We start from the raw sequence: 57,671 nt of genomic DNA, 5'->3' as shown, positions 1-57,671 counted from the left end.
TTCTTTGTAAGTTGCTATAATATCTTTTAATAAATCGTATCGATAATGTATATCTGCCGGAATATTATTTGAGTCAATTACAAATAAGACATTGATACGATTAATAATTGCGGTAAGTTGTGTGTTATAACCAAAAGGCAAAAGAATGGTGGTTAAATTGTCGATTAAATCAGTTCGAAAAGCACTATCATTGACAACGGTATTAAATAATTGTTTGATTTTAACGGCAGTCGATGTACTGTTAAAAGTTGGAATTACTTTTTTTACACCCAATTCGTCAAGCAAACTGTATTTTTGATAAACATCGTATTTATTAAAAAGTGAATCTTTTACCGGAGAACCGTTTTTGCCAATAATAATATCAGCAGTTGCCTGGCTTACAACAAGTACTCGCAAGTTAAAAACTTCTTCGCTGCCTTTATTAGAACAATCGGTTTCATCACACAATGAAGCATCCTTATTATAATTTTCGAGATAGAGAATAATTATATGGTTTTTTAAGTTACTAGGAAAAGTATTCAACCATGATTCTCCGGTGCCCAAAGTAGTTCCGGGAAGTAATTCCCACATTTGGTGCATTGTGGTGGGACTGCTTTTAAAAGCTGGATAATCAGCCTTATCAATATCAAATTTTTTATAGGATTTATAATCAAGTTTTGGAATGTCGATCGACAACAATTTTTGTTTAAGCTCATTTGCCTTTGCCTGATCAGTAGATGGTATTGTTAATTTTATCAAATCGCCGTCAGTAGTAATTCCGTTTCCCTGCGTTATGGATAGGATAGTGTTGCTGGCATTGATTGAAACCTGAAAGCCGCAAACAATTCCTGTACCGGTAAGAAAGATTCTGCTTAATCGATTTTGGTCATCAAAATAATCAATAGTTTCATTGAGCTGATAATGTGTTAACATCTGATCTGCTACATAACTATGATAATTTCCTGTAATGTTGGTAAGTTTTGTTGCCATGACCTTGTATTTTTATATTGTTCCTAAATTTGTTCTTCCTAATACTATTTTTCCTGAAATATCTTCTTCTTCATCTACACAATTGTACAACGTACCTGTTGGATAAATAGAGTTTAATTTTGATAATGATTTGATGAATTTTGGTAAAGCATCTTGTTTGTTTTGCGTTTTATCCATCAGAAAATTTTTAAAATCTTTTTCAAAATCGAGCAAGTCATTATCCGTTGGTGTGATTTGATCCTTTCGATAGCCAATCCAGCAAATTTTACCTAGAATGTGTGATGGAATTTCCTGTCGGATGACGTCTTCGGCAAAATTTCTAAAATCAACATCTGCAAAACGATAAGTATATCCGGGCAAAACGACACTAATTTTAAACGAGTACGGATTTGGCGTACAACAATCACCAGAGCAATCGTCTGCACAAATTGGCATATAATAATTTTCGTTAATTGCTTCATCAGGGTTGGGAACCAGCAGGATATGTTCTACCAGAAAAATGCCTTCATCGCTAAATTCTTCTTTAAAGAAAATAAGCAATTCAAGCATTGCTGCTTTTACTTCTTCGAGAGTTTCGTACAATTTATACTGACGTGCAATGATTCTGTCCGGATTGCTGAGATCATCAACAAATTCGGGATTTATGATATGAAATGAATATTTGTGAGTATCTGATTCTATGACTTCAAAAGTGTCGATAACAGTGTCTTTAAAAGCAATTCCGTTGGCTCTGTTTTCGAAAAGATTTTCAAATTCATGCTCAATTTCTTTTTCACTGGTTTCGTAAATTTTCAGAATCGAAAAGTACATTTCCTTAACCGCATCACGTTGATCCAGATAATCTTCGGTCGCAGTCAGGATTATTTGATTAGCACTGTTTCTGATTCTCCATCTAAAATGATTGGGAGTTACACCCGGACTTGGGTCATAAAGCTGGACAAACAAACCAGAGATATCTTTTCTTTTAATACCTCTTTTGCCCGTAATAGGGTTTTTATCGCCTCTAATTCCCAGTAAACCTGCAATTCGATTTTCTAATCCGGTGACATTAAAAGTATTCCACAAATTAGATGCAGGCTGATTAAAATAATTAAATCCGCTGCCTCGTTTGCTGCTTATTGTATCGTAATTGATTAAAAAATCGGATTTGTTTTGCAGTACAATTTCATCTGCAGATGCGCCGTACAATGATTTCATTAAAAAAGCATATTCTGAAAATCGTTCTGCAAATCGTGCAATAAGATGGTCTTTTATCTGGTTTTGTCTTACAATGGCATCATCAAAATCACCAAATAATAATTCGTCCAGTTTTTCTTCACTTGATGACAGATACTTATTATTTGCAATTTCATCAAAACCTGTCATATCAGTAATGGTCTGAGTAAAATAGGTATTTGGCAGGTCGCCGCTTATAGAAAGTAATTCTTTGACATTGCTTAATTGCTTGAAATAACTCGCCAGAATTTGATCAAAAAATAGCAAATATCCTTTCAATTGTTTGGCTTTGGCTTTTCGTTCCGCGCTGGCAGATTCAGACAGGCCAATTTCGCCAATACCATAGTTTTCAGGAAAATTATTGGTGATACTGGTATAAAAATCAGCTTCTGTAATTTTGCCTTTCGGAATGTTTATTTCCCTGTTTTTACTTGCATCTTGCTGCGAATAATTAAACTCATCTTTTAAATCGTCTAAATATTTTTTTGCTTTTACTTTATTGACTGTAACAGGCAAAACACCTTTGCTAAAGTTTAATGTACTTTTATTACAAAGACTTGGTTTTTTATTGGCCGGAATGCAAATGTTCCAGACGCTTCCGTCTTTTTCGATTTTATCACAATTGTTTAGTGAGATGTCTTTTATTACAGATACACCTTCTACACCCATGATGATCTGCATAATGTCCGAAAGGCGTACTTCGGTTCTTAACGAAGATTCTTCGAGTTCTTTAGTATCAATAAATCCTCCGTCGAGAAAAGGGCCTTCAAAAATCTGATCGCTTGAATATTTTTTCTCAAACATTTCGGCCAATGAATAGAATTTAATGCTTGGCGAAAGGTATTTTTCAAGTTCAAAAGTAATTTTTGCGTGAATGTATTCTTCGTTAGCTTCAGGTTCAATTTCGATTAAAGCACAAACGGCAATGGGCTGAATTTCTATTTCTTTTACCTCCAAAAGATCTTCGCAAAGATTTCTGTTGGCGTGAAATTTTTCGATGATTTTAGTTTTAAGCAATTCTTTTTGAGCCAGATTAGTTTCATTAAAATCAACCAGTATATTGTAGTATCCTTTAATTTCTGTTTCTTTTATGAAAGTATCTAAGGTTCCGGCAAAATCTGCTTTTTTAAGTGAAATTTTTGCGTCTTTGCAGTTGACGTATAGTTTTTTGGTCGTTTTTTGAAGCCAGCAATTTTTAATTTTTTTCGAGTCGACATCAATTAAGATTTTTCGATAATCAAGAGCCGTCACAGCCTGAGTGGGTAAAATTTGAGAAGCCGTAAAAAACTGTTCCTCAATTGGGGTAGAAGCGTTGCTTAATAAATCTTCGATTGGCAAATTGATTCTCATTCCCAAATCGGTGATGGCGAAACAAAGTACTTCCAGAATCGTAATTCCGGGATCGTGCGTATTGTAGTCGGTCCAGAACTGACTTCCTAATGATTCGATATACTCGATTCCTTTTTTTCGAAGGAAATCAAAACTCATGTCATCATTAGAACTGACGTCTTTTGGGATGCTGATATGTTGGTTTACAGTTGACATTCTTCTTTTTGTTCTATGGTTTTAACAGTACATTCTGTGACATCAGTGCTGATGAGATGGTTTTTGGCCGAAACTAAAATCGATTTGGGATTTGAAGGAACAGCAACTTTATCTGAAACGGCTCCATCTTTAAGCAGTTTTACATCTTGCAGATAATCTACATAACCTAGTTTTTCGATGTAATTTATGAGCTGGCTAGAGTGTATTTTGACTCCAAATGTGATGGGACTATTTTTGTCGAGTGCCCAAGGCGATAAAAATTTGATAATATCGGCATTGAGTTCCTGCATATAGAAATTTTCATCATAACCAGGTCTGAATTTCACTTTTAAATCAACCTTAACTTCTTCATACTGCGGGTTGATAACATAAGTGGTTACGTGCATTGAGTTCAGCTGGTCTATATAATTTTTAACCTTGTTGAGTGTTGCTGTGCTCACACGTGGTTTAAAAACATCAAATACGTTTTTGTTTACCGTGTCCGGAATGACAACGAGAGTCACATTGCCGGGCGATTGATAAGACGTATCGCAGGTATGGTTGAGACATTTTACTTTATACAATCCGGGAAATTCCTGAAGGATAATATGCTCATAATCCCACATCGTGATGGCGCGATTTTTATTTCGAAGACGTTCGCTAATTCTTCGGTAATAATCTGCATTTGCTTCTTCGGGTTTATAATCAAAGCTGTTATAGGGTTGTGTAACCGATTTGACATTACTTTGTCGTTGAATTAATTTAGAAATGGTCGTAGCTTCTAATCCGGTTTCCAGATGCGATAAATCATTTGAATTATTCTGGAAAGTTGCCAAAACTGCCTGCGAATGAATTCCGATCATTTTGCAAACCACATCGTATTTTTTATGCATTTTGGCTCTAAGCCAAATAAAATTTTTAGGAAGTCTGGTGTTATTTTGAGTAGCTTCTTTTGGTAGGCTGAATTTCAGGATTCCCGATTGAAGTAAATTATCGGTTTCATTCAGCAATATATCCGAATAGTCGAGAATGCGCCATTCGTTATTGCCCAAAACAGCCCATTCTACTTTTTGTTTTCCGGAGAACGATTTTGCTTCTGGATTTTCGCTTCCTTCCAAAACCTGAAAAAGCAAGGTAATTTGTTGCAATTCCTTTACATTTTCTAATCCTATAAACAGTTCTCCGCCTATGCAATAGGTAGGAATCAAATAAGAATCTTTGTTTTCCGGATATCCCAGTCTTGATTTTAAGAAACCGTGTTCTTCTGCATATCCAAAAGGATGGATATGAAATAATTTTGCTTCGTTTTTATTATAAATATCTTCTAAAGTATCCAGGCCTATTGCCTTAAAATTAATCGTTTCAGAAGCTGTGTAACTTAAAATGAGATTTTCAGCCAAAGGTGTGTAAGGCTCATTTGGGATAACCACATTTTCGTCTTCGGTAGAAAGGGCAAGTGCATAAATTTTGGAATATAAATTATGCAGAAAAGGTTTGTCTAATGTTAGTTTTAACTGACCATTTTTCTTAGTACTATAATCAGTATTACTTATGTCAAAGGTTGTTTTAAACGCTGGAATACCATTAAATAAGGTTTTGACAGTAGCATCCTTCCAGATATTATTGGATAAAATGGATAATATATATTCAAAATAAGTATTTGCTCCTACGATTGCGTCAGCAGGTTTAAACGTACCAGGAGTACCAACAGTAGTACTAATATTTAATACACTATCCTTAAATTCTTTTGTAGTTATTGTATTTAGAGCTGAGTTTTTGTACGCTTTATAGTGTTCTACAAAACTAGCCGGAGTATTTTTCCAGACGATATCAACATTGATCTTGCTCCAGTTTTTGGCAAAAGCTTCGTTGTATTTGATGTAAAAATTGGAACCTTTTACGGGCTGGGAAGAAAAAGGGAAAAACGGTTTTGCGGCATTAATTATTCCGTTATCGTTTTCTAAAACGGTATTCTTAATATTTTGAACATCAATATTGATGTCGATTTTTTCTAATTTGTTTTCGGCCAATGATTTATACAAATCATATCCATTGTCTTTTGTAATGTCGAGATTGAATTTTGCAACCGGTAAATCAGTAACAAATTCTTCACCATATATTTTGGGATCATATCCTGTAATGGCGTCTACACTTTCATCAAGTTGGAAGACAATTTTAAGGACTTTTCCAATTGCTGATGTGGTATAAGTTTCGGATGGTCTTAACGTTACTGATGGCGGTATTGGCAGATCAAACCATTTTTTGGCTGTGGTTAGCTGAAGACTTAAACAGTCAATAATGATAGCCTGAGTTACATTAGTGATAGTGCTCTCAAAAGTAAAACTCATCTCAACGCTGCGTTTTCCTTCTGCTAAAGACAGAATAGGAGAGGCAACTGCAAACCCCAGAGCAGCATTAGGCAAATTAGGTAATCCGGTAGGTGGTTCAGGATTGACCACATATCCAAAAGGCCACCATTGTGTATTGTTTTTATCCGGGAAAGCGCCTCCCAAACCGTCGTAAGAATTTGCGATTGGGCTGGCGATTATTTTTTTTGTTTCAATGTCATTATATACATTTTTCAATGATGAAACGACAGTTTTATTGGCTATTAATTCATTGTTAGAATAATAGTTTCTGGTTTTCCCTAAAGCATCTTTACCACCATCAAATCCGGTTTTGGTTTCGATTTTTTCCTGAATAGCATTTTTTGCCAATTCAAAAATCATATAGACTTTATCCGGTGTTGGGGGTAATTTTTCGAGTTTTAATATTTGATTGTAGTAAAAATCGAGGTGACGTTTGGTAAGGCCGTTGTATCTTTTTTTGCTGTTTTCCAGCAACATTAAAAATGCGATAAATAATGTTAAGTGTGGTGTAATGGCATAGTTCTCTTTTGATTCGGCAATTAGAGTATCCAGTTCTTTTTTTGCCCGATCCAGTAGTAATTTATTTTCGACAGTTGGGTTTTCACTGGGTAGCTTAAAAAAATCAAAAAAAGGTTTCCAATCGCCTGAAGGTTTTTCTGAATTGGAGTTTTGATAATAATTTACATATTCAGAAAAATTATGAGCAAATAAAATCCAATCTGCTTGGTCAAAATCATTAAGATGAATGTTTTCAGGTTGTAACGCGTTGAGATAGCGTTGCTTTTGGTCGCTGCCATTAGAACTCAAAACACTCAATATAGTGGTACAATTACTCATCTTTTTAACAATTTATAAATTGGTTCCTTCTTGTTGGTAAAATGGATAAACCATATTTATTCTCGAATTGGTAGCGCGTACTTTAAAATCTATCAGTACTAATAATTCGCCACTCAAATCGTCGCCTTTGGTAATGTCAATTTTTTCAACGTCAATTCTTGGTTCGTGATAAAGAATAGCCGTTTTAATTAGCTCAGAAACAAATGTTTTTAAGGTTCGGTTCAACGGATTAAAAATCAATTCATCCATATTACAGCCATATTTGGGCTGCATGATCCGCTCGCCAATTTTAGTTGAAAGCAAAATCTCCAAACTGCTTTTAATGTCTTCTTCATCAGTCAGCATTGTTACTTCTTTGGTACTTACTTTAAATTCAGGCGGAAAACTCCATCCTATACCTAAAAAATCTTGTGTTGTTTCCATAATTGATTCAGTTGCTGGTCAATTTTGTGTAGTCCCTACGGGACAACATTATCCTTCTAAATTATTTGCTACCAATATGTAATCTCTACGAGATATAGTATTTTATATAGTAACAAAAGGTTCCAATAAATAATCCGTTAGGATTTAAATGTTGGTAGTATAATCGAGCTCCATCAGATAAAAATATCCCGTAGGGATTATACCTGATTGTTTTTAGAGTTAGATGATTTACAGTATTTTAAATGATAAACGTGAATTAATTAACCAATTAAAACAGTTGCTAATCCGGCTACTATTGTGCCGCCATGTGCGGTTGAATCTCCCATTCGTGCGGCTGGTTTTCCGCCTATTAAAACCGTCGATGATCCTGCGGCAATTGTATCAGGCGGACCTGTACAGGTAGCCATGTCGCCAACACATGCAGCGGGCATTCCGCCAATTAAAACGGTTGGTGTGCCGGCAGGTAAAATTGGACCGCCCACGTGCGGAACCGTTCCCGTAACCATTGGGCAAACGTGCATATCTGTAATTCTGGCGGCTGGTGCTCCCATAATTTTAATTTATTTGTACGATACTTCCTTTTAGAACAGCAGTTGCGCTCGATGACATTTCTACGCCCGCACTTCCTTCTGCTTTAAATTGTGTATTTGCTTTTATAGAAACATTTGCGCCTTCGATTTTTACATCTCCGGTAGCTTTGAACTCAATGTTTCCCGCACTTTCCATTTTTATTCCGTTGCTGTCAATGGTGATGATGTTCGAATTTTCATCTTCTATTTTTATAATGCCCTGATCTTCATCGAGCGTTATTTTTTTGCCCGCGGGAGTTTCAATTCCAATAGATTTTTTTTCATCATCAAAAATGACTTTCATTTCGCTTCGGGTTACAATTCCTTTTTGGTGATTGTCGTCAGACGCCACAATTGGAGCTGGTTTTCCGCTGCTGTTAAGCATTCCTAAAACAATGGCATTATTGGGATCTTCATTGATAAAACCAACAATTACTTCATCTTCAATTTCGGGTCTGAAAAAAATACCTCTTTTATCTCCCGCATCGGGCGAAGCTACGCGACACCAAATACCTTGTTCGTCGTTGTTGATAATTGGAATTTTTACTAAAATGCGGTCTTCACTATTAGGATCAGATTCTAGTTGGGTTACAATCCCCACGTGAAGTCCTTTTATGGCCGGAATGATTCCGGAACCTGTTGGTGTATTAATGTCGAATGTTTCAGAAAACCACTCAGGGTTTAACCCAAATTGTGCATCGACTGTCCAGTTTCCTTCAGCTATTTCGTGAAAAACGCCTGTTATATATGCTTTTCCATTAAATCTGTCACCTACGCCTTCGAGTGTAATAATAGTATTAGGTTTTACTGCGGGAATACCTTGAAATTTGGCTCTTCCGCGAATTTTTGATAATTGCTGAAAAAGTAATTTAGCATCTGCCCAATCCTGAAGTTCAACTTCGGTAATAGTAGCGCCGTGACGTAATTCGAGGTTTTCGAGTTGAATAATATCAGCTAAATCAGAAGCTGATAGATTACCATTTAAGCTTACAGCAGGATCATTGGCTTCAATTTCTACAACTTCCTGATTGGTATAATCCCAACTGTACGAAGACACTTTTGCAAATTGATTTCGTGCATCCATTTCGGCATCAAAATCAAGCAGCGTAGATCCAAAAGTTACTGTTTCTACAGAATCTGAGGTAAGATTTGGTTTGCTGATGGTAATTTTACCATTTTCAACAAAACAAAGTTTACCATTGGCTTGTGCTCTTGAAACTATAAAATCCCAGTCGGAAGTGTTGTATTGAATAAGTTCTTTGTGACTAAAATTAGTAGCTTCAACCTCTTTTTGTAATCCATAAGCATCGATGATTTCTTCAAATGCTTCGCTGTCTTTTACATCATAAAAATATTTGCTTTTTCTGCCAATAGTAAGTTTTACGGCTTCGTCTTTACATTCGATAATAAGCAAAGAAGTTCCGCTTTTTATTTTAATCGAATGTTTGATAATAATTCCTTTGTAAATAGTGGCTTCATCATTGTGATAACCGGCAGTTATTTCGATTTTTTTGCCCGGAATCAATAAGTCTTCATTACTCAGTTTAAAATCCCTTTCAGAAGCTTCTCCATCTGTAAGAACAATTTGAGCCATAGGAATCCTGTTGACCTCATTTTGTACTACAAGGCTTTTTACTTGATAGGTACTGGATAATTCCGTTCCTTCAATTAAAATTTTATGCGTTACTAAATCGGCACTCTGACTGGTTTGTATGACTCCGTTATTGCTCATCAGGATTGTTTTTGTAAGGGTGGAAAAAATAGTTTTTGCCCTGTTTTTAGTTTTCTGAAATTGATAATGTTATTGACTTTGGCAACTTCCAGATAATACTTAGAATCGCCGTAAATATTAAAAGACATCAAAGGCAATGTATCACCTTCTTTTACTGTTCTGTAATGTGTTAAATCAGGTGATTTATTGTTCTCTCTCGCTGCTCTTAAATTATCTTCGACAAAGCCCTGAAATTTTGCTTTTGCAACTGCTCTAATCGGAGTTCCGTCTGGTTTGAAGAGTTTAAATTCTACGTCCATTTCGGTCAATGCTCCTTTAAAAAGCAATGTTCCCCAGGAAATAATCAGATAATTAGGCTTGTGTTGGTCACCGTTATAATCCAGAATAACCTTTTTGAATTTCTCAATATCATCGATAATACCATCGTCAGTACTTGCGTATCCATTGATAACTCCCGATCTGTCAAAAACAAAATCGAGTTCGAGATTCTCAGGTAATTTTTTATTGAACTTTGGAGAAAGCGTACTCGTACCGGTAGCCTGAGTTTCATCGGCTTCAATTTTATAATGATAGGTGTACTTTTCCGGATTCATTAAGGTAGAAAATTGACCATCCGCAATTTTGTTGTTGAATTCAGCATCACTATAAGCAACAACTTTTAGTTTTTGTAATTCTCCTAACATGTCAGCGTTCTTTTTTACGTTCAATAATTTTCATAACCTGTTCTACACATTCGGCTACTGCATCTGTTTCCTTGCTTTTTTGAGCACTTGCAGAAGCATTAGGTTTTGATCCTTCGTTCACGTTTATTTTAATGTGAAGCTCTTTTATTTCTATAGGCATGACTAGCTTTTCATTAAGGTGAAATAATTATAGGTAAGCTCGAAGTTTTCTACTACGATCTTACTTTCTTCGGCATTAAAATCTTCGACAGACCATTTTACAGGATAGGCGTGAACCACATTCCATGAAATCAAAGGCTGATGTTCCTGATTGAGCAGTTTAATGGTCAGGTTTACGGGGCTGAAAGCAAAGTTTTCTATAGCATCCCTGCACCAGTCAATAACAGCAGAATCAATCAGCATTCCTCTTTTTAAAGTCAGGTTTGCATATTTTGTCTTTACAGGCAGTTTGTGTTTGAATCTATTTTCTCCACCTTCAGCCATCTCCTCTGTTTCTATGTCTACAGACAAGCCGGATACCGACTGAAACTGATGGTCTTTTTCTTTCGAACCAAGACCTTGAAATTCAACTAAAAAGTGAAAACCGACAGGTGGGTAATAGTTAGCCATGACTAGTCATTTTGAATGGATAAACCTTCGTGAACCAATTCCATAGATTCGATCGCAACTTCGTTTCCATCGGCTTTTAAGTCAGTCGACTGCACTTTAGTTGGCCATGCATTTTTTACTTTCCAGGTAATTACAGGTTTGTGTTCTTCGTTAAGTAATTTGATGGTAATATCTCTTCTTTCTATTTTGTTTAGTTTTACCGTATTCCACCAATTATAATACTCATTATCGCTTGCAAATGATCCTCTTTTCATTGTAATGTTGGAGAATTTTTGCATGCCCGGCATTTTAATTTTGGTATATTCAGGACTTGCTCCCTGACGGTATTCAATAGCTTCAGTTTCGACATCTAATCCGGAAACTTCTGTAAATCCTATTTTTGTTCCACCCCAGTCAACTGAGAAATGAAACTTTGGTAGCGGATAACTCATGATCTATATTTTTTTAATGTTGATATTAATTAAGATTCCTGCATTTTGTGAGAGAAACGTAGAATGATAAATTCTGCCGGACGAACTACTGCCATTCCAATTTCGATTATCATTTTACCGTCTAAAATATCCATTGCCGACATGGTTTGTCCTAAGCCAACTCTTACATAAAATGCTTGTTCAGGTTTTGCCCCGGCCAAAGCTCCGGCTCTCCATTGAAGAATTAAGAAATTCTCAATCATCGCTCGCACTCTTATCCAGGTATTGGCATCGTTAGGCTCAAATACAAACTGTTCGGTTGCTTTTTTGATAGATTCCTCGGCCATGTTAAAGAAGCGACGAACTGGCACATAGCGCCATTCGGCATCATTCCCGGCCAAAGTTCTGGATCCCCAGATCAGGATTCCTTTACCTGTAAAGCTTCTGATAGCATTTATAGATTTACCAGCATTGACATCGATATTCAAACCGTCCTGATCGCCATTGGTTATTTTTAGCGTTGGTTTTACTACATAATTTAACCCCACATTAGCTGGCGCTTTCCATACACCACTGTTAGAATCAACACGTGCATAAACTCCGGCTACAGCACTACTTGGCGGAAGTGTAATGGGAAGGGCTAAAATCTCTGTTTTTATGGCATTGTATGATTTGTTGTCGATGCCTTCAATGTCACCAAGATAGCGACCGTTCATTGCTCCGTTGTTGGTATCTTTGGAGGTGATGCTAAAGATTTTATTTTTAATATCTTCAACAAGTGCTGCTAAATTATTTCCGGGAGTAGATTTATTGAATACATCAATTCCAATTGTTAAGTTGTCACTAGGTAATTCAATAATAGAGTTGGTGGGTTCTGTAGGCACAGTAAAAGTAAGAAGTTTGCCAACTTCGTCGACTACGTTGGTAACATAAGTGCCTAAAGTTGTTGAGGTTTTGGCTGCACGGATTTTGGTTACTAAATCCTCTAATTTTGATTGTACATTTTCAATTTTACCATCGCCTTCAAACAAACCGGTAAAAACATTCAAGGAGGCTTGAAGAGGAACTTCAACACCTGGATTCTCTTCAACGGAAGTAATTGCAGATATTGCAGCATTTTTTACAATCTCTTTGTCCTCAATTAAATTTTTTAATTGGGTTGATAATATTTTAACGACGTCTGCAAAATTATTTTTTAAAGTGAGGTCGAAATTAGGAGAACCTGTTGCAAGATTAAACCCGGCTGGATTGGGTGAATCAGTAAACAAAAGGACGTTTGCTACGCTTCCGGATAGTGTATCATCTGTTGTACCTACATCTCCGCTATCGCTAACTTTGAGAAGGTTTGCGATTTTTGCTCCAATAGAAACGAATGCCGCCTGAACCTGGCTAAAAGCCGTAACTAATGCATCTGGAATATTAGTAACATGATTGATTAAAATATCATCTTCATTGTATCGATAATCGAGGATAGTGTCAAGGTAAGGATAATACACCGCACCGTATTTCAGGTAATCTTTTTCAAGAGAAATTTTTCCTCTTAAAGCTTGAGAATCAGCCTGAACATCAGTAGAAGTATGAGTGTCAATAATAGCAAAGCGATCCTGTAGATCGTGACATTGCATTAAGGCAGCTGAGTATAAATTATAGAATTCAATTACGCTTAGTTTTTTTGCATCCGGGAACAATATCAATGTTGGCTCATCTTCAGCTTTTAAGAGATCCAGTCCGGCTGTTAAATCAGAAAAAAGAATTTGATTTTCAGTACCCGTTGGGGTTTCATAGAGATCTACCGAAACAATATAACAAGGGCCACCGCCATTTGCAAAATACAGCTGAAGTGAATAATACAGTAAAAATGGTTTTGGAACGCTGGGCTGATTTACCACAATACTTCTTTCGGTTACATTGTTAGTCACGACATCAGTTACATCTACTGAAATAGTGCTTTCAGGATATGCCAGTCCAAAATACTTTTCATAATCCAGTAAAGAGGTAATTCTGGTAGGAATCCTGTGTAAATCATTCTCGATTTTTTTAGTAGCTTTTTCTGTATAGCCAATAAAAGCGGGAATCGCTGTTTCTACCTGAGCAACTGACGGAGGAAACTTTACGATTTCCTCAATATATACTCCAGGCGTGTTGTAAGTTGTTGCCATGATTAATTGTTTTAATTATTAAATAAATATTTCTGAATAGTAATCACTATCGATCTTTGTTATTGATTTTACAGATGGATTTGGGTAGGTACTGCTTTCCAATTGCGCTGGCGCAAAATCGTTGACGGGGTCAAGTTCAACAAAACCAGAATAGGTTAAGGGTTTGGCAGTAAGAGTGTTAATTTCTGTGCCTGCTTTTCTGTTGATATATTTCCAGAGTGTTTTTCTATTATCAAAATGAATTTTAAAATTTGGACTTAGCATTTTGCCAAAACCATCTATAATGTCTTTCGGATTATTATCGCCTTTCATCGTCAAGGAGATGATTCCAAAAACATCTTGTCTTTCCTGTGTTTGAAGCTCTGATAATAAAATGGAGGTTGTTTCTTCGGAGATTAAGTAATTATTTGAAATCAGGATGTTGTCACTGAAATTTGGAATATATTTAAATGTTCCGGGTTCAGTTGAAGGTTTCACGTTGCTGAATAAAAACATCTGATTCAGAACAAATTCTAAATTGGTGTAATTCTCAAACTGATAATCGTTGACAGTGATTTTAAAATCCAGTTTTAAATCGGCGGGAACACTTATATAAGGATCATCAATTTCAATACCTTCCTTCACTTTAATGTAAACACGAAACCCAGTTTTGGTTGGCTTGAATGTCATCTTGTAATTTCGTAACTGCGTGATGGTTTCTACAGTAGGAGTGATAGTGGCAAATGAATTACTATCAAATTTCTGAAGCATTTTTTTCTGGTCATCTCCCGACATTCCGGCATAAGTATTTACACCACTATTGAGAAAATAATTGTGAAAAAGTGTCACTTCAAATAATAATCCGAATGTAAGATTAAAACTCATGATTGCTCTTTTGTTTTGGTTACACCTTTGACCTTGCTGATAAGTTGTCCTTCGCCTTGTGCGATATTGCGCTCGATTTGTATCATGCTAACTTTGTATAATGCTGACGGAAGTTGTTTACCACCCAATGTTCCCCAGATATAATTAAGTTCTTCAAAAGTGGGTGTGTAAAGTTCTACCGAGAATTTGAAGTTGTCTATATTATCCATTGCCACACTGCTTCTGTTGTAAATAGTGTTGGCTTGTGTAAAAAGTTTTTTTCCCTGAAAAAAAGCAATGATTTTCGAAATATCATTAAGTGAGTTGATGTATGCAATTCTATTGGCGCTAAAAAGTAAATACAGATTCAAATTGATGATGCTGTTTTTATAAATTGTTTTAGCGTTTTCGATGGAATGGTTGGGAAAGTTTTTTAAAGTAGCTTCTTCATCCAGATTAATTAAGGTAAGTGCTACTTTATCGTCTAGATTTTTGGATACGTTTTCGTTTTGAGATTCTAAAAAAGCAATATTTTCAGCCACAACCGTTTTATCCAGCCCAATTTCTTCGAGATAGTTATTTACCTGCTCTTCAATTATTTGAATAATTTCAAAAATCATCTTCTGATAAAGTTTAATAAATTCGACTTTATTGCTAATCTGATTGCCTTATAGTGAAACAAATACAATTCAAATTTGTATTCTTCTAAAAGCAATATTTAGATTTTTGTTCTAAGATTACTTTTTTAGATACTAGATTCTGTTTTTGGTATATACCCTTATTTTATGGAATCAAATAAGTGTTTTTAGTTTTTCTCATTGTATTTCATTTAAGAGAATACTTATGATGAAATTTTACTAAAAAGGATCATTTTTAAGGCGCAGATAAAAAAGAAGATTCTACGGGCTTTGCTTTAAACTTGTAATAAAAATGAGTGCTTGTAAGAATTATCGAAGTTAGAGAAATCATAAGGTATCAAGAAAGGGGAAAAACACCCTTTTTTTACTTTTTTTTATTAGTAAAATATTGATTGTTAGATTATTGTGCGCTTTTTGAGTTTTTGCTTTATTTTGCACAGAAAGACGAAAATCAGAATAAAATAAAACCACTAAAAATTTTACTAAATATAGAAAAGAGATTATTTCACCATAAATGAAATAATCACTTTTTTAGCTTTCTTAATTCTTTAATTTAATGCTATGCGTCTTAGTATAAATTAAATGCAAAGAATACCTGCCAAAATTAGATGTACTGCTGTGCATCTAATTGTCTACATTTAGATAATGGAAAAGTTTAGATTTTTTTACAGACTCTCGATCAATCGGTTTTACTTCATCTTTTATTTTAAATCTCAGATGAGATGGATGTAATGTTTTTTATCTTCGCAAAAAATATCTCAAATTAAGTAATTATGAAGTTCTATTCAATTTCATTCGTTTTTTTCTTTTTCATGACATTAGCGAGTGCCCAACATCAACATAACAGTGCTAATACTGACGTACCATCGACACATGGAATGTTGATTTTTGGAAAAGAAAAAATTTATGCTTCACACTTACCAATGTTTCATTCTCCGCATGATTATCAAATTATTCTGGAGTTGGAATTGGATAATAACGCCAAGAAACTATTTATAGCCGATCAGGAAAATAATTCTGAATATAATACGTACATGATTGAACCTGAGACGTTCATTTTGCCAGATATGATTCAGAATCCAAGACCATTTAAAGTAAATCTTTACAGAGGTCATTTTGAAAGAGGTGGAAAAAAAATCGCTTCAGATATAGTGGTATCTATCAAACAAGTGATTTTTTATAAAAAATTCAATGCGGCTGAAGCCAGATCTGGTACAACCAATTTTATATTTTTTGGTAACACAAAAGAGCAGTTTATGGCGCATCAGATTACAAACAAACCTGATTTTGATCAGATTTTACAAGTAAAAACAGCTTCGGATGCACTTGTAAAAAACGACAAGTACAAAGTAATCAATGTAAATAAATCAGAAAACAGTCCAATTGGTGTAGCTGGAAACGATATTCAGGTTGATGTTAATGGTATTAATTATGCTATTACTGTTTTGAAACAATTGTATTTGGAATTTGATGATTTAAAATAATCAAGATCATATTTAATCCTATAAGCCATTAAAAAAGTACAAGTTTTTAAGTGCTCGCTTAGATAGACTTACATAATTTATGTGGCTAGTGTTTGTTTTTATTTAACCACCGACGTATAGAGACTATAAAGTTCCCATCCTAAAGTCTGGTAGAATAGTTTGCCTTCTTCTGTGGCAACCAAAAAATTATTGCGAACACCATTCGCTAAAGCAATTTTTTCAAGTTCTTTCATCAGGACAGTTGCAAGACCATTTCTTCTATGATTAGTTTCGGTTGAAATCCTGTCGTAAACAGCCAGATCATCAACAAGAACTACACGTCCTATTGAAGCTAATTCTCCATCTTTAGTAACAATTCGAACAACAAAAGTTGAATTATATTTTTCAAATTCTAATTTATAGCGATCATGTAAATAAATGTTTGGAATATCCATTTGATGAAAACAAAACATCATATAACCTTGAGGCTGAATAATCCATTTTGTAGATAATATACTCTTTAGTTCATCAGGAGAAGAGCAAACCTTTAGAAAAACTCCTGGTTCATCAATAGATTTTGATAATTGTATGAAATCATCATTAAGTTCAGAAAAAACATAACGGCTCTTTTGGTTTTCATAACCTACATTCACCATAAGCCCTGATTTGTATTTAACAGGCAAAGGTAATTCTCTTGATAATGACCAGCCTTTGAGCCATTTCTCTACAATATCGAAAGAAACATTTTTTTTCATTGTATTACCATTGGTTTTAAAAGTTCTATTTTTTTAAGAGATTGTCAAATATAAAACAATGAAAATTATCAATATGATGAGATTTTTAAATTTTTATCACTACAAAATATTTAGAACTAATCTTAAAAATCTATCTCATAACAAATACTAAATGAAATGTTAATACAATGTTTTATAAACTGACCTTTTTATTAATGTAAAGGTAACCTTGTTGACCTACCCTCATTTCTAATTTTGGAGACATATTATAAACAACACACTGTAGAATATGTCATTTTTTAAATTAAGAACACATCGCAACAAAATAATCGGGATTGGTGTTTTAGCAAATACCATTTATTGGCCAAATAATACAAAAGTGATGTATTATGTATAAGAGGTTTACCGATGAAGAACTTGTTGAATTGTTGAGACAAGGCAAGGATAAAGCGTTTGATGAATTGTATTTTAGGTATCGGGATTTATTGGTTCGCTTTGTTTATACCAGAATGAAATCAATACCGGTTTCTGAAGAAATTGTTCAGGAAGTTTTCACCACAATCTGGGAGCGTAGAAAGACTCTGGTTATCCAAAAGAAATTTTCGGCTTACATCTATACTTCCGTTCGCTATGTAACTTTAGATTATATAAAATCACACACTATTACCGACCAATATATAAAGGAAGTCGTTGACAGAAGCACTCAAGACCACAGCAGCACCAATGCAACCGAAGATTCTATTTATTACGAAGAATTACAAGAGGCAGTAGACAAAGCAACTTTATTACTTCCTAAAAAATCCAAAGAAGTTTTTATTCTAAGCAGGATTAAGCATTACACCAACAAAGAGATAGCCGAAGAACTTAATGTTTCGCACGAAACTGTAAAGTATCATATTGCTTATGCGTTAAAATTTATGCGCAGCTATTTGGGCGAGTTTAACTGACGACAAATTTTCAAAATCTAGGTTTACGTTTTGTTTTCTTAACAAAAGCGTAACCTTGTCAACCTACCTGAAATTAACATTTCTAAGACATACTATTAAAGAGATAAACAAATTATAATGCCTGAAAAATTACATCGAGATATAAAACTTTTTTTAGAAGGAAAACCAGCTCCAAAAGGGGAAGAGTTATGGAATAACTGGTACAATCATCCGGAAGAAATATTAGATAGTATTGAAACTATCAAATCTGATCGTTCTAAATTAAAAAAAGAAATCCGTCAAATAAAGAAATCAAATAAGGTTATTTTTCTTCAACATAAAAATTGGTCTATTGCAGCTTCATTATTGTTTTTAATGGGAATGGGCTGTTTTTTTTATTTATCATCTGAGGAGGTGATTAAGCAATATGCTACAAAATCTGGCGAACATGCTAAAGTTGTTTTGAGCGACGGAACACAAATCTGGCTTAACGCAGGAAGTCGCTTAAAATATCCTGCCAAATTTAAAGGAGATACACGAGAAGTTTATTTAACCGGAGAAGCTTTTTTTGATGTTGCCAAAGACAAAAAACACCCTTTTATTATTCATACCCATAAAATGGATACCAAAGTTCTGGGAACCAGTTTTAACGTTCAAGCCTATCCGGATCATGCCACGCAAGAAGTTTCGGTTTTAACCGGAAGAGTAAATGTAAAATCGACCATTACAGAAGAAAATGTATATGTAACGCCGGGACAAAAAGTGGTTTTTAAATCACAAAGTAATAAAATGCAGGCCTTTACAGATATTCCGGTGAATTCTATTTCGCTATGGCGAAAAAATATCATTGTTTTTGAAGATGCTCCTCTGCCAGAAGTAATTGCAACAATTAATCGCAATTATAATGTGAACATTCAGCTTGAAAACAAGAATCTGAACAATCTAAAAATCAGTGCTTATTTCAAAGAGCTTCCTGTAGATCAGGTTGTTGCTTTGGTGTGTAATATCATAAATGCCCATTATAAACAGGAATCAGGAAATTACATTATACGATAATAAGAGTAAAAAAACTTAACACATAGAAACATAGCTTTAAAATTAAAGCCAAAGACCATTTTAAAAATCATGATTTGCCACGTAATCGATACGATTTATTTGGAATGAAATATCTTTTTTACACGCCTTAAAAGCTATGTTTCTATGTGTTAAAGTTAATAAATACAAGGAATTACAATATCAAATTTAAAAAAAAGCTACGTAGAAAACCAATCATAATCAAGAACAATTAAAACTCAAAAACATGACTAAAAAGCAAATGCGGTTTATCCAGAACTGTCAGAGCATTAAAAAATCCGTATTGAACAAAGCGCTTCTTTTTGTGGCTCTATTTTCTATCGGATTATCAGCAAAAGCGGCCAGCGTAGATATCAGCAAAAGAGTTACTTTAAAAGTAGAGAACGAAAGTATCAAAAATGTTTTTCAGAAAATCGAAAAGCAAGTAGATGTGCATTTTATGTACGAAACCAATCAGGTTAATACCAATCAGAAAATTAGTTTAAAACTAAGTAATGTTACCCTTGAACAGGCATTAGATAAAATATGCAGCAATTTTTTCCTGAAATATGAAATTGTAAATAATAATATTGTCATCAAAAAAAGCCAGAAAGTGTCGGATGCTGATCAGAATAAAATCAGCGTTTCGGGAACTGTTTACGGAGGTAATGACGGAATGCCATTGCCAGGTGTAGGGATTAAAGATAAAGGTTCTGATGTTGCGACAACGACAGATTTTGACGGAACTTTTAAAATTGAAATCAACTCATCTGAGGCCATTCTTGTTTTTTCGTATGTTGGTTATGTTGATCAGGAAGTTAAAGTAACACCAACCGATAAAAACATCAAAGTAAAATTAGTAGCTGATATGAAACAACTGCAAGAAGTTGTAGTTATGGGTTATGGAAGTGTAAAAAAGAATGAAGTTTTAGGATCTGTTGGATCTGTTTCTATGAAAGAAACTTCAAGTAGAACTTACAACAGTGCTGCTGAATTACTGCAAGGTACAGTTGCGGGTGTTACCGTGCTTAGTAATGGTGGTGATCCAACGGCGGAACCTACAATTAATATTCGTGGAATTGGTTCTTTGAATGCCGAAACGCCTTTAATTGTTTTGGACGGAATCATTTACAGTGGTTCTTTGAATACTTTAAATCCAAATGACATTGCTTCGATAAGTGTTTTGAAAGATGCGGCTTCGGCAGCAATTTATGGAGCAAGAGCTTCTGGTGGTGTAATTTTAATTACGTCCAAAAAAGGAGTTTCTGAGAAGATTAATATAAATGTAAATTATCAGGGAGGTTTTCAGAATGTAGCCAAAAAACTGGATGTTCTTAATGCTGCTGAATATGCTGATGCTATGAACTTGGCAAGAGATAATGCAGGTATGCCAAGAATTCCGGCTTTTGATCCGGCATTTGAACCAACGGCAAGAACTACAAAAACAAACTGGATGGATGAAATTTTTCATACAGGAGAAATTCAGGATTTGTCACTTTCTATAAACGGTAAAACCGAAAAATCTAATTTCTTTGTTTCAGGAAGTTATAGAAAAAACGAAGGGATTTTATTAAATACTTTTGGTGAGCGTTATACAGCAAGAGCAAACTCCTCTTTTAAATTAGCGCCAAATTTCACCATTGGAGAAAATTTGTCTTATTCGTTAACTAACGGTCAGAGTGCCAATACATCAAGTGGTTATACAGGAGCAATTTTAGCAGCCATTTTTTATCCGCCAAATGCAACCATATATAGAGAAGATGGTTCAGGACAATTTGGTGGAGTTCCGGAGAAATATATTGGTTCTTACGGAGATGTTATAAATCCTGTTGCTTATTTGAAAAGACTCGATAACAGAAATCCTGTGTCGACCATTTTGATCAATCCTTATGCAGAATGGGAGATAGTCAAAGGTTTGAAAGTAAAAACAAACTGGGGTTACACGAGAATCCAGGATAATGCAAAAGATTTTGCAGTTAAAATTAAAGAACCGGGAAAAATATTCGACTTTAACCGATTAACACAAAAGTCACTTACAACTACTGATTTATTAGGAGAACAAACAATTTCTTACGAAACATCTTTAGGGAAACACAATTTCAAAGCTTTAGCCGGATATACCTATCAGGAAACAAAGAGAGAGTTTTATACCATTGAAGGAACAGGTTTTGATAACGAAGATCCATCACAACGTTATTTGCTAAATGCGAAATTAATTCAGCAAACGGCAGCAGGATTATCTGACGAAATTATTTCATCTTATGTTGGAAGGTTAAATTACGATTTTAATCAAAAATATTTATTCTCAGGGATTGTTCGTCGTGACGGAACTTCAAAACTTTTATCACCGAATCGTTGGAAAGTTTATCCTTCTGTTTCTGCTGGATGGTTAATTTCTGAAGAAGAATTTATGAAAAACATCAGTCCAATTGTAAGCAATTTAAAACTACGCGCGAGCTGGGGACAAATAGGAAATTTAGGAAATCTTGGACCATACCAATTTAGTGTGCCATTGAATCAGACTCAGGCTTTGATTGGTTCAACTCCAACAATTAATTATGGTTATGCTGAAGGTGAATTGTCAAACCCTAACTTAAAATGGGAAAGTTCAGAGCAGACAAATATTGGTTTGGATTTTACAATGCTGAACAACACTTTGACAGGATCTGTAGACGCCTATATTAAAAAGAACAAAGACATGTTGGTGCGTGATCAGCTTCCGGGAGTTTCAGGAACTCCACAAGGCCGAATTGTAAACTCGGGAGATGTTGAAAATAAAGGTATTGAAGCTAGTTTGACGTATCAAAAAACGCGTGGAGAATTTAAGTTTGATGTAACGGCAAATGCTGCATTTTTAAGCAATAAAATTGTTTCTATTAAAGATGGTTTGACTTCTCTTGAACCTTTAAACATTAGCCGAGTTCGTAGTTTGCCTTTAGCCAATATTTATCAGGTAGGAAGCCCGGTTGGTGCTTATTATGGATATGCTACAGACGGATTATTTCAGAGTAATGCCGAAGCAAAAGACTATAAAAACAGTTCTGGTGCAGTGTATCAGCCAAATGCAGTTGCCGGAGATATTAAATTTAAAGATGTAAACGGAGATGGCGTTATCAATAACAGTGATAGAGTAATACTAGGAAATCCGTTTCCAAAAACAACTTACAGCTTAAATGCCAACTTTAGATATAAAGGTTTTGATATGAATATTTTCTTCAATGCAGTAGCAGGAAATAAGATGTTTAATGCCGTAAAATATACAGGTTTGAATGCTTCTTTCCCTGGATATAATTTATTGGCTGATTCTAAAAATGCTTGGTCGCCAACAAATACAGATACTAATATTCCAGTGCTTTCATCAACAGATAATAACAATAACTTCGGGAGAATCTCTGATTTTTATATCGAAGACGCTTCATTCATAAGATTAAAAAATGTTTCGATTGGTTATACGGTTAAAGACAATTGGCTGAACGGAAAAGCGAAACTTAGATTCTTTATTTCAGGACAAAATTTATTTACAATCACGAATTACTCAGGAATGGATCCTGAAGTTGGTCTTAACAACTTTGGTCTTGACTTAGGTAAATATCCACTTTCTCGTATTTATATGACGGGTGTAAATGCTACTTTTTAAAAAAATATAAAACAAATAAAATGAAAAATTTAAGTCTTTTATTATTGAGTTTTGTGCTTTTATTAGGCACTTCGGCTTGCGAAAGTGAACTTGATGTGATTCCGCAAGGAGCGCCCTCAAGCGGAAATTTCTGGAAAACGCCTGCTGATGCAAAAGCGGGAGTAAATTCTATTTATGCCTTATATTCTGATGATAATATGTACGGTCGTGGTTTTTTCTGGCTGAATAATGCAAGTGATGATATAGGAACCAAACCAAGACAAAATGCCGAACGTATCAAGAATTTTATTGTTGACGGGTCTGAGTCTGATACTAAAGATATCTGGAGATTACACTACGAAGTAATGAAACGTTGTAATGATGTGATCCGTAATATTCCGAAGATTTCGCTTGACGAAAAAACGAAAAATATGATGCTGGGAGAAGCTTATTTTAACCATGCCGTAATGCATTTAGAATTAGCGTATCATTATGGAGACGATCGTGCCGGAATCCCAATTCAGGACAGAGAAGATCCAACAAATGTGTATGTACCAAGAGCTAAAAATGTTGCCGAAAACTACGCTTATATCGCCGCAGATTTAGTTAAAGCTGCCGATTTATTGCCTTATTTTAATGAGCTTACGCCTGATAATTACGGACGTGCTCATAAAACTGCAGCCTGGGGATATTTAGTTCGTACGTATTTGTATGCAAAAGATTGGGACAATGCAATTAAATACGCAAACATGATCGTGAATAGCGGAAAACACAAATTGCTTGATGATTTTGCTGATGTGTTTAAAATTAAAAACAATTGGTCTTCAGAATATATCTGGTCTGTAACTTCAAGTTCAGAAAACACAGGTTTGGGTTCTATTTTTCCTGGAGTTTGTCTTGAGGATAAAGGTTGGGGAGTTTACAACGGTTGGGGAAATTTTTATCCTACCAAAGAATTGTTTGATACTTATGATCCGGCTGATAAAAGACGAAGCGCTACAATTTTGCAAAAAGGAGATAAGTTCATGTATTTTGGAGAATTAGTAACTTTTAATGAAGGGAAATATACCGTAAGTTCAAGTAACAGAACAGGATATCAGTTCAATAAATATATGGAGCCATTTGGTTACCCAAAAACAACTTCGGGCGGAATTGATATTCGTTATGTAAATGCAAACGGTGATAAACCTTCAACAGCTCTGAACGTACCTCTTTTACGTTATGCCGATGTGATTTTGATGTTGGCAGAAGCCAAATTAATGAAAGGTTTAAGTGCCGATACCGAAATAAATATGATTCGTAACCGTGCTGGTTTACCAAGTATTTCGGGAGCAACATTAACAGATTTAAAAAGAGAAAGACGTTGCGAATTGGCTGGAGAATGGACAGATCGTCATTTTGATTTAGTGCGTTGGGGCGATGCTCAGGCAACTTATGCAAAACCTTTACACCATTATAACGGAACCGTGATTTATCCTGCCCGTAATTTTAACCCTGCAGTTCACCATGTGTGGCCAATACCACCAGATGAAATAGCAGTAAGCAAAGGAGCCCTTACTCAAAATAAAGGCTGGTAGTTTGTAGTTTCAGTTTGTTTGTTTTTTTTTACGCTGCAAGCTTAGTTGTGGAGCTTGCAGTTGTAAAGAAAAAATCAGATAAATTATTAGATATAATAAACCAGTCTTTTTATAAGACTGGTTTATGTTTTTTAGACACAGTTTTAGAATTAATTAGATTTTTGTCATTTCGAGGAACGAGAAATCTCCGTAAGAAACTCGACAAAGATTGGAATTACACGCAAAGTTACCCAATCTTGTCATTTCGACCAAAGGGAGAAATCACACTAGTAGCTCGACAAAGATTGGCGATTTTGATTGTGGAATTTCTAGTGTGATTTCTCCCTTCGGTCGAAATGACAAACTACACGGGCTATGATTGTTTAAATAAGTGAAACGCCTTTTTTCAGCCCAATAAACTATTACTTCTATGTGTTTAAATATAATACCAACAATAACAATTCCTAAATAAAGTTACCTACAGCTTTTAAATAAAATCCCAATTTTTACAATGAAAAAATTAATCACCCTTTTTTGTTTCCATTTTTTCCTGTTTGTACAAGCACAGGAATACAGTTCTTCAAACATTCATTCGCATAATGATTATGCAAGTAAACTTCCTTTTTACGAAGCGTATTCTAATGAAGCTGGCGTTATCGAAGCCGATGTTTTTCTGGTAAATAATGATTTGCCTGTTGCTCATACTTCTAAAGAAATTACGACTTATAACACACTTAGAAGTATGTATTTGGATCCTTTATCTAATAAATTAAAGGCTTTAGGTGGAAAAGCATATCCAGGTAACAAGCCTTTAATTTTAATGATCGACATCAAATCAGAAGCTGAACCAACTTTGAAATTAATCGTTCAGCAATTAAAAATGTATCCGGATTTGATTTCGAATAAAAATCTAAAAGTCGTTATTTCAGGTAGCCGACCTTCTCCGACAAACTGGAAAGATTATCCAGAGTTTATTTATTTTGACGGAAGACTGAATGAAAATTATACTCCGGAGCAATTATCCCGTGTTGAAATGATTAGTGAGGATTTGAAAGAAATCACAATTTGGAACGGTAAAGGTGTAATGACACAAGGGGATACTGAGAAAGTACAAGCAATCATTAAAAAAGTACACGATCAGAATAAAAAAATCAGATTCTGGGGTACTCAGGATAATGTGAACACTTGGATGACTTTGATGAATTTAAAAGTAGATTATATTGCTACGGATAATGTCCCGACATTGACGCAATTCATTAACAATATCAAAACAACATTTTATCAGAATACTGAGTTTCATCAGGCTTATGTTCCTAAAAGCGGATTGTCATTTTCTAAAAAGAAACCTAAAAATGTAATTCTGTTAATTGGTGACGGAATGGGATTGACGCAAATTTACGCAGGCTATACGGCTAATAAAGGGCAGTTGAGTTTATTCAATATTCCAACACAGGGATTGTCTATTACGAAATCTTCGGATAGTTACATTACAGATTCTGCTGCGGGCGCAACGGCAATGGCAACGGGACATAAAACCAATAATAGATTTATTAGTGTTGATGAAAACGGAAAACCTCTGGAACTGATCACACAGCAATTAATTAAGAAAAATTATAAAACAGCAATAATTTCCGCAGGAAACATTACTGATGCTACTCCGGCGGCTTTTTATGCGCATCAGCCTGATAGAAGTTATAGCGAACCTATTGCAGCAGATTTTCTGTCAAATCCTTCAGATATTTTGATTGGAGGAGGACAAAAGGAATTTTATTTCAGAAAAGATGGTAAAGATTTATCTAAAGTATTGATTGGAAAAGGATATACTTTTTCGGATAAATTCAGCAGTCTTGATACCATTAAAAACAGCAAATTTGTAGTTTTAGAAGATGCTTCGGTAGTTTCTATGAAAGCGGGGAGAGGTGAATTTTTAACTAAATCTTTGGCGAAAGCAACATCAACATTTGCCAAAACAAAGAATCCGTTTTTCATCATGGCCGAAGGGGCGCAAATCGATTACGGCGGACATCAAAACAATGTGGAATATGTAGTTCGTGAAATGCTGGATTTTGATAAAGCAGTGGGACAGGCAATGGAATTTGTAGATAAAAATCCAGAAACTTTATTAATCGTTACAGCGGATCACGAAACTGGTGGCCTTTCTTTAATTGATGGAAGTGTAGAAAAAGGATTTGTACACGGAAGTTTTAGCACAAACGATCATACAGCAGTTTCGGTTCCGGTTTTTGCTTATGGTCCGGGAGCTCAAAATTTTATGGGAGTTTACCAAAATACAGAGATTTATACGAAGATAATGCAGGTTCTTTCTACAAAGTAATTGTTGTATTAATGAGATCTTTTTGTTTCTTTTTTCTTTTAGTGAAGAAACCTATACCTCAGTATTTGATAAAAATAAATTAAATAATTTCGCTACGAATTCACGAATTATATTTAAGATTAATTCGTGAATTCGTGGCGAATATTTAAAAGCTAAAAAAGCTTAGTCACTTAGTAACTCAGCTTCTTAGAACCTTTCTAATAGACCCATCTCACAAAAGCTTCCATTGCAGCATAATGCGACAAACCTAATTGATTGTACAATTGAGCAGTTTCACTATTTCTGTCTTCGGCTCTTTGCCAAAATTCTCTTGTGTCAGTTCCTTGAAAAACAACACCGTCCTTTTGAGATTGGTGCTTGAAGATCCCGTGACGTTTTGCCAAAACCTGATCAGGACTCATTGGTACAGCCATTTCGACCTCGTCAATTCCCCATTCCTGCCAGGCTCCGCGGTACAACCATAACCAGCAACCGTTCATAAATGATTTCGGTTTCAAAGCTTTTACGGCTTCAAAAATAGCATCAAGGCAAACTTTATGCGTTCCGTGTGGATCTGCTAAATCTCCCGCTGCATAAATTTGATGAGGTTTGATTTTTTCGATTAAAGCCATTGTCAATTGCACATCTTCCGCGCCTAAAGGTTTCTTTTCGATAGCTCCGGTTTCATAGAAAGGCAATTCCATAAAATGAATTTGTTCATCCGGTAAACCCACAAAATAACTGGTGGAACGTGCTTCTCCTTTTCTAATTAAACCTTTTAGATATCTAACTTCGGGAATATCAATTTCGCTTGCTTTTTTATTTTTTAGAAATACAATTGCCTTTTTATAAATAGCTTCAGCTTCAGGGCTTTTAATTCCGAATTTTTTATTGTAATCACAAACAAAACTAGCAAAACGTAACGCTTCATCATCTGCAACAGCTATATTTCCTGAGGTTTGATACGCAACATGTACTTCATGACCTTGCTCTTGCAAACGCATAAAAGTTCCTCCCATACTAATGATATCATCATCAGGATGCGGACTAAAAATCAAGACACGTTTTCTTGCCGGTTCTGCTCTTTCCGGACGATTGGTGTCGTCAGCATTTGGTTTTCCGCCTGGCCAGCCCGTAATTGTATTTTGAAGTTTATTGAATATTTTAATGTTGATATCGTAAGCAGGACCAGAATCTGCTAATAAATCGCTCATTCCGTTTTCGATATAATCAGCATCTGTCAACATTAAAATGGGTTTTTTAAGCTGAAGCGCCAATCCTAAAACCGCTTTTCTAATTAGCTTATCCGTCCATGTAATTTTCTCCACCAACCAAGGTCTGTTGATTCTAGTTAGTTTTGAAGAAGCTTCTTTGTCTAAAACAAAAACTGCATTATTATGTTCCTGTAAAAACGAAGCCGGAATTTGATTGGTCACTTCTTCTTCAACAGATTTTTTAATAATCTCGGATTTCCCTTCGCCCCAAGCCATTAAAATAACTTGTTTGGCTTCCATAATTTTCTTTACTCCAAGCGTAATTGCTGTTCTTGGCGTATTGCTCAAACCTGAGAAATCCCCACTTGCAGCAACTCTTGTAATATGATCCAGCGCCACTAATCTTGTTTTGGAATTCTGCAACGATCCAGATTCATTAAAACCAATATGTCCGTTACCGCCAATTCCCAGAATTTGAAGATCAATTCCACCCAAAGCTTCAATTTTAGCTTCATAATCGTGGCAATAATCAGCGATTTGTTCTTTTGTTAAAAGTCCGTCCGGAACGTGATAATTTTCAGGTAAAATATCGATATGATCAAATAGCAATTCTTTCATAAAACGAACATAACTGTTGATCGAATTGGGTTCCATTGGATAATATTCATCCAAATTAAAACTAATTACGTTTTTGAAACTTAAACCTTCTTCTTTATGTAAACGCACCAATTCGGCATATAATCCTTTCGGGGAAGAACCCGTTGCAAGTCCTAAAATGCAAGATTCGTTGTTTTCTTGTTTTGATTTGATAAGTGTTGCGATTTGTTGTGCAACAGCTTTTGAAGCTTCAGCGGAGTTTTCGAAAGCAACGGTATTGATGTTCTCAAATCGTTTTTCGAATCCGGTTGCTTTATCTATTGTACTTTTTATCATTTTGAGTTTATTTTTTATTAATGGTTAAAAAATGCATTACAATCCAAGCTAATAAATAAGCAGAACCGCACATAATGAAGATAATATTGTAACCTGCGGTGATGTTTCCTAAAAGTTTGTAATGATCCAGAATCATCCCAATTGCTAATGGAAAAAGGATTCCGCCAACAGAACCCGCCATTCCGCCAATACCTACAACGGAACTAATGTCTTTTTTAGGAAAATAATCAGATACAGTAGTAAATATATTGGCGCTCCAAGCCTGATGTGCCGCTGCTGCCAAACTAATTAAACCAACTGCCACCCATATATTTTTAGTAAACTGAGCCAGCATAATTGGCAACACACAAAGTGCAATGATAAACATGGTCGTTTTGCGGGCTTTTTGTACATTCCATCCTTTTTTTATAAGATAAGAAGATAAAAATCCGCCACCAATACTACCAATTGTAGTTGCGGTATAAACAATTACCAAAGGCAAACTAGGTTTCTTTAAATCGAGATTAAAGGTTTCGGAGAAATAAGATGGAAGCCAGAATAGGAAAAACCACCAAACCGGATCTGTCAATAATTTCCCGAAGATAAATGCCCAGGTTTGTTTTATTTTGAATAATGCAGTCCATTTTACCGGAACTTCTATTGCCGAAACAAGTTCATTATCACTGTGGATATAATCGAATTCTTCTTTGGATATTTTTTTGTGTCGGGCTGGAGTTTCATAGAATTTCCACCAAAAAATCAACCAGATAAAACCAACTGCTCCCGTAATAACAAAAGCTTCCTGCCAGCCATAAGCGCCCAGAATTGCCGGAACCATAATAGGAGCAACCACAGCACCAACATTTGCTCCCGAATTGAATATTCCCGTTGCAAGAGCGCGTTCTTTTTTAGGAAACCATTCGGCTACGGATTTTATTGCAGCGGGAAAATTTCCTGCTTCAGCAATTCCTAAACCAACTCGGGCTAAGCCAAAACCAAAAGTGCTTTTTGCAAATGCATGCGCCACGGCAGCAATGCTCCAAAAGAACACGGATACAGAATATCCAAGTTTTGTTCCTATTTTGTCAATCCATCTTCCAAAACCCATAAGGCCAATGGCATAGGCCGCAGAAAAAGCCATAACGATATTGCTGTAATCTGTTTCTGTCCAGTTGAATTCTTTCTCTAATGTGGGTTTTAATAGCCCAATTACCTGCCTGTCGATATAGTTTATGGTTGTACCAAAAAACAATAAGGCAAGAATGCCGTATCGAACTCTTTTTTGTGAAGCTATATCCATTTTAAGAGTTTTTACAAGATTGGATTAAAAGCATCATTTTTGAGATATAATCTGAAAATGCTTCAGAATTGTTTTCTTCAATCAGGTTGGATTTAATGAGTTTACTTCCCATACCTACAGCCGAAACGCCTGCACCAAACCACGATTTTAGATTTTGTCTTTCCGGTTCAACTCCGCCGGTTGGCATAAACAGAAGATCCGGAAAAATGTCTTTTATGGTTTGTATATAAGAAGAACCCACTAAATTACCCGGAAATATCTTTACCAATTTTGCTCCCAATTCCTGCGCCTGATGAATTTCTGTAGGTGTTAAACAACCCGGAATCCAGGCTAAATTGTGATCCGAAACTACTTTTGCAACTTCAGAAGAAACAATTGGACTTACGATAAAATCGGCTCCAAGAGCGATAAATTTTTTGGCTTGTTCGGCGGTTTTTATAGTACCAATTCCAAGCAATAAATCAGGCATTTGTTGTTGTGCAATTATCTTTAATGCCTTGAAATTTTCTAAGGCATTTTCACCACGATTTGTGTATTCTAAAACTCTAATACCTGATTGATATAAAGCTTTTAATATATTTATACTTAAATCTTTACTTTCATTATAATATAAAGGCAACAAACCCGATTGAGTGATTTGTTGAATAACATTTTCTGTCTTATTCATTTTGCTTTATTAACTGTTCGATTTCTTCGACTTTGGATGTTGTAGCATCTCCTTTTATGAATAATTTTTGATAGGCTGCTCTTGCTGCAAAATCTACTATTTGCTGTGATTGTTTTTGATGAAGTATTCCGTAAATAAGTCCTGCCATGAAACAGTCTCCGGTTCCTACTTTGTCAATGGTATTTGTCGCAAAAAGAGTTTCGCTTTTGTAGATATTTCCGTTTTGATATAAAGCTGCAAAATACTTTACGCTTTCTTCTTCGCTAAAGCGGAAGGTATTTGCAACCGTTTTACAATTGGAATATTTTGACAAAATTTCTTCAGAAGTAATTCGGGCTTGCTTCACTAAATCAAGATCATTTTCAGATTCGGTTAATTTTGAATCAATTGCTATTCCCAACATTTTCTCGGCAGACCAGATATTTCCCATAATTACGTGGGCATAACTAGCCAGTTTTGGCATTACTTCTTTAGGATTTAAACCGTATTTCCAGAGTTTTTCTCTGTAGTTTAAGTCCAATGAAATTGTTATCCCTTTTTGTGTAGCTGCAATTAAGGCTTCTTCGCAAAGCGCTGCAACATCTGTATTTAAAGCAGGAGCAATGGCTGTAAAATGAAACCAGGAAACGCCTTCAAAAACTTTGTCCCAGTTGATACTTGACGGTTCTAATTCTGAAAATGAAGAATATTTTCGATCATAAATTACGCCGGCATTCTTAACATCAGCACCTTGATTAAGATAATAAGTCCCAATTCTTTCTCCGGATTTAATTACGGAAGTTGTATCAACACCCATTTTATTGTAATATTCAAGGATCGTATCTGACAAAAAATAATCGGGCAGGGCAGTACAATACCCAACCGGAACATTCCATTTTGCCAATGCTAAGGCAACATTACTTTCTGCACCGCCTATATAAGCCGACATATCTTGCTGCTGAGGGAAATTTTCCCCCATGCTGTATCTCAAAAGGATTTCGCCAAAACAAAGAACTTTACCCATGATAAATTAGTCTTCGTTTGATGGTTTTCCTATTGTAGCCAGAATTCCTCCATCGACATAAACAATATGCCCGTTTACGAAATCACTTGCTTTAGAACTCAAAAATATCGCTGCACCTTGCAAATCCTCAGGATCTCCCCAACGACCAGCCGGAGTTCTTCCAATAATAAATTCATTAAAAGGATGTCCGTTTACTCTAATTGGTGCCGTTTGACTTGTAGCAAAATATCCCGGACCAATTCCGTTTGTCTGGATATTGAATTTAGCCCATTCTGTAGCCATATTTTTCGTTAGCATTTTTAGTCCTCCTTTTGCAGAAGCGTAAGCACTTACAGAGTCTCTGCCAAGTTCGCTCATCATAGAACACATATTGATGATTTTACCACCGCCACGGCTGATCATACCTTTGGCAACATTTTTAGAAACTATAAAAGGCCCTGTTAAGTCTACTTTTATTACCGCTTCAAAATCGGCAACTTCCATTTCGATTATTGGAGTTCTCTTGATGATTCCAGCGTTGTTGATTAAGATATCGATTGGGCCAACTTCGGCTTCGATTTTGTTTATTGCAGCGATTACTGCTGCTTCATCAGTAACATCAAAAATATATCCGTAGGCTTCAATTCCCACAGATTTGTATTCTGCAACAGCATTATTTACTGCTTCTTGCGAAGAGTGATCGTTTACAACAATTTTTGCTCCGGCATGTCCAAGTCCTTTTGCCATTGCCATCCCCAAGCCATGAACTCCGCCTGTAATAAGGGCTGTTTTTCCAGTTAAATCAAATAAGTTAATTGACATTTTTTTTCTTTTTTTTTGGTTAATAGTAATCTGATATTTTTATTGAATTGTCTCCTGTTGTAGCTCAGTGTGACACAATTCCTTTGTGATCTCAAAGCAAAGCGCAATTCATAAAACTTTGTGAACTTTGCGTAATCCTTTGCGAACTTTGCGGTAAAATTTTCTTTGTCGAGTTACTTACGAGGCTTCGACTCCGCTCAGCCTGACAAGCAGTACATTCTTTTCAAAAAAGACATGATTATGGCTGTCAACTACAATTTAATGTGCTGATTAAGTGTTTTTATCTAAAGTTTTTATTTATCTACTGTGAAGCTTTATTCTACTTTTACAATTAGTGGATTCTTTATTTTTTGATAGAAATTATCCAAATAATTGAACCATTGTTTGGCCTCAGTAATTTTTCCAGCTTTGTTCCATGCAGCTCCTGTGTAATAAACAATAGGTTCATTATTGGTAACAGTAGTTTTGGCTAATATTTGCGTATTGGTTGCAAACATATTTTTTACAGGCGTCGTTAATATAGATCCAACTCCTGTAGTTCCATCTTCGCCAAATGTTGGTTCCCAATACCCCATAATACCTTGTTGCTCGTTTAACGAAATAACTCCGGCTTCGGCTCTTTTGCTTAAACCAACTACAACGTCAAGAGATTTGGCTCCTTCAAAAGTATAAGTGTTTTCAACTCGATTAAGCTGAGAACCTGCATCAATAGAAATAACTTTTATAGCTTTTACTTTGATTCCGCCTGCATCCCAAGCATCATAAGACAGTTGAAAAGTACTTCTTAAAGGACCATTGTCAAATACTTTCCATTGGTGATAATTTGCTGAATAGCGAATGCTGTCTTTTACAAATGGCGCCATATTTCCTGCTCCTAATGTTGGGCCAACATGATAATAATCCATTCCGTCGCCAGCGTCTATGTGGTAATTTCCTCTTTTGTAGCGGTCGTTAATCACCATTTTATTAGTTCTTTTTACCCAAACATCAAATCCTGAAGCATCTTCACTAGTTTTCTCTATGGCTTTACCATAAGCACGAAAAGCGATTTGGTCATTTTCCCAGGCAAAATCATCTTTGCGTTCCGGTACATAACGTGCATAGGTTTTAGTGACAAAAGTTTCCGGTTTTCCTTTTTGAATTGTTAGCGTAAGTGTTGCTTTTGCTTTAGCATCAACCTGAACTAATAGATTTTGAATTGCAGCATCCCCGCGATGTTCTAACTGAAAAGGAACTTGCTTTTTTGTAGCCTGATTAATCACCACAAAATTGGCAGTATCAATTTGCGGATAATGCGCCAAAATAGTTTCCCATTTTATAGCTACTACAGTTTCTTTTCGTTCCAATGCCGAATTATTCTGAATCGTAACAGTGGCTTTTGTCTGTGCCAAAATACTTATAGGCAGTAGAAAAGCAAGGCAAGTGAAGAGTTTTATAATTTTCATATTCAATTATTTTAAATCGTTAATAGCGCAATGGTCCATATCTCCATAATCTAAATTTTCACCCGCCATTCCCCAGATAAAAGTATAATTTGAAGTTCCCGCTCCAGAGTGAATTGACCAGTTTGGTGAGATTACGGCTTGCTCATTTTGCATCCAGATATGTCTGGTTTCCTGCGGTTGTCCCATAAAATGGCAAACACTTTGGTTTTGTGGTACTTCAAAATAAAAATAAGCTTCCATACGTCTGTCATGCGTGTGTGCCGGCATGGTATTCCAAACACTTCCTGATTTTAATTCTGTCATTCCCATTTGAACCTGACAAGTTTGTACTACACTGTTTACAATCAGTTTATTAATGATGCGGTGGTTTGCCGTTTCCATTGTTCCTAATTCTACAATTTCGGCGTCAGCTTTGGTTACTTTTTTAGAAGGATAAGTATGGTGTGCGGGAGCGGAATTCAAATAGAATTTTGCCGGAGAGTTTGCATCTGCTGATTCAAAAGTAACTTCTTTTATGCCTTTTCCCAGATATAAAGCTTCTTTAAAATCTAGTTCAAATTTTTCTCCGTCAGCGGTGATAATTCCTTTTCCGCCTACGTTGATTATTCCTAATTCTCTTCTTTCCAGAAAATATTGTGCTTTTAAATCATCAGGATTTGGTAAGCTTATTTTTTGATTGATTGGCATTGCACCGCCAATAATATATCGGTCGTAATGTGATAAAGTTAGTTTTACCTGATCTGCGATAAAAATAGTTTCGATTAAAAAATTCTCTCGTAATTCTTCGGTATTCATTTGTTTTGCTTCTTTTGGACTGACTGCAAAACGACTTTCAAAATTGGTATTCATAATTATTTGGTTTATTGTAATTTCAGTTTTTAAACTGTATTTAGATATTAATTTTCATCATTTAATTTTGCCAGATATTCGCTTGGCATACAACCGTAATGTTGCTTGAATGCCGTAGAGAAATACGAAGGCGAATTAAAACCACACATATAAGTGATTTGTGCAATTGTATAACGCTTGCTCTGCATGAGTTCTACAGCTTTTTTAAATCGGATTCTTTTGATGAAATCCATCGCAGATTCTCCGGTAATGGCTTTTAGTTTCAGATATAAATTAGATCTGCTCATTCCGATTTCTTTACTAAACTGATCTACTGAAAATTCCGAATCAGCCAAATGATCTTCGACAATTTGAATTGCGTGTTTCAGGAATTCTTCGTCAAGGGTATTAAAAGCAATATTTTCCGGAACCATTTCTTTTCCTACTGAATAATACTCTTTTAAGCGTTTACGAGAACGTAACAAGTTTGTAATTTTTGCGGCTAATAATGGTGTCGAAAATGGTTTTGTGATATAATCATCAGCACCCATTTCGAGCCCTTTTAGTTGCTGACTGGTTTCATTTCGAGCGGTTAAAAGCATCAACGGAATATGCGATGTATTGATGTTTTGTTTTACTTTTTTACAGAAGTGTAAACCGTCTAATTCCGGCATCATAACGTCGCTGATAATAAGATCAAACGGCTGAACTTCTAAAAGATCCAGTGCCATCTGACCATCATAAGCCACGGTAACGTCATATATTTTGCTGAAATAATCCTGTAAATAATCCAGAATTTCTTTGTTATCGTCTACAATTAAAAGCTTGATTGGCTGATCTCTTTCGATTATTTCATTTTCTTCCGGTAATAATGAATCGTCTGTTTCGAGTTCATTATCAGAGATAATCGACAAGTCATAAGCAGATTCTTCTACATGCTGATCGTTTTTATAAACTACCTCTGCCATCGGAATCGTTACAGTAAAAATACTTCCTTCCTGCATGGTACTTTCGGCAGTAATTTCGCCATGATGCAATTCGACCAAACGTTTTGTAAAGGCCAATCCAACACCGGAACCCAAATTCATCTCGCGATTATTTACCTGATAGAAACGGTCGAAAACCTTAGACAAATCTTCCTCACTAATTCCGACCCCTGTGTCAGCGACCTTAATTTGTACCATATCATTTTTCTTAATCAGTTCAACATGAATTGTCTGACCTGCTTTGGTATATTTAAAAGCATTTGATAAAAGATTGAATAGAATTTTTTCCATTGCATCTTTATCAAAATAAAATAACAATTGTGGTTCTTCTGAATGATACGTATAATGAATGCTGTTTTTCTCAGAAAGTGGTTTAAACGATTCAAAAATTTCCTGTGTAAAACTTACAATATCGCCTTTGCCCACTTTAAGTTGTCGGGTTCCCATTTCGGTTTTTCTAAACTCAAATAATTGGTCAACTAAGTTGTAAAGTCTTTTGGCATTAATGAACATTAATTCGTGTTTCTTTTTGGATATCTTATCCGCAAATGGCATTTTTAATAATTCTTCTAATGGTGCTAAAATCAAGGTCAAAGGTGTTCTTAATTCATGTGATACATTAGTAAAAAAGTCCATTTTTACCTGATTGATATAACTCACACGTTCTTTGTCAATTCGTTCCAATTTTAATTGCTGAACGGCATTTATTCTTTCTTTTATAATTTTAAAACCAATGTATGCTGCTGTACCAATGATTGTAAGCAATAATAAAGAAAACCATATCGTTTTGTACCAAGGTGCCAAAATGATAATTTTCAGGCTTCGAACAGCGCTCATTTCACCATTTGGACCAATGGCTTTGATCTGGAAATTGTATTTTCCGGCGGGTAAATTACTGTAACTAACTTTAAGTTCATCCGTTCGCTGCCAGTCTTTGTCGATTCCTTCTAATTGATAATAATAATGTGTTCTATTGGAAGAAATGTAATTGAATGTATTAAAAAAGATACTGAATTGTTTGTATTCAGGTCCAATTTCCAATTCACTGGTTTGATCGATATGTTCTTCGAGAATATCCGTTTCATCAGCAACGGCAACGTTTTTATTTAAAACTTCTAAAGCTGTAAAACTCAATTTTAGCGGAAGCGGACGTTGTTTTACCATCGAAGGATAGAAATAAGAAACACCTTTAATTCCGCCAAAAAGAAGCATTCCGTCTTTTGCTTTATAGAAAGAATAATCGTTGAATTGCTTGTTTTGTAAACCGTCACTTTCGTCAAAAGTCTGAACAGAACCTTTGTCAGGATTAAACTTGATTAAGCCGCTGTTGGTTGAAATCCAAAGGTTTCCATCGTCATCAGGAAGTATTCCGTAGATGGTTTCTTTAACGAAATCTTTTCTGGCACTAAAACTAATAAAGGATTCCTGCGTTTCATCATACAATCGCAAACCTTCTCTGGTACCAATCCAGATTCTTTGTTTTTGATCTTCGGTAACACAATTTACAATGTCATCGCTTTGTTTTCCGTGTCCAATGTTTCCAAATAACATTGTATCGGGATAAAAAAGCGTTACTCCGTTTGTGGTTCCAATCCAGATACGATGTCTGCTGTCTTCAAAAAGAAACGTAATATCATCAGATGTCGGACGTTTTCCGGCTTTGTCTAAATGAATGTGTGTAAAAGATTTTGTCTCTGGATGAAATTGGTCTAAACCAGATCTTGTTCCTACCCAAATTCTGCCTTTTGAATCTTTTAATAAGCTGTAAACTAAATCTCCTGCAATCGTATTTGGATTGTTTTCGTCGTGGCGAAAGCGCTGTGTAGACCCCGTATTTGGATTCAGTAAATTGAGTCCGCCGTTATGAGTTCCTATTAAAACATTTCCGTTATCATCAAATTCAATGGCTTTTATATTGTTCGAACTTAAGCTGTTTGGGTTGTTTTCGCTATTCGAATAATAACTAATGGTATTGGCGTTTTTGTTCCAATAATTCACACCTTTGTCATTACTTCCAATCCAGAAATTACCTTTTTCATCTTGTTTAATAACACCAATTACTTCGTCATTCAAGGACGGTTTTCCAGAGTTCTGACTCAAAAGATTGAACTTAATATCGTTTTTATGATAATAATTTAAACCTCCGTAATAGGTTCCCAACCAGATTCCGTTTTGTTTGTCTTTAAAAAAACAGCGAACCGAATTTTGACTAATCGTATAAGGCTGAGATATTTGATGGTAATAATTTGTGAATGAATTTTGGCTCGGATTAAAAATAGAAAGCCCTCTAAAGGTTCCAAGCCAGATGTTTCCTTCTGTGTCTTTTCCAACACATCTGATATTATTGTCTGCAATACTACTGTTTGTGGCGCTGTGAAGCAGGGAAGTTGTTTGTCCGTTTTTAGGATTGTATTGAATAACGCCATCGCCTTCTGTGGCAACCCACAATTTTTCCCCGTCTACATAAACATCATTGATATAAGGTCTTTTTGCGCCTAAATTAATTTTTATAAGTTGATGATTCTTGGCTTGCAATTTAAAAAGCCCAACATCTGTACCCAGGATTATTTGCTTTTGCCAAAGTCCTATATAAGCGATTTTTTTAATCTCGTGTGAAGAAGCGCTAAACCTGATCGCGGTAAAATTTTGACTTTCGGGAGAAAGAACAAATACTTCGCCTGTAATCGAGGTTGCCCAGATTTTATGCGTGCTGTCTTCGGTTATGGATGAAATATACCATTCGCCAATACTACGCGGAAGCTGATAATTTGTAAAACTGTCGGTATTGTAATTGTAAACACTGATTCCCTGATTGCCACCAACCCATAGTTGCCCTTTATGATCGGTAAACAAGCTTCGAATGTAATAGGATTGCAAACTGTTTTTGACATTTTTAATTGGTCGATAAACTTTGAATCCCTTGCTGTCATAACGATTTAGTCCGTCCTGAGTTCCAATCCAGATAAAACCCAGTGTGTCTTGCTGAATGGCAAATACGGAACTTTGGGACAAGCCTTTATCGACCGAAATAGTACGAAAATATCGGTCTTGCACTTGTGCGTTGCTTTTAGCAGCGAAAAGTACAAGGAAGAAAAATGTTAACAGGACAATCGTTTTCTTCATGACAGTGGTATTATAATTATTTTGTTTTCTATTTAAAAGGAATTCACCTCTAATTTAAATAAAAACTAAACATCTTTTCTGGTTTAATTTTTATCGTATTTCGCAACATCCGGCAATTCGTCGATTGCTTCTTGTTTGTTCACTTTTGAACCGTTCATTTCTAATAGTACAGAGCTTCCGACAATTTTAGGTGAATATGTTTTTCCTTCAAATTTAATTGGCAGATTACCATAGCTAAACAACGATTTGGCTGTTTTACCATTGATTTGCAATCCAGCAGGTTTTTCGCCGTCTAATTGCGTCTGAATATCCCAATCTCCAACCTGAAAATGTGATAAACCATTGTTGTCTGAGATCGTTTTAATAACTTCTGTTTTACCACCTTTAACTTGAATGATGGTTAAAAATCTGAATTTTTGCTTTGCTTCAGAAGTGATTCCGGCGTGCCATTGGTCTTTAAAATCTTTGATCTCACCTTCATCATTAGTAACTTTGTTCCAGTTTATGGCAGCTTCGTAAAATTTGTTGTGTACGGCCATTTTCAGCGGACTATTGGCAAAAACACTTGCATTTACATTTCCTAAATCTGTTTTTACAATGAAGTTTTGTTGTTTGGCATTCGCCGAATTTTCTCCTTCAATTGTATAATACGGACAATGAAACTGAGTCGTCCATTTTACCGGAGTTTTTGCTTCTAATTCATCGTATAAAACAATATATCCGCCTTCTAATTGCAACATATGTCTGCGGTATAAAGTTACGCCAGATTCTCCATAACCATTTGCTTTGCTTGGTACAACGTTAATTTGCTTGAATCTGTCCAACCAGAATTCACTTTTTATTTCGCCATAAGCGTTACTTGCATCTCCTAAAGCGTACTGAATTCGTTGCCCCGAAATTGCTCTTGGAATCCATCCGTAACCTTCTTCACCAAGTTTCTGATTTAAACTATCGGCTAAAATCGTATTGTAAGCTTTTGAGGTTCTGTAATATAAAAGATTGTGTTTGTCGCTAAAATTGCTGTAATATCCTGTTCCGCCAAAGATTACTTTTCCTTTGTAATTAATGGTAAAAGCATTTTGAGAAGCGTGTCCGTGTCCAGAAGATCCAAAGGGACTGCTAAACAAATAACTGCTTAGGGTTTTATTGGCTTTAGCCAAATCTTCGTGCATGGCGACTACACCAACATCGCCAAATTTGCGTGTTTTAGGTAGGTTTTCCGGTGAAGTTGTTGGTAAATTTCTGTTTGGTTTATAGTTTAATAATCTAAAGAATAAGAAATCATCTGTACCGTGATAATAGCTTGGATAATCTCTTTTTATTTCGCCAACATACCAGTTTAAGTACGGATTATTCATTCTGTAAGTAAGTGCATCTGCAAACCATGCTTCGCCTTTTACGATATACGGAATGTTTTCCCACATGTCACCAATTGCGGTACTTGCAGCGCCACTTGGATGTGTGTACATCATATAATACGGAAGGTTTTCCATCCAGGGTAATTTGAAATAATCGACTCCGCTAAAATCACCAAACATTTGAGATAAGTAAACAATCGACTTAAAGTTAACTCTGAAATAGCCATTTCCTTCGTGCCAGCCACCGTCTGTGGTACCTAAAACCGGGAATCTTGCTGACCAGACTTCGTACATATACGTAAGCCATTCTTTTGCTTCAGGAACATCATTTATAACGGCTACTGTTGCAATTGCAAGGTTGCGTAATGTAATTTGCCAAACGTGATTATCACTTACATGCAATTCAAAACGGTTTGGTAAATGATTGTAAACTCTACGGCCTCTAATGGTTATTACGTTCTTGAATAGCTCTTTTTCTTGTGGAGTTAAAAACTCATATCCGGCATCATAAAACCAACCTAATGCTTCGAGTACGGCGCCGCTTGTAAAATCATCGCCTGTTGCTAATCCGTCAGGATTCATGTTGGCGATATTTAAAGCTCTGCGTTTTGCATCGAGAATAAAACGTTTGTCTTTTGTAAGTTGATAAGCGATACAAAGATTGCGAACCGGATTTCCAACCGCATCACCAAAACCGTGATACATTCTCTCGATAATGATCTTTTTCTCTAACTTGTTTTTGCCTGTTGTATCAATTACTCTTTGTGGTTTTTCTGTTGGAAGTGGCGCCTCCATTAGTTTTTCGGCGAAAGCAATAAATTTTTTAGCTTCGGGATTATCCAGATTATTGCGATAGAAATCTTCGCCAATGCGGTTCATGTCCCACAAAAGCGGATGTGATCCTTCGTTTCTTTTTAAAACTGCACTTATGGGCGGTGAAACTTTTTGACCGGCATATTTTGCATCGATTACAAAATCGTAAACGGATGACCATGTCCATTGGTTGCTGCCTTTTAAAGCGTAAGCATATTTCCAATACCATTTTCCGGCTTTTAATGCCTGATGTAACGGATAAACTGCCCAACGCTGTTCTGGGCTGGTAAGCAAATCTTTAGTGAAACTTTTGTCGCTTGCCAACATTATTTTGTATCGGACATTGCCAATATTTGGATCTTCGGGAACTTCGCTGCCGCTTTCCATTGGTTTAACCATTTCCTTACCATTTGTTGCTGGCCAAAGCAGGGCAGGAGCATTGGTTGGAACCATTATTCCGTTTACCGGATAAGGCCATTCGCGAACTCTTGAATGTAGTTTTTCTGCTGTTAGTTTGATCGTGGCTGAAGGTTGCTGACCAAAAACAGACAAGCTTAAAATGGTGAATACTAACGTGAATATTTTTTTATTGATCATGATATTTTTTTTCTTTTAAGCGAATTATAATCCTGAATTGAATTTATCTCCATTGTTTTTGCACCATTGTTTTAAATATTGACGCATGGCAATTAATTCTTTTTTGTATGTTTTGTTTACCGCCAGATTGGTGATTTCACCTGGATCTGTAGTTAAATTGAAAAGCTGTTCTTTTAATTCACCTTTGTTGTAAACAATATATTTATAATCTTTTGTGATTACGGCACGTCCGCTAATGTTTAGGAGTTCTTCGTTATCGGCAAAATCCGTTTCGATGACTAAGGTATCTCGTAATTTTTCTGCTGGATTTTCTATCTTTTTGCTGATGTCAATTCCTCTTAAATAATAGGGTTTTGGAACTCCTGTAAAACCACAAATCGTTGGGATAATATCGGTACCGTTGCAAACTAATAAATCATCTGTTCTGGGTTTCCATTCGCCTATTTTTGAAATGATGAATGGAATTTTAGCCGACTCTTCGTATAATATTTGTTTCTGATTCCAGCTGTGTCCTGCGTAACCGTCTCCGTGATCTGCTGTAAAAATGATAATGGTGTTTTTCTCGATATTGTACTTTTTTAAAGAGGCAAGAACCATTTCGATATAACTGTCTACTTTTTCTACCAATCGGTTGTATGCCCAGCGGTATTGTCGCCATTGATCAGGATTCCAGTTTACAGTAGGATAAGTTCTAAAACTTATTTTTTGCTGATCGCGGACAATTTTTGGTTCATTGTCTGGAATTTTCCAATTAGCGGGTAATTGTGGACATTGATCTGCGGGAGGTGCTTTTTCTAAAATATCCATTTTTAAATCTTCATCACGAGCCCATTCGCAAATATCATGTGGATTCAAAAAGGAAGCTACAAGTAAAAATGGTGTGTTTTTATTTTCTTTAATAAATCTGGCACAGAAAGATGGTGTTGCGGCATCATTATAATCCTGAAAATTGGTGTTTTCAATGTATTCAAATCCGTGCTGGCTTTTCTTTGTGGTAGGAACGGGAAGGTGCCATTTGCCTACATAACCGGTTTTGTAACCTCCGTTTTGGAAAATTTTTCCCATCATTAATAAATCGTCCGGCCATTGACCGTCTTTTTCGGGAGCGTTGCCTATAAATCCTGTTTGAAAAGGCATTTTTCCACTCATTATGGCAGAGCGCGACGGCGAACATAAAGGCTGAGCACAATAAGCTTTGGTAAAACGTACTCCGTTTTGTGCTAGTTTATCCATTGCGGGTGTGTGCAAATCGGTGTTGCCGGCAATGCTCATTGCATCAGCGGTTTGCTGATCGGTCATGATGATTAGAATATTAGGATGCGCAGTGGTTTGTGCGTTACTTAATACCGGAATATTTAGTACTCCTAATAGACATAGAATTATTATGTTTTTTTGAAACATCATATCTACCTAATTTTAATAGATTGGTTTTTGGTTTTGTAAAGTCTTAAATGCAAGAACGAATTTACTCAACAACCTTTTATTAAGGTTTTGAATTTGTGTAAAATGATATTAAATTTAGTTAAAAGCCTTTGAAAGCGGTGATAATTAGCCAAAATGATGTTTTAGCGCTGAGGATTGCGAAGTGTTTTTAGCCACGAATTTGCTTCGCCTGTTCGCTATCGCTCGAGTCACGAATAAGCACGAATTTTTTAATTCAATGTTATCGTCTTGTTTTGTCATTTTCGAACGAGAAATCTCCACGAGAAGCTCGACAAAGATTGGATTCACATTACAGCTAAAAATAATTCGTGTAGATTCGTGCAATTCATGGCAGAACTAACCACAAAAAAAGACGCAAAGAATATAAAAAACTTTGCGTCTTTGCTCCCGATAGCTCCCGGGATTGCGAGATTATTCTATTAATTTATTAAGCGCTTTTAAACTTTTGAAACGCATTCGCGCAAGCACCCAACAATCCGGCTTTGTTCCCTAATTCTGCCGCTACAATTTTGCTATGGGCAAAAGAAATAGGAAGTGCAGCTGCTTTTACTCTTTGTGTTAGTTCATCAATATAAAACTGACCTGCTTCGCTGATTCCGCCGCCAATAATCACTTTCTGCGGACTAAATATATTTACAAAATTGACGATTCCCGCAGCTAAGTAATCGAAATGATGCTGCATGGTTTTTACCGCATGATCTTCTCCCGAAAGATATTTCTCGATAATGGTTTTGCCATCAATGTTTTTTTCAGCTGCTGTGTTCTGAGTTTTATAATAATTGATTAATGCCGTAACAGAGGCGTAGGTTTCTAAACAACCGCGTCCGCCGCAATTGCATAATATCCCGTTTTGCTGAATCACGGTATGACCTAATTCACCACCACGATTTTTGAAGCCGCTGTAAAGTCCTTTATTAATCATAATTGCTCCACCAATTCCTGTGCCGATAGTTAGAAAAACAGCATCGGTACTGTCTTTGGCTGCGCCGTAAATTAGTTCGGCAAGTCCCATTAAGTTGGCATCATTATCAATTACAACATTATGTCCTGTAAGATCTTTTAGAATTTTACCCAACGGCAATTGCTCAAAAGCGGGTAAATTAACACCACCGCCAACAATAACATCATCTTCGATAAGACCGGGAAAACCAATTCCGATACCTACAATTGGTTCTTTTAATTGATCTGTACATTGTGTAATAGCGTTACTTATTAAAGTTATAATTTCATCTTTGGTTTTTACATCTTTTAAGGAAACTATAAATGAAAACAGGATTTCTCCCAGTTCATTAACAACACCACATTTAAGTGAACTACCACCAATATCAATCCCGATTGCGTACGATTTTGACATTTGTATATCATCTAAGCTAGTCATAATGCTACTTTTATTTTTGTTATTTCTTTTCTATTTAAAACAATTAATGCAGAACGACAAGTTCTGCATTAATGTTTAAAAAATGATTGATTTTATAAAAAAAATTAATTGTTTGTTTTTTATCATTGTCATGACAAGTATTATTGCTTTGGTTTAGTACTTAACGCTTTTCCAAAATCTCTCCATATCTGAAATTGTTCAGGTGTTAGAATCAATTTTTCTTTGGCTGTTACATCTTTTTTTAAAGCCTCAAGTTTTTCTTGTCTATGGTCATAAAAAAGTGCCGGATCATCTTTAATAGCTTTTTGAGCTTTACCGCTTTCTGCAATTAGATCGTGCATTTTTTGTCTTTTGACATTGCTAAGTTTCATGACTGTAAAAATAGAGTCTCTTAATACTTTCATGTCTTTCGGTTTATCTTGCGCTGACATCATTGTACTAATTAACAGCATACTGAATAATACTATCTTTTTCATAATTTTTGGTTCTATATTTTTTCCAAAAAAAAACTATTTATCTGGAAGGATTATCAAAATTTATTGGTCTAATAGTTTGGATTCTGGCGTACAATATTCTTATTTACATCAGTTTCATTTTGTGGATAAGGGTATAATTCATGCTTACCGGTTACAAAATTGTTAATTGATGGATAGAAATAGTTCGAACGAATTAATTTAACAGCTGCGTTTGTCTCGATTATTTTATCAGACAAAATTCCCCATCTAATTAAATCGGCTCTGCGTATTCCTTCTCCTGAAAGCTCCATAGCTCTTTCTTTTTGCAGAGCTTTAAGAAAATCGGCTTTGCTTAATCCTGATTTAAGATTAATTTCTGCTTCCGTTGGTTTTGCTATAAGCCTTGCTGTTGCAGTTGCTCCGGATCCTTTTCCGTCTACACTTGTAATGGTTACCGTTGGGACAGAAGTATAGCCGTCGCCAGAACGTAACATGGCAATTGTACCAATACCTCCGCTGGCAAGTGTTACTACAGCTGCTGAAGCATCAGAACCGCCGCCGCCTGTAATTTGTATTAAAACATTTGGTGCAGATGTGTATCCTGTACCTTTGGTTTTTATATCAATAGCGATTCGGCTTCCTTGAATATCTGCTCCAAAACCTCTTCTTCTTACCTGATTTACGGCATCATACGCAATTGAATTTGGACCTTCATTTAATTCATTTTCTACTTCAGCTTGCATTAAAAGCAAATCAGAATAGCGCATAACCACCCAGTTAATATGTGTGTAAACTCTTTCTGCAGTTGCATTAGTCTGATATTCACGGCTCCATTTGGCGACCGTCCAACTTTCATCTTGTCTTGATGTTAAAAGCGGAACTTTATTTCCCAATGCATTTATTGAATAGGTTGCAATCGAAAAATCTCTTCTTTGATCTGCTGGATCAAAACTATTATAAAATGGTTTCGGAACTAAACATCTTGCAATATTTGACGGATAAAATCCATTTGCTGTAGTTGGTCCGTTGAAGTTTCCAACCCAGGATGCATTTCCTATGTTTCCTGACGGATTGTAAAAAGCAACCTGAAAAATGTTTTCAGTTGGTTCTAAAACATGCTGACATTGGTTTTTAAATACTTTAGCATAAGAAGGATTTAATTTGTATGGATTTTGAGCCATAACATCATTAATTTGCTGTTGCGCTATTTTATAATAGTCTTTATAGTTTTCAGGACGTTTCATCGTTCCATCTGTATTTAAAGAATATCCCCCGGCAAATAAGGCAACTCTTGCCAGCATTGATTTAGCTGCCCATTTGTTGATACGCTCATCTGTAGGAGTTGACTCAGGTAAAACAAGAGCAGCTTCCTGCATGTCTTTTATAATTTGAGTGTATATTTCTTTGCGGTCAACAAGAGCTCCTTTTAGATTATCTCCTGATTGCGAACTTTTGGTTTTAAAAGGAACATCGCCCCATAAACGAACAAGTTCAGAATAATAAAATCCGCGCAAGAATTTAGCTTCACCAATTAATCGGTTTAATTGCTCTTTTTGGTTTGGAGTTCCATTACCATAAAGAGACATTTGAGGTATTTTCTCAATGACTACGTTTGCTCTGTCAATTCCTTCGTAAAGTTTACTCCATGAGTTGTAAAGCGCTATAGTTTGAGAGATTCCCTGATAATGCGCGATTGTTCTCCAGTCATCAGCACCTTCACCGCTCATTTGTACAATATCAGTATCGGCATCAAAAATTAATGAAATATTCCAGCCATAACTATCCATCGAAGACATTGATTCGTAAACGCCTAATGTAGCCATGGTAGCTTCGTCTACACTCGAGAAAAAGTTGGCTGTGGTGAAATAAGAATAAGGCGTTACTTCTATTTCGTTATCACAGGAATTAAGAGGCAATAGGAGACAGGCAATACCTGCTGCAACAATGGCTCTGCGAGAAAATATATTATTTTTCATTTTTCTAAACTTTAAATTATAACGAAATATTTAATCCTGTTAAAAAGGTTTTACTTCTAGGATAAGCACTAAAATCGACTCCTCTTGTTATCGCATTATTAAGTACGCTTACTTCTGGATCATATCCTGAATATTTGGTAAATACATATAAATTATAAGCGGTAAAATAGATTCTCAGATTTGAGATTTTCGATTTCTTTAACCATTCTTTTGGTAAGGTATAACCTAAACTTATATTGTTAATTCTTAAAAACGAACCGTCTTCTATAATATCACTGTACAAACGTCCGGTTGCATTACCTGCATAAGAAGGATTTGTTTTACCAACATTTAAGGCTTCCAATTCAGTTGGGTCTGTTACTCGTTGTCCTGCTGCATTTATAGTTGTCCATCGATCAGCATAAATGACAAATGTGTTTAGATTTTCTAAATTAAGTCTTGAGTTGTTCAATACATTGGCATTGTAAATATCGTTGCCCACTGTAAAATCAAGAAATATACTTAGATCAATTCCTTTATAGCTAAAAGTGTTGTTTAAACCACCTGTAAATTTAGGATTAGCATCACCAATTGCAATTCTGTCTAGATCGTTGATTACACCATCGGGAGTTCCGTTTGGACCGCTAATGTCTTTAAATTTAATGAACCCCGGCTGTACAGCTACATTATCTTTAACAACGCCTGTTTTTAAAGTATAAACACTAGTCGCTGCGTTATAATCAAAATCACTTACCTGGTATAAACCGTCGTTTATATAACCGTACATAACTCCAACCGGTTTGCCAACTTGCAAAATATAATCACTCTTATCTGTGTAACTATTCGTTATTAGTGAATTTTCGCCTTCGCTTAATGAAAGTACTTTGGTTTTATTAAAAGCTATATTGAGGCTTGTATTCCAGTTAAACTTTTCGGTTTTAATGTTAACAGTGTTTAATGTAAACTCTATTCCGCGGTTTGAAGTCGCTCCAATATTCTGAAATTGTTTTTTAAATCCTGAACTAGACGGAATACGTGTGTTATAAAGTAAATCCTGAGAACGGTTTTCATAAAGTTCTGTAGTAAGTGAAATTCTTTGTTTGAAGAATCCCAAATCCATACCAATATTAGTTGATTTTGTAGCTTCCCATTTCAGGAACGGATTAGGAAGATTGTTTTGAAATGCAGTAATATTCACTTGATTGTTAAGTGGATAAGATCCTGAATTAAAGATACCTAATGCGGCATAATTTGCAATTCGGTTATTTCCGGCTTCTCCATAACTAAAACGGAATTTCAGATCAGAGAATACAGGTAAACGCTTCATGAAATCTTCCTCGATAACTCTCCACGCCAAAGATACTGAAGGAAAATATCCCCATCGATTTTCGGTACCAAATTTAGACGAACCATCGGCTCTGATACTCGCAGAAAATAAATATCTGTTTTTGAAAGAGTAGTTTGTTTTTCCAAAGAATGATAACAGTTTATCATCTTCGGCAAATGTTGTTGGAATTCCCGGAATGGTTCCTAATTGCAATTTGTCCCAACCTAAATTAACATCAGGAAAAGCAGAAGCAGAAGCAGTGACTCCTTCGGCATAATTATAAATGTATTCCTGACCTGCTGTTACATCAAATTTATGATTGTTTAAAGTTTTGCTGTACGTTAAGACGTTGTTGTAGTTTAAACGAGTCGAAATATTGTGTGTAACTCCACCATTTGGTCCGCCGGCTCTAATTGCCTGTATACCATCAGAACCATTGAAGTATTTACTTTTTTCACTATTATCTGTGTAACTAATTAATCCCGAATAAACTAAATCAGGAGTAATGTTGTATTTAAGCTGCATACTCATGTTTATGGCTCTTGTAACTGCTTCTCTTTTTTGATTTTCGATCGTAACAAGCGGGCTCTGGAGCGCTGGTGAAGCCTGATTGTCTAATGGATCAACAGTTAAGTATTTTAAATCTTCATCTGAGCCTGTTTTTCCAATCGTTGGGCGATATTGTAATACGTTTTGCAACATACTTAATCTCGCATTTCCACCTTCGCCAGTAGAAAGTCCTGTTATTTTTTGATTAGAAAAATTGACAATTGCATTAACAGAAAGCTTTTTATTCACATTATGTGTAACAGAAAGTTTTGCGATATTTTTGATAGATTCGCTTCCTAACATAATTCCCTGATCGTTATTGACAGAATAAAATGCGTTGAATTTAGTATCGTTTTCTCCTCCGCTAATCGCTAATTTGTGATATTGACTTACTACGGCATTTCCAAAAACCTCGTCTTGCCAGTTTATACCTTTTCTGTTTTTGTAAAGCCCCTCAAGCTGATCATAAGTACCATAATTATCTTCAAATTTCTGTTGTCTTACGGCATCTGTAATTGCTCCTTCATACATTAATTGTGTGTATTGATACGGATTCATTAACGGAAGCTCTTTGGCAATCGTTTTTATTCCTCCGTAAGTATCATAGCTCAATTGTAGTTTTCCGCCTTTTGCTCTTTTTGTAGTTACCAAAATTACACCGTTTGCACCTTGCGCACCATAGATGGAAGTTGATGATGCATCCTTCAATACATCAATAGTTTCAATATCTGTATTGTCCAAAAAGTTTAATCCGCCCGTTTGCGCAACACCGTCAACAACATACAAAGGCTCGTTACTTTGCGTGATCGAAGTTCCCCCACGAATTCTAAGTGTTGGTTGGGCACCCGGAGTTCCATCGGGCATTGTAACCTGCATACCAGCAATACGTCCTTGTAATGCCTGCGCTACGTTTTGTACCGGAACTTTTGAAAGTTCTTCCCCTTTAACAGAGGAAACTGCTCCGGTAATATTTTTTCTGGTTTTTGTTCCGTAACCTACTACAACTACCTCGTCAAGATTGTTAGCGTCATCAATCAACTTGATTTTAATAAGTGTTCTGTTTTTAACTTGCTCTTCTTTGGGTTTTGTCCCAATAAAAGTAAAAATCAATATGGCATTAGATTTTACTTTGATTTGATATTCACCGTCAAATGAAGTAACGGTACTATTCTTAGTTCCTTTTTCAGAAACCGTTGCTCCTGGCATTGGCATGCTTTGCGAATCGGTTACTACGCCCTTTACGGTAATAATATCCTGACCGTACATAACTGTACAAGCGGTAAGCAGCAAAAATAAAAATATAGTCCTTTTCATAATTTTTTTTAAATTGGAATAAGTGTGACCTTATTTCCTAATTGATATTATTTAAGTTTAGTTTTCGTCTTGTCATGTAAATTATCCACTTTCTTGTTGCAATGCCAAATGATGTCTGTCAAATGATTCTGGCAAGATTATGAGTGAAATTTCAAAAGTACTTTTGAAATAAAAATGATTTTAATGTCACTTATGAGTTCCATTATATCAATCACTCAATTATTGTACGTGGAGAAAATTATAACAATTAATTAACTTGAGAAAGGGGCTGGGGAATTTTTCGCCTGGTAAATAAAAATAGATTCTGTTCTGGTTGGTTCATTTTCTTTGGATTGGTCATGTTTTTTTTGATTTAATAAAAACAAATATAGAAATCGACTATATATGACAGTTTTGAAAATGTCCAAATTACTATTGATTTTGATTAATTAGGCTTTTAAAACCCTTGAAAATACGCGTATAATCAAGGTTTTGTGCTGTTTTACCGGTTTTATTATTATGTAGAAAGTACCGTTTTTACTGAATATTTTTGAAATAATTTGTGTAGTATAATTGTTAAATTAAAGTGAGCATATTATTAACGAAAACGATGTAAATTTTAGTGTAATTATGTTGAATCAAGTATTGTTTCTTTTTGATTTCTCAGATAAAACTGATAAAAGTATTTTGGGAAATTAGTTTTAACGTCTGTTGTGAAAACAGATTTATAGAAGATTTGAAGATTGCTATGTAAAATCTCTAGATAATGAAGAATGTTCAAGATTAAATAAACGCAATTTTGTCATCTCAACGGAGGAGAGATCACATGCATAACTCGACAAAGACAAGATTGTGTTCTGATTGCGAATGCTTTTAACAACGATAAACCCGACAGGTTTTTAAAAACCTGTCGGGTTTGCAATTGATAATCTTATATATTTAATTAATCTTTCAAGCTTGTTTTAATTTCGCTCTTTCTGCCGTCTATGGTAATGTTTAAGCTAATATTTCCTTTCTCATAATCATTGTCTTTATTTGGCTTAATGCTTATTTCCGGTACTTTATTTCCGTTAAACGGATATAATACTGTTATGAATTGCTGAGTTGTATTGTCGTTTTTAGGTTTTTCGAAAGCAAAGGCCGGGCGGGTAATTTCTTTAGCATAAATGTACGATACTTTTCCTTCTTCTTCATTTAGGGTTACTTTATCAGTATTTAAAGATTGTATCAAAAGGTTATTGCCATCTTCATAAGTCGTATAAACTTTAGTGTTGGTTTTATCATAAACAGGCTTGCTGTCTTCTTTTAATTGAAAGTGAACACCAAGGTTTCCGGTAGCTTTACCAATGGCTTTATCAATGATTACAAAGTACTTTTGATCTATAAAAAGTACGCTTCTTTGATGGTCTAAATCTGTATAACTTGGATTTGTATAGGTTAATAAATCAAGTTTTTTACTGGTTTTCCATTTGTTTTGTTCAGCTTTGGTAATGACCATATTTTGATTGTCTAATGTCAAAGTACTGTGAACTCTGGTCTGGCGAAACCAATTTCTCATCTTAGTAACTTCGGCATCACCACTGTAGATATAACAACCTGTATCTGGTGTAAAATTGCGTCCTTTTATCCAAAGCTCAAAAGTTCCATTGTCCGGTTGCGCATGAAATTCGGCAGGAGGTCCGGCTTTCATAATCATTGCCGTTGATTTTTCGTTCCAACCATTTCTAAAAATATAGAAACCACCATTTGGCAAATCGTGCGAAGTATAATTTGGCAGTGAACCTTCTTTACCTTCAGTAGCAAAATATTTAATTGAATTGTTATCAGGAAAGATTTTTGACCAGCTTAAATATTGTTTCATTCTGCCGCCTTTATCAAATACCCATGCATCGCCAAACATAGGAGTGCTGTAATCCGGGAAAGATATATTGGCTATAGCCGAAATCATTTTTTCAATCGTTTTGCTATAACTATCAGGAAACTCTTTTTCTATACCTGCCATTTTTGCTGAGTTATAAGCTTTCATAAAGATATCGATAGTGGCAACTTGATAAATAGGAGAGAGTTCCCATTGAACACCATCTGCAAGAACTTGTAGTTTGATTTCACGATTCAATACTTCGATACCGTTTTTACGCCATTGCTCAGCTTGTTTAAGTTCCGGAAAAGAGGCTCCTGCGCCTAAAACACGTTGTGCTTCAAACAATAAATGATTACCATCTTTAGTATAGTTTTTAGGAACATAGTCAGCTTGTTTGTTATAACTTTCCAAAAATTCCATTAAAAAAGCTGGAGTGAAATTAGGAGAAACTACAAATAGATTGAATGTTCCAACAAGACTTTGGATGCGATCAGATACTTCCAGAGGTCTCCAGGCTATTCCATCATTTTCTTTAGAACGTCCTAAGTAATTCTTCTTATTCCAATCGCGAAATTGTAAAATCCATTCCTTAGCATATTTTTCATCACCTGTGCTGCGATAAGCCATTCCCATGGGCTGCCACCAGGTTACGCGGTGCAATTGCCAGCGAACTTCATTGTCTTTTACGGGCCAATAATCCCAGTTAATGTCTTGTCCATAATCAAAAAAGCCATATCCTTTGTGTGGTTGAAGTTTATGCAGTAAAGCATTGTCTGCTTTTTCAAGATTGGCTTTTCCAATATCTTTTCCTTTAAATCTCGCTTCGTCTCCTAGATTAAATTCAGCATTTTTGATGTTTTTTCGGTTGCGATAATAATTCAGTAATTCTTTGGCTGCAGCCTCATACTGTGCAGTTTTAAAAAGAGTATTGACTTTTTCTAAGCCTGGATATTCAAGATTAATAGCGTCAAAGCTTTCTTTTTTTACCGGGGCTTCCTGAGCCTCAGCAAAACAGACTGTCATTAGCATCAAAAACAGAGCTGTTGTTTTTTTAAAATTTTTCATTGGGTTTTAATTAAAATAAATGCTGTTAGTTGTTAATTTAAAAAATGAAATAAGAAGCTATTAAAATTGATTTTTCATATCAAAAATAGCTTCTTATTTTTTTATTTGGTTGTTAAGGGAACCAAGTTTGATTATTGTTTTATAAGTTTTACTGTTCTCTTATTGTAACCCAGAGTTACTTCAGCAAGATATATTCCCGGAAGTAAGTTGCTGCCTAATGTGATCGTTTGTCCGTAATCTGATTTTGTGGTACTAATTTTTCTTCCCAAAATATCAAATACGGTAATATGAATAGTTTGTGTAGTATCGCCTCCGGTTATGTTTAATTGAAATACAGTTTTTGTTGGGTTTGGAGCAACAATTATTGCGAAATCATTAGCTAGTTTTTCAAATTCAGTACTATTTAAGTTGTCTGTACTTTCGCAAGAACCCAGATAGCAACCGTGTGCCAAATGGTTTGCAACATCATTAGTAGCAATACAAAGGCTTTTATTGGATGTATGGCATATTGTTATTTTGTCTGTAGCACAGCGAACATCAATTACTGTTATTTGTTTTTCTATTGTAATATAGCATCCCAGTGCATCTGTAATTGTTACCGTATAATTATGTGCTCCAGTTGTTGATGGATTTACGGTGGCGCTTTGTGTTGTAGCTCCATTGCTCCATGAATAAGTGTAAGGTGCTATACCGTTTACAGGCAAAGAAGTCAGTGTTAGTGATGAAGGGCCATAGCCCAAATAAATAGTATTAGCTTTTCCTCCAGGATTTACAGCATAAACATCAGCAATGCTTGCAGTAATGGCATTGTTTATTGTAACCGTAGTTGTACTTGTTTTGGTATTTCCGGCATTGTCTGTAATAATCCATGTAATTGTCGAAACGCCTACATTAAAGGTACCGCTTGCATCCAGTCCGTTTCCGTTTCTGGTTGTTGTGCCGGTAATTTCGTAAGCAATAGTCTTAATAGTGCAGTTATCTGTGGCTGTTGCCAAAGGAATACTGTAATTGCCATTTGCATCATAACAAAGAGAAACCTGAGCAGTAGAAGTAACTGTTGGAGCTTCAGAATCTGTGACTTTAACAGTTTGTGTAGCCGTGCTGCTATTACCACTTTGATCCTCCGCTTTCCAGTTTACAATCGTAGAACCTACAGGAAATAGCGCAGGAGCATCATTTGTAATATTTACCATGCCGCAATTGTCAGTTACAATTGGATTGGTTAGCGTTAGCGTTTTACCGCATTGTCCAGGATCATTGTTTACTGTAACATCAATTGGTGTGGTGATAACAGGTTTTTCTTCGTCTTTGACTGTAACTGTAAAAGTTGAGGTTGTGCTATTGCATCCATCGGTTGCTGTCCAGGTAACTATAGTAACTCCTTTATTAAAAATTTTATTTGCTAATGAGCCGTTATCGGTAGCTGTAGTTGCTCCAGTAAGTGAATAATTGTAAGTAATGGAGCCACAGCTGTTTAAGGCGGTTATATCAAATTCATTGGTTTGGGCTGCGTAAGTGGATACGCCCGCATTAGTATTCTTGATAATATCTGACTTTACAGGGAGATAGAATGTAGGTTTAACCTGGCCGTTGAAAGAAAAGTCATCGATACCGATTAAAGGAGTTCCAGAGATTCTATTAGACCCATACCAGTATAAACGAAATGTAATAGGGGTTTTTATATTAGATAAAGGGCTCAGGTCATAGGTAAGTAATGTGGCTGCTGTTCCGGTAAAGGTTTGAGGTGCTGTGATATCATTGGTAAAACCATCTACACTGGATCTCATAACATATGTGCCTGGATCGGTTGTATTTCCTTTTCTAGCTGTAAATTTAAGGTTAGAAAAATCTATTTCATAACCACTGGCAGGTTGCAGCTTGAACTCAAAATATTGATTAGGGTCAAAAGAAGTAGCAGGATCTGATGTAGCTATTTTATTAGTCCATCCATTTAGTAGAACCCGGCCGCTAATTATGCCTGCGGTATTAAGGCCACCACTGCTGCCATAATAAAAATTGGGTGTTGTATTTCCATCAGTGGCGATGTTTGGATTGGTAGTGTTTCCGATGGTAACTGGCGAAGTAAAGTCAACATTACCAACGAAAGTATTACCCCAGATTTGTATTGGTGCACTGTTATTATTAAGTTCGAAAATCTTTATATCATCATGATAGGCAATACGGGTAAGCACATTATCGCTGGTAATCACATTTCCGTTTGCATCAGTTCCTGCTTCTCGGTACACACCCCATTTTAGGTAGCCCACATTTCCATTTTCTACATTTCCGGTGAAAGTGACAAAATTATTTCGATCCAGTACCAGGTTATAGTCCGATTGGTCGGGGAGTTTTGTATATATTTTTAAATATCCAGTGTTGTCCAGAGTCCATTTTACATCAATTCGGAAATGAATCCATTGATTAATATAAGGTCTGTAATCGGCTACCAGATCGTTTTGTTCCGTATAGTTACGGGTAACAATTGAATTTCGTTTAGTAAGAATTCTTACTGGAATCACTTGTCCATCAGACATTTTCAACTGAAAAATATTATCGCCATAAGCAGGATTAGCACTATTCCATTGTTCCCAATCTTTCAACAGTACACTGAATTCATAACGGCGTTCGTCTCCTGGTAAATGACGGTATTGTGCCACAGAAACAGCGTCTGATTCACTTCGGTATGCCTGATCGGAATAATAATCGGGATTGCCCAGAGTTACTTTGTGAGCAATGCCGTAATTACCCGTAGCACCTGGTGAAATCATATAAGCCGCGTCAGCAGCTGATGCATGGGTAGCAGTTATTCCTGTTATGCCCGAACTGGTAGTGCCGTCTTCGTAGTTGATATTGAGAATGGTATTGGTAACAATTGCAGGGAGTGGAGGAGGTGAAGCTATTAAAAAATTAGAATAACTGATGTCATCAATATATATTACAGGTGCTGATGATCCAGCTCCCACGTTAAGCAAATTCATTCCGCTAATACTAGTTCCTTCTGGCAGCAAACCTGTTCCCGGATCAGCATTGCTAAGCACTTTTACATCGTCAATCCAGATATCAAAAGTTCCAGCTGGAAGGTTATGTGTTGTTGGGGTTGTGCCGCTTCCAGTTACATATGATGTTGTGCTGGTACCGTTGTTCATGAAAAACTTCAGCTTATAAGCTTGGTTTTTATTAATTGTTGTTTGAGAAAGTCCGGTTGTTGTATAGTTTGGACTTGTAGCCGATGAGAGCCAATCAAGGCTAACAGCAGTGGAAGTAGGGGATAGTCGTAAGGCGGCAAATGTTTGTGGTACACTTATTCCGCTACCACTGGTAAAATTGCTGCCGTTACCAAAATACAATAAAAACTTGCCATTAGTTCCGGAGCTGATATTAATCATGCATTGAAAAGTTGCAACAGTAGTACCTGTAAAAGGAGCCAGGCCAAATTTTGCACCTGACACGGTAGTACCACTGGTCATTTTAAGTTCGGCTCCGGTGCCGCCAGCTAAATTAGAAGAGATCAGTTCAATAGGGCCTTCGGTGGTTGACGAAGCCCTAACAGCCGCATTACCACCGCCAGTCAATGGTGCGGGCAAATAAGCGGAACTATAATTAGTGGATGTGTATGGCGTTGCAGGAGCAGTGCCAAAGTCATATACCCAACTGGAATTTTGCGCTTTCGCTTCTAATAAAGCAAATACACAGAGCAAAGCAAGTAAACTTTTTTTCATAATTATAGAGGTTTTTTGGTTTAGTTAGTAAGTTTGCAATTTTATGGGTGGATTGTATTTACCAGCCACAAAAAAGTTTTTGGTTTTTCTATAAGCAATGTATTTTGATGTTCATGTTTAATTTAATAGGATTACAGTTTTTTAAATTTCAATTTTTTTGATTGTGGCATATCTTTTTAAAGCTTCCAGGTAGTAATAATCGGCATAATCAAGCGGCGTATCAATCTCTGAATTGTATAAAAAAGCACCAACGCTATGTTTTAATATGAAATAATTATTCTCACCCGGTTTTGCTAAATAAGCGTCTGATGAAAGAGATTTTAATATCTCCTCGGCATAATCAGCATATTTTTTTCCATCTTTTACCTGAGTACTTAAATCCAATAAAGCCGATGCTATAACCGCTGCTGCCGAAGCATCTCTTGGAGCCAGTTCTGCGGTATCTAAAGCATTATGAACATCAAAATCCCAAACCGGTACTTTGTCTTTTGGCATTCGGGGATGATTCATGATAAAAGAAGCAATATGTTCTGCCTGCTGTAAAAACTTTGGATTTTTGGTATTGGCATAACACATGGTATAACCGTATAATCCCCAAGCTTGCCCGCGTGCCCAAGCCGAATCGTCTGTAACGCCCTGATGTGTTCCTTTGCGCAATACTTTACCCGTTTTAGGATCATAATCTACCAAGTGATACGAACTATAATCTTTTCTAAAATGGTTTTTCATAGTAGTCAAAGCATGTGTACTGGCAGCATTTGTGTATTCTGGTTTATTAAATTCAAGTGCACTCCAATATAAATACTCCAGATTCATCATATTATCGATAATAACCGGATAATGCAACCAAGGGAAATCCCAGGAACGAATGGTTCCAACAGTTGGGCTAAAACGTGCATAAAGATTTGCGGCACCATCTGCCAATATTGGTAAATAA

The 57,671-nt window shown here is 35.7% G+C and carries 37 protein-coding genes (2 of these 37 cut by a window edge); 6 read left to right on the top strand and 31 right to left on the bottom strand.

What is annotated here, in order from left to right:
- The 13 genes from LPB88_RS11800 to LPB88_RS11740 form a co-directional block, all read right to left on the bottom strand.
- A protein-coding gene (locus LPB88_RS11800) for a hypothetical protein (RefSeq protein ID WP_230715749.1) crosses the window boundary here: on the bottom strand, positions 1–969 show its beginning. The gene continues 1,875 nt to the left of window position 1, outside the view; only the first 969 of its 2,844 coding nucleotides appear in the window; the start codon lies at positions 967–969; its stop codon lies off the left edge, out of view.
- A gap of 12 nt (positions 970–981) precedes the next feature.
- Positions 982–3,729 carry a hypothetical protein gene (locus LPB88_RS11795; protein ID WP_230715747.1) on the bottom strand — a complete coding sequence of 916 codons (2,748 nt, stop codon included), beginning with the start codon at positions 3,727–3,729 and terminating at the stop codon, positions 982–984.
- Positions 3,717–6,914, bottom strand: coding sequence for a baseplate J/gp47 family protein (locus LPB88_RS11790; protein ID WP_230715745.1), 3,198 nt, complete (start codon positions 6,912–6,914; stop codon positions 3,717–3,719). The genes LPB88_RS11795 and LPB88_RS11790 overlap by 13 nt, the downstream gene beginning before the upstream one ends.
- Positions 6,915–6,926: 12 nt before the next feature.
- A complete protein-coding gene (locus LPB88_RS11785) occupies positions 6,927–7,337 on the bottom strand; it encodes a GPW/gp25 family protein (RefSeq protein WP_230715742.1) in 411 nt (136 codons plus the stop codon).
- 260 nt (positions 7,338–7,597) lie between these two features.
- The gene (locus LPB88_RS11780; protein WP_230715740.1) at positions 7,598–7,888 is read right to left on the bottom strand and encodes a PAAR domain-containing protein; all 291 of its coding nucleotides are present in this window, start codon (positions 7,886–7,888) and stop codon (positions 7,598–7,600) included.
- A gap of 4 nt (positions 7,889–7,892) precedes the next feature.
- Positions 7,893–9,638, bottom strand: coding sequence for a type VI secretion system tip protein VgrG (vgrG, locus tag LPB88_RS11775; protein WP_230715737.1), 1,746 nt, complete (start codon positions 9,636–9,638; stop codon positions 7,893–7,895).
- Positions 9,638–10,321, bottom strand: a complete 684-nt coding sequence (locus tag LPB88_RS11770) for a LysM peptidoglycan-binding domain-containing protein (RefSeq protein WP_230715735.1) — start codon at positions 10,319–10,321, stop codon at positions 9,638–9,640. The genes vgrG and LPB88_RS11770 overlap by 1 nt, the downstream gene beginning before the upstream one ends.
- Before the next feature lies 1 nt (position 10,322).
- Positions 10,323–10,481, bottom strand: a complete 159-nt coding sequence (locus LPB88_RS11765) for a DUF5908 family protein (protein ID WP_230715734.1) — start codon at positions 10,479–10,481, stop codon at positions 10,323–10,325.
- Between the two features lie 2 nt (positions 10,482–10,483).
- Positions 10,484–10,930: a phage tail protein gene (locus tag LPB88_RS11760; protein ID WP_230715729.1), complete on the bottom strand. Its 447-nt coding sequence runs from the start codon at positions 10,928–10,930 to the stop codon at positions 10,484–10,486.
- Positions 10,931–10,932: 2 nt separating this feature from the next.
- Positions 10,933–11,361, bottom strand: a complete 429-nt coding sequence (locus LPB88_RS11755) for a phage tail protein (protein WP_230715727.1) — start codon at positions 11,359–11,361, stop codon at positions 10,933–10,935.
- A gap of 29 nt (positions 11,362–11,390) precedes the next feature.
- The gene (locus tag LPB88_RS11750) at positions 11,391–13,499 is read right to left on the bottom strand and encodes a phage tail sheath C-terminal domain-containing protein (protein ID WP_230715725.1); all 2,109 of its coding nucleotides are present in this window, start codon (positions 13,497–13,499) and stop codon (positions 11,391–11,393) included.
- An 18-nt stretch (positions 13,500–13,517) separates the two neighbouring features.
- Positions 13,518–14,363: a hypothetical protein gene (locus tag LPB88_RS11745; RefSeq protein WP_230715718.1), complete on the bottom strand. Its 846-nt coding sequence runs from the start codon at positions 14,361–14,363 to the stop codon at positions 13,518–13,520.
- Positions 14,360–14,962, bottom strand: a complete 603-nt coding sequence (locus LPB88_RS11740; protein WP_230715716.1) for a DUF4255 domain-containing protein — start codon at positions 14,960–14,962, stop codon at positions 14,360–14,362. Before LPB88_RS11740 ends, LPB88_RS11745 begins: the two co-directional genes overlap by 4 nt.
- 791 nt (positions 14,963–15,753) lie before the next feature.
- On the opposite strand from LPB88_RS11740, the gene LPB88_RS11735 reads away from it, so the two are divergent.
- Complete coding sequence (locus LPB88_RS11735) at positions 15,754–16,464, top strand: hypothetical protein (RefSeq protein WP_230715714.1); 711 nt, start codon at positions 15,754–15,756, stop codon at positions 16,462–16,464.
- Between the two features lie 98 nt (positions 16,465–16,562).
- On the opposite strand, the gene LPB88_RS11730 is transcribed toward LPB88_RS11735, so the two are convergent.
- On the bottom strand, positions 16,563–17,198 hold the full coding sequence (locus LPB88_RS11730; RefSeq protein ID WP_230715712.1) for a GNAT family N-acetyltransferase: 636 nt from the start codon (positions 17,196–17,198) through the stop codon (positions 16,563–16,565).
- Between the two features lie 368 nt (positions 17,199–17,566).
- On the opposite strand from LPB88_RS11730, the gene LPB88_RS11725 reads away from it, so the two are divergent.
- The 5 genes from LPB88_RS11725 (at position 17,567) to LPB88_RS11705 (ending at position 26,663) form a co-directional block, all read left to right on the top strand.
- Positions 17,567–18,124: an RNA polymerase sigma-70 factor gene (locus tag LPB88_RS11725; RefSeq protein WP_230715710.1), complete on the top strand. Its 558-nt coding sequence runs from the start codon at positions 17,567–17,569 to the stop codon at positions 18,122–18,124.
- Between the two features lie 117 nt (positions 18,125–18,241).
- A complete protein-coding gene (locus LPB88_RS11720) occupies positions 18,242–19,159 on the top strand; it encodes a FecR family protein (protein ID WP_230715708.1) in 918 nt (305 codons plus the stop codon).
- A 244-nt stretch (positions 19,160–19,403) separates the two neighbouring features.
- Positions 19,404–22,793 carry a SusC/RagA family TonB-linked outer membrane protein gene (locus tag LPB88_RS11715; RefSeq protein ID WP_230715707.1) on the top strand — a complete coding sequence of 1,130 codons (3,390 nt, stop codon included), beginning with the start codon at positions 19,404–19,406 and terminating at the stop codon, positions 22,791–22,793.
- A 20-nt stretch (positions 22,794–22,813) separates the two neighbouring features.
- Positions 22,814–24,349 carry a RagB/SusD family nutrient uptake outer membrane protein gene (locus tag LPB88_RS11710; RefSeq protein ID WP_230715699.1) on the top strand — a complete coding sequence of 512 codons (1,536 nt, stop codon included), beginning with the start codon at positions 22,814–22,816 and terminating at the stop codon, positions 24,347–24,349.
- Positions 24,350–24,839: 490 nt separating this feature from the next.
- Positions 24,840–26,663, top strand: a complete 1,824-nt coding sequence (locus LPB88_RS11705; RefSeq protein WP_230715693.1) for an alkaline phosphatase — start codon at positions 24,840–24,842, stop codon at positions 26,661–26,663.
- Between the two features lie 197 nt (positions 26,664–26,860).
- Here LPB88_RS11705 and nagB read toward each other — a convergent pair whose 3' ends face one another.
- The 17 genes from nagB to LPB88_RS11620 all read right to left on the bottom strand — a co-directional run.
- A complete protein-coding gene (gene nagB, locus LPB88_RS11700) occupies positions 26,861–28,789 on the bottom strand; it encodes a glucosamine-6-phosphate deaminase (RefSeq protein WP_230715690.1) in 1,929 nt (642 codons plus the stop codon).
- Between the two features lie 7 nt (positions 28,790–28,796).
- A complete protein-coding gene (locus LPB88_RS11695; RefSeq protein WP_230715689.1) occupies positions 28,797–30,068 on the bottom strand; it encodes an MFS transporter in 1,272 nt (423 codons plus the stop codon).
- 1 nt (position 30,069) lies between these two features.
- Positions 30,070–30,735 carry a bifunctional 4-hydroxy-2-oxoglutarate aldolase/2-dehydro-3-deoxy-phosphogluconate aldolase gene (locus LPB88_RS11690; protein WP_230715688.1) on the bottom strand — a complete coding sequence of 222 codons (666 nt, stop codon included), beginning with the start codon at positions 30,733–30,735 and terminating at the stop codon, positions 30,070–30,072.
- Entirely contained in the window at positions 30,728–31,738 is a 1,011-nt protein-coding gene (locus tag LPB88_RS11685; RefSeq protein WP_230715686.1) for a sugar kinase, read from the bottom strand. The genes LPB88_RS11690 and LPB88_RS11685 overlap by 8 nt, the downstream gene beginning before the upstream one ends.
- A gap of 6 nt (positions 31,739–31,744) precedes the next feature.
- The gene (locus tag LPB88_RS11680; RefSeq protein ID WP_230715684.1) at positions 31,745–32,539 is read right to left on the bottom strand and encodes a gluconate 5-dehydrogenase; all 795 of its coding nucleotides are present in this window, start codon (positions 32,537–32,539) and stop codon (positions 31,745–31,747) included.
- A 314-nt stretch (positions 32,540–32,853) separates the two neighbouring features.
- On the bottom strand, positions 32,854–33,984 hold the full coding sequence (locus LPB88_RS11675; RefSeq protein ID WP_230715682.1) for a DUF4861 family protein: 1,131 nt from the start codon (positions 33,982–33,984) through the stop codon (positions 32,854–32,856).
- A gap of 6 nt (positions 33,985–33,990) precedes the next feature.
- Positions 33,991–34,833 (bottom strand): 5-dehydro-4-deoxy-D-glucuronate isomerase, encoded by an 843-nt coding sequence (kduI, locus tag LPB88_RS11670; RefSeq protein ID WP_230715681.1) that lies wholly within the window; start codon positions 34,831–34,833, stop codon positions 33,991–33,993.
- 47 nt (positions 34,834–34,880) lie between these two features.
- A complete protein-coding gene (locus tag LPB88_RS11665) occupies positions 34,881–38,921 on the bottom strand; it encodes a hybrid sensor histidine kinase/response regulator transcription factor (RefSeq protein ID WP_230715679.1) in 4,041 nt (1,346 codons plus the stop codon).
- Positions 38,922–39,004: 83 nt separating this feature from the next.
- Positions 39,005–41,689 carry a DUF4962 domain-containing protein gene (locus LPB88_RS11660; protein WP_230715677.1) on the bottom strand — a complete coding sequence of 895 codons (2,685 nt, stop codon included), beginning with the start codon at positions 41,687–41,689 and terminating at the stop codon, positions 39,005–39,007.
- A 24-nt stretch (positions 41,690–41,713) separates the two neighbouring features.
- The gene (locus LPB88_RS11655; RefSeq protein WP_230715675.1) at positions 41,714–43,093 is read right to left on the bottom strand and encodes a sulfatase; all 1,380 of its coding nucleotides are present in this window, start codon (positions 43,091–43,093) and stop codon (positions 41,714–41,716) included.
- A 466-nt stretch (positions 43,094–43,559) separates the two neighbouring features.
- Positions 43,560–44,510, bottom strand: coding sequence for an ROK family protein (locus LPB88_RS11650; RefSeq protein ID WP_230715669.1), 951 nt, complete (start codon positions 44,508–44,510; stop codon positions 43,560–43,562).
- 140 nt (positions 44,511–44,650) lie between these two features.
- On the bottom strand, positions 44,651–44,986 hold the full coding sequence (locus LPB88_RS11645; protein ID WP_230715668.1) for a hypothetical protein: 336 nt from the start codon (positions 44,984–44,986) through the stop codon (positions 44,651–44,653).
- A 68-nt stretch (positions 44,987–45,054) separates the two neighbouring features.
- Positions 45,055–46,941, bottom strand: a complete 1,887-nt coding sequence (locus LPB88_RS11640) for a RagB/SusD family nutrient uptake outer membrane protein (protein ID WP_230715666.1) — start codon at positions 46,939–46,941, stop codon at positions 45,055–45,057.
- Positions 46,942–46,957: 16 nt separating this feature from the next.
- Positions 46,958–50,110: a TonB-dependent receptor gene (locus tag LPB88_RS11635; protein WP_230715664.1), complete on the bottom strand. Its 3,153-nt coding sequence runs from the start codon at positions 50,108–50,110 to the stop codon at positions 46,958–46,960.
- 922 nt (positions 50,111–51,032) lie between these two features.
- A complete protein-coding gene (hepC, locus tag LPB88_RS11630; RefSeq protein ID WP_230715662.1) occupies positions 51,033–53,015 on the bottom strand; it encodes a heparin-sulfate lyase HepC in 1,983 nt (660 codons plus the stop codon).
- A 131-nt stretch (positions 53,016–53,146) separates the two neighbouring features.
- The gene (locus tag LPB88_RS11625) at positions 53,147–56,734 is read right to left on the bottom strand and encodes a heparin lyase I family protein (RefSeq protein ID WP_230715660.1); all 3,588 of its coding nucleotides are present in this window, start codon (positions 56,732–56,734) and stop codon (positions 53,147–53,149) included.
- 141 nt (positions 56,735–56,875) lie between these two features.
- Positions 56,876–57,671, bottom strand: partial view of a glycoside hydrolase family 88 protein gene (locus LPB88_RS11620; protein ID WP_230715657.1) — the 3' portion only. It continues 407 nt past the right edge of the window; only the last 796 of its 1,203 coding nucleotides appear in the window; its start codon lies off the right edge, out of view; it ends in the stop codon at positions 56,876–56,878.

The organism is Flavobacterium sp. JAS, assembly GCF_020991455.1.
In the GTDB taxonomy this organism is placed as follows: Bacteria; Bacteroidota; Bacteroidia; order Flavobacteriales; family Flavobacteriaceae; genus Flavobacterium.
This window is presented reverse-complemented; position numbering and strand designations above follow the sequence as displayed.

What these genes read in the sequence shown, in the direction of transcription:
- LPB88_RS11795 (WP_230715747.1), bottom strand. Translation starts at nt 3,729, where the DNA reads ATGTCAACTGTAAACCAACATATCAGCATCCCAAAAGACGTCAGTTCT.
- LPB88_RS11790 (WP_230715745.1), bottom strand. Translation starts at nt 6,914, where the DNA reads ATGAGTAATTGTACCACTATATTGAGTGTTTTGAGTTCTAATGGCAGC.
- LPB88_RS11785 (WP_230715742.1), bottom strand. Translation starts at nt 7,337, where the DNA reads ATGGAAACAACACAAGATTTTTTAGGTATAGGATGGAGTTTTCCGCCT.
- LPB88_RS11780 (WP_230715740.1), bottom strand. Translation starts at nt 7,888, where the DNA reads ATGGGAGCACCAGCCGCCAGAATTACAGATATGCACGTTTGCCCAATG.
- vgrG (WP_230715737.1), bottom strand. Translation starts at nt 9,638, where the DNA reads ATGAGCAATAACGGAGTCATACAAACCAGTCAGAGTGCCGATTTAGTA.
- LPB88_RS11770 (WP_230715735.1), bottom strand. Translation starts at nt 10,321, where the DNA reads ATGTTAGGAGAATTACAAAAACTAAAAGTTGTTGCTTATAGTGATGCT.
- LPB88_RS11765 (WP_230715734.1), bottom strand. Translation starts at nt 10,481, where the DNA reads ATGCCTATAGAAATAAAAGAGCTTCACATTAAAATAAACGTGAACGAA.
- LPB88_RS11760 (WP_230715729.1), bottom strand. Translation starts at nt 10,930, where the DNA reads ATGGCTAACTATTACCCACCTGTCGGTTTTCACTTTTTAGTTGAATTT.
- LPB88_RS11755 (WP_230715727.1), bottom strand. Translation starts at nt 11,361, where the DNA reads ATGAGTTATCCGCTACCAAAGTTTCATTTCTCAGTTGACTGGGGTGGA.
- LPB88_RS11750 (WP_230715725.1), bottom strand. Translation starts at nt 13,499, where the DNA reads ATGGCAACAACTTACAACACGCCTGGAGTATATATTGAGGAAATCGTA.
- LPB88_RS11745 (WP_230715718.1), bottom strand. Translation starts at nt 14,363, where the DNA reads ATGAGTTTTAATCTTACATTCGGATTATTATTTGAAGTGACACTTTTT.
- LPB88_RS11740 (WP_230715716.1), bottom strand. Translation starts at nt 14,962, where the DNA reads ATGATTTTTGAAATTATTCAAATAATTGAAGAGCAGGTAAATAACTAT.
- LPB88_RS11735 (WP_230715714.1), top strand. Translation starts at nt 15,754, where the DNA reads ATGAAGTTCTATTCAATTTCATTCGTTTTTTTCTTTTTCATGACATTA.
- LPB88_RS11730 (WP_230715712.1), bottom strand. Translation starts at nt 17,198, where the DNA reads ATGAAAAAAAATGTTTCTTTCGATATTGTAGAGAAATGGCTCAAAGGC.
- LPB88_RS11725 (WP_230715710.1), top strand. Translation starts at nt 17,567, where the DNA reads ATGTATAAGAGGTTTACCGATGAAGAACTTGTTGAATTGTTGAGACAA.
- LPB88_RS11720 (WP_230715708.1), top strand. Translation starts at nt 18,242, where the DNA reads ATGCCTGAAAAATTACATCGAGATATAAAACTTTTTTTAGAAGGAAAA.
- LPB88_RS11715 (WP_230715707.1), top strand. Translation starts at nt 19,404, where the DNA reads ATGACTAAAAAGCAAATGCGGTTTATCCAGAACTGTCAGAGCATTAAA.
- LPB88_RS11710 (WP_230715699.1), top strand. Translation starts at nt 22,814, where the DNA reads ATGAAAAATTTAAGTCTTTTATTATTGAGTTTTGTGCTTTTATTAGGC.
- LPB88_RS11705 (WP_230715693.1), top strand. Translation starts at nt 24,840, where the DNA reads ATGAAAAAATTAATCACCCTTTTTTGTTTCCATTTTTTCCTGTTTGTA.
- nagB (WP_230715690.1), bottom strand. Translation starts at nt 28,789, where the DNA reads ATGATAAAAAGTACAATAGATAAAGCAACCGGATTCGAAAAACGATTT.
- LPB88_RS11695 (WP_230715689.1), bottom strand. Translation starts at nt 30,068, where the DNA reads ATGGATATAGCTTCACAAAAAAGAGTTCGATACGGCATTCTTGCCTTA.
- LPB88_RS11690 (WP_230715688.1), bottom strand. Translation starts at nt 30,735, where the DNA reads ATGAATAAGACAGAAAATGTTATTCAACAAATCACTCAATCGGGTTTG.
- LPB88_RS11685 (WP_230715686.1), bottom strand. Translation starts at nt 31,738, where the DNA reads ATGGGTAAAGTTCTTTGTTTTGGCGAAATCCTTTTGAGATACAGCATG.
- LPB88_RS11680 (WP_230715684.1), bottom strand. Translation starts at nt 32,539, where the DNA reads ATGTCAATTAACTTATTTGATTTAACTGGAAAAACAGCCCTTATTACA.
- LPB88_RS11675 (WP_230715682.1), bottom strand. Translation starts at nt 33,984, where the DNA reads ATGAAAATTATAAAACTCTTCACTTGCCTTGCTTTTCTACTGCCTATA.
- kduI (WP_230715681.1), bottom strand. Translation starts at nt 34,833, where the DNA reads ATGAATACCAATTTTGAAAGTCGTTTTGCAGTCAGTCCAAAAGAAGCA.
- LPB88_RS11665 (WP_230715679.1), bottom strand. Translation starts at nt 38,921, where the DNA reads ATGAAGAAAACGATTGTCCTGTTAACATTTTTCTTCCTTGTACTTTTC.
- LPB88_RS11660 (WP_230715677.1), bottom strand. Translation starts at nt 41,689, where the DNA reads ATGATCAATAAAAAAATATTCACGTTAGTATTCACCATTTTAAGCTTG.
- LPB88_RS11655 (WP_230715675.1), bottom strand. Translation starts at nt 43,093, where the DNA reads ATGATGTTTCAAAAAAACATAATAATTCTATGTCTATTAGGAGTACTA.
- LPB88_RS11650 (WP_230715669.1), bottom strand. Translation starts at nt 44,510, where the DNA reads ATGACTAGCTTAGATGATATACAAATGTCAAAATCGTACGCAATCGGG.
- LPB88_RS11645 (WP_230715668.1), bottom strand. Translation starts at nt 44,986, where the DNA reads ATGAAAAAGATAGTATTATTCAGTATGCTGTTAATTAGTACAATGATG.
- LPB88_RS11640 (WP_230715666.1), bottom strand. Translation starts at nt 46,941, where the DNA reads ATGAAAAATAATATATTTTCTCGCAGAGCCATTGTTGCAGCAGGTATT.
- LPB88_RS11635 (WP_230715664.1), bottom strand. Translation starts at nt 50,110, where the DNA reads ATGAAAAGGACTATATTTTTATTTTTGCTGCTTACCGCTTGTACAGTT.
- hepC (WP_230715662.1), bottom strand. Translation starts at nt 53,015, where the DNA reads ATGAAAAATTTTAAAAAAACAACAGCTCTGTTTTTGATGCTAATGACA.
- LPB88_RS11625 (WP_230715660.1), bottom strand. Translation starts at nt 56,734, where the DNA reads ATGAAAAAAAGTTTACTTGCTTTGCTCTGTGTATTTGCTTTATTAGAA.